Origin of the sequence: Pseudoduganella flava, from assembly GCF_007830495.1 — a bacterium.
Lineage (GTDB): Bacteria > Pseudomonadota > Gammaproteobacteria > Burkholderiales > Burkholderiaceae_D > Rugamonas > Rugamonas flava.
The window spans coordinates 115,344-172,783 of the sequence record NZ_VLKW01000012.1; the positions used below are offsets into that span (position 1 = coordinate 115,344).

Genomic DNA, 57,440 nt, shown 5'->3' on the forward strand with positions numbered 1-57,440 from the left:
GACATGAATGTCAGTCTCAAGCGTGCTCAGACCGATTGTGACAAATTGGGTAGGTCAAAATTAACATTTTAACCTCCAATCAATCACTCCCGCCAGCCTAAAACTGTCTTTTTTCATGCATCTTTAAGACACTGCAACCGGGTGAATCCTTGCTGCAGCGGACACATGTGTTGTAATTCATGCAACAACAGGGACGGCAAGAACCAGGGGGTGGTACCAACGTGCCCCTTGCTCTGTGCGTCCCAGTGGTTACCGCTACTTGGTCATCGAGCGGTACGAAAACGTATGATGCCGTCATTGCCGGTTTCCCGGCGCACGATACCGTCGCGCCACAATTTGTGCAGATGAGCGAGCGCCTCACCCAGCGCAAAGCTGAGCATGTGGGCGTCGAGCGGCCGGCGGAACATCAGCGGCACGATGTCGGCGGCCGAACGCGGTTCCGCGCAGGCGGCGACGACTTCGTCGAGCCGCGCGGCGTGGTGTTCGCGCAACTGGCCGATGCGGATGTGCAGGCCGCGGAACGGCTTGCCGTGGGCGGGCAGGACGAGCACGTCGTCCGGCAAGTCCGCGTAGCGCTCGAGCGAATCGAGGTATTGCTGCAACGGGTTGCCTTCCGGCTCGACCGCGAACACTGACACATTGGTGGAAATGCGCGGCAACACCATGTCGCCGGAAATCAGCACGTTGCGTGCCGCGCAGTACAGCGCCGCATGTTCCGGCGAATGACCGAACCCCGCGATCACGCGCCAGTCGTGGCCGCCGATGGCGACCAGCTGGCCATCCTGCAAGCGGTGGTAGGCCTGGGGGACGGACGGCACCAGGGTCGGGTAGTAGTTCTTGCGGCTGGCCATCTTGTCCAGCATGTCCGGGTCGACAAGACCGTGGCGCTGGAAGTGCGGCAACGCAGCCGTGCCGTCGACACCGGGCAGCGCGGCCGCCATCATCCGCGCGAAACCGAACTCGCCTGCCGTCATCGCCAGCGGCGCCTGCCAGCGTCTGCACAACCAGTCCGCCAGGCCGACGTGGTCCGGGTGGCAGTGCGTGACGAGCACGCGGCACAACGGCTTGCCGTGGAAATGCTGCGCCATCACCTGCTCCCAGGCTGCCCGGCTCTCATCGGTGCCCGCGCCGCAGTCGACCACCGTGTAGCCCTCGCCGTCGTCCAGCAGCCACAGGTTGATGTGGTCGAGCGCGAACGGCAGCGGCAGGCGCAGCCAGCGCAGGCCCGGGGTGACGTCCACCACGTCGCCCGGCAGCGGCACGGTGTCGCCGAACGGGTAGTGAAGTTGGGATTCGAGCGGGTTCATCGTGCGCTACAATGTGGTTGACGTTACGTAAACGGAAGTGTTCATTGTAAGCCATGCCGACCTATACCATCACCGAACTGGCACGCGAGTTCGACATCACCCCACGCGCCATCCGCTTTTATGAAGACCAGGGCATCCTGGCGCCGTCGCGCGAGGGCGCGGGCGGGCGCAACCGGGTGTACACGCCGCGCGACCGCACCCGCCTGAAACTGACGCTGCGCGGCAAGCGCCTGGGCCTGTCGCTGTCCGAGATCAAGAGCCTCGTGGACATGTACGAGTCGCCGAAGGACACCGAGGCGCAGATGCACCGCTTCCTGTCGGTGCTCGCGCAGCATCGCGAAACGCTGGAACAGCAGCGCGAGGACATCGAGATGTCGCTGTCGGAGATCGCCGCCCACGAAGAGGAATGCAAGCGGCTGCTGGCTGCGCTGGCCGAGCGGCCGGCGTCCGCGGCCTGACCGCGGCAGGGCCACAAGGCCCTTGCCTGGACCGCGCTTTACGTTTACGTTAACGTAATCCGGCACCATTACCCATAATTCACGAGAAGACGAGGAAGACATGCTGCATCTCCCAGGCCTGACCTTTGACCACGGCGAGGACATCGCCGCGCTGCGCGAAGCCGTCCAGCAATTCGCCGCGGCGGAAATCGCCCCGCGGGCGGCCGAGATCGACCGTACCGACCAGTTCCCGATGGACCTGTGGCGCAAGATGGGTGAACTGGGCGTGCTGGGCATCACCGTCGGCGAGGAATACGGCGGTGCCAACCTGGGCTACTTGGCCCATATCGTCGCGATGGAAGAGATTTCGCGGGCGTCGGCATCGGTGGGCCTGTCGTACGGGGCGCACTCGAACCTGTGCGTCAACCAGATCAAGCGCAACGGCACCGACGAGCAAAAGCGCAAATACCTGCCGAAGCTGATCTCGGGCGAACACGTGGGCGCGCTGGCGATGTCGGAACCGAACGCGGGCTCTGACGTCGTCAGCATGAAGCTGCGCGCCGACCTGAAGGGCGACCGCTACGTGCTGAACGGCACCAAGATGTGGATCACGAACGGCCCGGATGCGGATACGCTCGTCGTCTACGCGAAGACGGACATCGAAGCGGGACCGCGCGGCATGACGGCATTCCTGATCGAGAAAGGCTTCAAGGGCTTTTCGATCGCGCAGAAGCTGGACAAGCTGGGCATGCGCGGCTCCCACACGGGCGAACTCGTGTTCGAGGATTGCGAGGTGCCGGTGGAAAACGTGCTGGGCGGCGTGGGCAAGGGCGTCAACGTGCTGATGTCCGGCCTGGACTTCGAACGCACCGTGCTGTCCGGCGGCCCGCTGGGCATCATGCAGGCGTGCATGGACGTCGTCGTCCCGTACATCCACGACCGCAAGCAGTTCGGCCAGCCGATCGGCGAATTCCAGCTGATGCAAGGCAAGCTGGCTGACATGTACTCGACGATGATGGCCTGCAAGGCCTACGTGTATGCCGTCGGCCAGGCGTGCGACCGCGCCACTTCGCCCGAGCAGGTGCGCGCGCTGCGCAAGGACGCGGCCGGCGCGATCCTGTACAGCGCCGAGAAGGCGACGTGGATGGCCGGCGAGGCGATCCAGGCGCTGGGCGGCAACGGCTACATCAACGAATACCCGGTCGGCCGGCTGTGGCGCGACGCGAAGCTCTACGAAATCGGCGCGGGTACCAGCGAGATCCGCCGGATGCTGATCGGGCGTGAACTGTTTGCGGAAACGGCGTAACCTGAGGAGATAACGGCCGAGGCCGTGTCCTTTTTCCTAGCATCTGGGGTCAGACCCGGACAGGACACAAGCTCGGCGGTATTACGGCAGGGTTCGTGTCCTGCTGGGGTTGACCCCAGAGGGACACAAGCTCAGCCATTGTGGCCAAATCCATGACCCAGCCCGCCTTCCCGAAACTGCTGTCCTCGCAGATCGCGTTCGATATCGCGCGCACGATCCTCGACGGCTTCGACAAGCATTACCGGCTGTTCCGCCAGGCCAGCCAGGATGCCAAGCGCTACTTCGAGCGGGGCGAGTGGGCCGTGGCGCAGGCGGCGGCGCGCGAGCGGATCGGCTTTTACGACCGCCGCGTGCAGGAGTGCGTGCACCAGCTGGAGGACGAATACGCTCCCGACGACCTGTCCGACGCCGTCTGGCGCGAGCTGAAGCTCCATTACATCGGCATGCTGGCGGGGCACAAGCGGCCGGAACTGGCGGAGACGTTCTTCAACTCCGTCTGCTGCAACATCCTGCACCGCAGCTATTTCCACAACGAGTTCATCTTCGTGCGCCCCGTCGTCTCCACCGAATACATCGAGACGGAGGAGCTGGCGCCCACTTACCGCGTCTACTATCCCGCGGTGGACGGCATGACGTTCACGCTGCGGCGGATCGTCACGAACTTCCAGCTGGACGCCAAGTTCGCCAACCTCAGCCGCGACGTGGCCCTGGTCGAGCAGCGGCTTGCGCCCTTCTTCGGCGATCTGGCGCCGAACGCGCAATTCCAGATCCTGTCGAGCCTCTTCTTCCGTAACAAGGGCGCTTACATTGTCGGCAAGGCGATCAACGGCGAGCAGGAGTTGGCATTCGTCGTGCCGATCCTGCACAACCGCCACGGCCAGCTCGTGCTCGACACCGTGCTGACGGAACGCGAGCAGGTCGAGATCCTGTTCTCGTTCACGCGCGCCTACTTCATGGTGGATATGGAAGTGCCGTCCGCCTACGTGCAGTTCCTGCGCTCCATCCTGCCGCGCAAGCCGCGCAGCGAGCTGTACACGGTGCTGGGCCTGCAGAAACAGGGCAAGACGGCGTTCTACCGCGATTACCTGCAACACTTGAAACACTCGTCCGACCTGTTCGAGATTGCGCCAGGCATCCGCGGGCTCGTGATGCTGGTGTTCACGCTGCCGTCGTTCCCCTACGTGTTCAAGGTGATCAAGGATTTTTTCCCGCCGCCGAAGGACACGACGCGCGCGCAGGTCAAGGAAAAATACCTGCTCGTGAAGCTGCACGACCGCGTCGGCCGGATGGCGGACACGCTGGAATACTCGAACGTCGCATTTCCCCGGGCGCGTTTCTCGGAAGAGCTGGTGGCCGAGCTGAAGCAGCACGCGCCGTCGCTCGTCGAGGAGGATGGCGAGCAGATTATCGTCAAGCACCTGTACATCGAGCGCCGGATGACGCCGCTGAACCTGTGGCTGATGCAGGCGGAACAGGCCGGCGACGATGCGGCACTCGAGCATGGCATCGTCGAGTACGGCAACGCGATCCGCGACCTGGTCGCTGCCAATATCTTCCCCGGCGACATGCTGTACAAGAACTTCGGCGTCACGCGCAACCGCCGCGTCGTGTTCTACGACTACGACGAGATCGAGTACGTGACGGACTGCCAGTTCCGCGTGATCCCGCCGGCCCGCAACGAGGAGGACGAGATGTCGTCCGAACCGTGGTACCCCGTCGGCAAGCACGACGTTTTCCCCGAACAGTTCGGTCAGTTCCTGCTGGGTAATCCAAAGATCCGCCGGCACTTCATGCACCACCACGGCGAGCTGTTGACGGCCGCCTGGTGGCAGGAACACAAGCAGCGCATACTGGATGGCTTCATCGAGGACGTGTTCCCCTATCCCCAAGCCATCCGCTTTTGTCATCAAACCGTGGCGCCCGCAGCGGCGCCGCCCTCACTGGAGACTATTGAAAATGAATGATCCTATCGTAATCGTCGGCGCCGCCCGTACCCCGATGGGCGCCTTCCAGGGCGACTTTTCCAGCCTGTCCGCGAACGACCTCGGCGCCGTCGCGATCAAGGCCGCCGTCGAGCGGGCCGGCATCCAGCCGGAGCTCGTCGAACACGTCTACTTCGGCAACTGCCTGATGGCCGGCCAGGGCCAAGCCCCGGCGCGCCAGGCATTGCTGAAAGCGGGCCTGCCGACGTCGACCGGCGCCGTCACGTTGTCGAAGATGTGCGGCTCGGCGATGCAGGCGGCGATCTTCGCGCACGACCAGCTGGTGGCGGGCAGCGCGGACGTCGTCATCGCCGGCGGCATGGAGTCGATGACCAACGCCCCTTACCTGATTCCGAAGGCGCGCGGCGGCTACCGCATCGGCCACGGCATGATGTTCGACCACATGATGCTGGACGGCCTCGAGGATGCCTACAGCAAGGATGAAAAGTCCGGCGGCGGCCGCTCGATGGGCACGTTCGCGGAAGAATGCGCGACGAAGTACAGCTTCACGCGCGAGCAGCAGGATGCCTTCGCGATCGAGTCCGTCAAGCGCGCCCAGGCGGCATCGAACGGCGGCAAGTTCGCGTGGGAGATCGCACCGGTCACCGTGTCCGGCCGCGGCGGCGACGTCGTCATCGACAAGGACGAAGGCCCGCAAAAGGCCAAGCTGGACAAGATCCCGGCGCTGAAGCCCGCGTTCAAGAAGGACGGCACGATCACGGCCGCGTCGTCGTCGTCGATCAACGACGGTGCCGCCGCGCTGGTGATGATGCGCGAATCGACGGCGAAGAAACTGGGCGCGCCGATCATTGCGAAGATGGTGGGCCACGCGACCAATGCGCTGGCCCCGAACGAATTCACGACGGCGCCCGTCGGCGCAATCAGGAAGCTGCTGGACAAGAACGGCTGGAAGGCATCGGACGTGGACCTGTTCGAGATTAACGAAGCGTTCGCGGCGGTGCCGATGGCGGCGATGCACGAGCTGGACATCCCGCACGCGAAGGTGAACGTGCATGGCGGCGCCTGCGCGCTGGGCCACCCGATCGGCGCATCCGGCGCGCGTATCATCGTCACGCTGCTGGGCGCGCTGAAGGACCGCGGCGCCAAGCGCGGCGTCGCTGCGCTGTGCATCGGCGGCGGCGAAGCGACGGCCGTTGGCATCGAGCTGGTGTAATGGCGGCGGCCCTGATCATCGGCGCCTCGCGGGGCATCGGCCATGAGCTGGTTCGGCAATACCTGCGGGACGGCTGGCGCGTGATCGCCACCGCCCGCCAGCAGGCCGATTGCGACGCGCTGGCCGCCCTCGGGGCCGAGGTGCACGTGCTGGACGTGAACAACGTCGAGGCCGTGGCGGGCCTCGGCTGGAAACTGGATGGCGAGCACCTGGACGTGGCGATCCTGAACGCGGGCGTGTACGGCCCGCGCCATGACGGGTTCCCGGTCCAGGCGGACTTCGACAACGTGATGCACACGAACGTGCTGTCGGCGATGCGGCTGCTGCCGATCGTCGCACCGCTGGTCGCCGCCGCACGGGGCAAGCTGGCCGTGATGTCTTCGCGCATGGGCTCGCTTAGCGAACGCCACAGTGCGATCGGCTCGCTGTACCGCGCCAGCAAGGCGGCGCTGAACTCGGTGCTGGTGGACACGGCGCTGACGTTCGGCCACCAGGGCGCCACCTGTGTCGCGCTGCATCCGGGCTGGGTGCGCACGGACATGGGTGGCGGCAGCGCCGACCTGATGCCGGCCGACAGCGCCGCCGGCATCCGCGCCACGCTGGCCGCGCTGCCACCATCCGACAAGGCCGTGTTCGTCAACTACGACGGCACGCCGATCGGTTGGTGATCCCACTACAGCCGAGCCCGTGTCCACCGTGGGGTCAACCCCGTTTTTGGACACGATCTCAGCTGCAGCATTGCTGAACTCGTGTCCGATTTCGGGGTTGACCCCAAGGTGGACACGGGCTGAACAACAGAGAGAACGAGAGAGACAATGGTACTGAGCGAAGAACATCAGATGATCCGCGATGCGCTGCGCACGTTTGCGCAGGAACGGCTGGCGCCGCAGGCGGCGAAGTGGGATCGGGAACATCACTTCCCGAAGGACGAGCTGCGCGAGCTGGCGGCGCTGGGTGCCTTTGGCGTCGCTGTGCCGGAGGAGTTCGGCGGCGCCGGGCTCGACTATGTGTCGCTCGCGCTCGTGCTGGAAGAGATCGCGGCGGGCGACGGCGGCACGTCGACGGTCATCTCGGTCAACAACTGCCCCGTCTGCAGCATCGCGATGATGTACGCCAACGCGCGCCAGAAGGAGCAGTGGCTGAAGCCTTTGGCCAGCGGCGCGATGCTGGGCGCGTTCTGCCTGACCGAACCGCATACAGGCAGCGATGCGGCGGCACTGCGCACGACCGCCACCCGCGACGGCGACCATTACGTGATCAACGGCGTCAAGCAATTCATCACGTCCGGCAAGTACGCCGACGTGGCGATCGTCATGGCCGTGACCGACAAGGCGGCCGGCAAGAAAGGCATCAGCGCGTTCTGGGTGCCGACCACGACGCCCGGCTACGTCGTTGCCGGCCTGGAGCAGAAGATGGGCCAGCACTCGTCGGACACCGCGCAGATTGTGTTCGACAATTGCCGCATTCCGGCCCAAAATCTGATCGGTGAGGAGGGTATGGGCTACAAGATTGCACTGTCCGGGCTGGAAGGCGGACGCATCGGCATCGCATCGCAATCGGTCGGCATGGCACGCGCCGCTTTCGAGGCTGCGCTCGCTTATGCGAAAGATCGTGAGACATTCGGACAACCAATCTTCCAGCACCAGTCGGTACAATTCAAACTCTCCGAGATGGCAACCCAGATCGAAGCGGCGCGCCAGTTGATCCTGCACGCGGCATCGATGAAGGACGCCGGCCTGCCCTGCCTGAAGGAGGCGGCAATGGCCAAGCTGTTCGCGTCCGAGATGGCCGAGCGCGTTTGCTCCGATGCGATCCAGGTGCACGGTGGCTATGGCTACGTGTCCGATTTCCCGGTCGAACGGATCTACCGCGACGTGCGCGTCTGCCAGATCTACGAGGGAACGTCGGACATCCAGAAGCTGCTGATCGCCCGGGCCTTGTGACATGTCACGAAACTGTATGGTTTTGTACTCGCCACGTGCCAAATGATCTATTTTTGCCATTGCTCTTATACAATAGACAGCAAGGAGATTTGCTATGTATCGAGTGATGCTGGTGGAAGACGATACCCGGCTGGCCGATCTGGTCACCGAGTATCTGGCGGGCTATGAGTTCAAGGTGGACGTGGTCGGCCGCGGCGACGAGGCCGTGGCGCGCTTCAAGGCGAACCCTCCCGACATCGTGGTGCTGGACCTGATGTTGCCCGGCCTCGACGGCATGCTCGTGTGCCGCCAGTTGCGCGACATCACGAAGGTGCCGATCCTGATCATGACAGCGCGCGAAGATTCCTACGACGAAGTGTCGCTGCTGGAACAAGGCGCGGACGATTTCATCAACAAGCCCGTACAGCCGCGCGTGTTGCTGGCGCGCCTGCGGGCGCTGCTGCGCCGGGCGCAAGGCAAGCCGGCGAACGACATGCTGACGTTCGGCTCACTGTCGATCGCGACGAGCGACCGCACCGTCACGTGGCGCGGCGAACCTTGTGTACTGAGTAATACCGAATACAAGCTGCTGCTGGTGCTGGCGGAATCGGCCGGTACCGTGCTGTCGCGCGATGCGCTGTTGAAGAAGATGCGCGGCATCGAGTTCGACGGCCTGGACCGCAGCATCGACAACAGCATCTCGAAGCTGCGCCGCAAGTTCGACGATACGGAATCGGAAAAGATCAAGACGGTATGGGGCGAAGGGTACCTGTTCTCGCCCTCCGCCTGGAGCGCTTGAATCGGCTTGGTTTGGCTTAGTTCGGCTTGGTTCGGTTGAATTCAGTGACGACGCGACCCGCTCACTCGATGACGGGTGCGATCGCGACCGGCGCGTTCTGGCTGATTACCTGCACCCGCTCCGGCCACTCGGCGAAGCGGTACACCATGATCCGAAAGCCCGTGTTCGCGTCGCCGTCGAACGCGGCGCCTTCGGTGGCCGGCAAGGTCACTTCCCGCAGCGGCTCGCGGATGCGCACCGCTGCGTCGCTTTTCGGCATGAACGCGAAGCGCACGCCCGCGCAAAACCGGCCGTTATAGGCCGCATCCGTATACCGCAGGTACTGCAACGCCTGGTCGCACGCGGCGCGCAGGTCGGCGCTCTCGTACACGCCATCCACACGGGGAATGATCGACAGCCGCGGCTGGAACGTAAACTGGCTGATCTTGCGGTTCAGCACCAGCATCGCGTTCTCGTCATACGCGGCCTTCAACAACGGGAACGTGGTGCGCCCGGTCGGGTCCAACGGCAGGTTCAACTGCGTCGTGCGGCCCGACAACGTCAGCCGCAATCCGTCCAGCGACTGCCCGGGTTCCTTCGGCGCCACCTGGTAGTGGTTCTGCAAAAAATTCTTGGCCTTGCCGTATTTCGCGAACGTGACCATCGCCCGGTAGGCTTCCCGGTAGCTGACCCATCCCCCTTCCTGGGCCTGCCCCGGCGCCTGGACCTGTGCCACGCAACCATCCGCGCCCGCGCACAAGGCGAGGACGAGAGGCAAACGCGCGGCAAAGGAGCGGATCGTGGCCATCGTCAGAAGCGGTAAGCCAGCGCCGTCGTAACGGAAAGATTGGTCGGCCGCTCCACGAGCGGGCTTTTCCTTGCATCACCGACGAGCCGGTTCGCCTGCACGCCGGACGTGATCATCCACGCCGGCGACAGCCCCCAATTCCAGCGCGCGCCGACCCGTACATCCGCAATACCGCCATCCGGCGCGTACTCCGGGTTGATGCGGTGGAAGTCGGCTTCCTCGCGCGTCACGCCGAAATAGGCCATGTTGTACGCGCGGTTCACGACGGTAACACCGGCCGCCAGCGACAGCGTGTGATGCGGCGCAATCTCCTGCGCGATGTGCTGCAGCGCCACGTACATGCGCAGGCCGCGGCGGTCATTGCCCGCGCCGTACAGCGTCGTCGTCGTCAGCCGCAGCTTCGGCGTCAGGTAAAAGTTCGCGAAGCCGCCGTACACGAGACGCGGTTCGATATTCGTCATGCCGTCCAGGCGGTTCACCGGCGCGTCCGGCGGTGAGCCGCCATCGTCCTTCGGTTCGCCAATGTCGACGGGCCCGGTGTCCACCGGCGGCGGCAACCACGTTGCCGGTCCGCCCGGGTCCCCGGAAGCTTCGCTCACGGAGCCCAGCCGGTACATCCTCGTGCCGGACGCATCCCGCCCCGCGTTCAGCGCGATCATCGGACCGTATTCGACGCGCGGCGAGCTCGACAGATGCATGCCGGCGCTCAGTCCGGAAACAAACACGCCGTTGCTCCATTCGATCTGGAGCATCGGCAGCGCCGTCGTGCGACGCTCGCGTGCGCCTTCGTAGCGCGCTGTGTACTGCGCGCCCAGTCCAACGTACATGTCGCGGCTGCCGTCAGGCATGGGGTTCGTGGAGGGCGTTTGCGCATGGGCCGCGCCACACATGCCCGCCAGGGCAAGCACGAGTAACTTGTACATGTTTGCATTCTGGAGATCGAATGCCTCCCATTTTATATTGCTTGCCACGCAATCGTTGAACTACGTCAAGAAACGCTGTCGCCCTGCATCAGCCGCATCGGGAGCATTCACCACACTCGCCCGCGCAGCTGCGCTGGGGGCACCATGATCGCTTTGCTGCGCCAAGGGCTGCGAGCGAAGACGGCACGGATAGCGTGGATCGCGGATTCGGATAGGCGCATCGCTAGCTCCTGGAAACAAGAGTTGCCATGTTAGACAGCGCGATTCCCGCAGTCCTCCGACACATGTCTGCTTTTTGTCATAAATTTGTCTGAACAGGTTTTGTCGGCATTGATTCTTATACAATGGCAACATGAACCGCCTGTTTTTCCGCCTCGTCATCCTGGTGATGCTGTCGATCAGCGTGGCGGCCTTCATCGTGTACTTCACCATCAACAGGCTGTTCGGCGACCCGCTGGAAAACATCGCCCGCAACCAGGCTGCCGCGCAGATTTTCCTGCTCGAACAATACGTGGACCAGGCCCCCGCCGACGGCTGGCTCGACCGGCTGAACAAGGTGCGCGAAGTGTCCGACGTGCGGTTCGACCTGATCCCGATTTCGGTGGCGCGGCAGCAGCTCTCGCGCAGCGATCGCGAGGCGTTCGACCGCGGCGAGGTGGTGATCGACATCGCCAATAAATCGCTGCTGCGCCGCGTCGACCTGACCGGAGATAAATACATCGGCAGCGACGAGGAAGCGATCCACGCGCAAAACCTGCCGATCGACATCAAGGTGGCGCTGCAAATGGAAGCGCTGCGCTATCTGATCGTCGCGCTGGCGCTCCTGATCCCGATCGGCGTGTGGTCGCGGTCACACTGGCACGGCCTGCAGGTGCTGATGCGCGTCGCGGACAAGTTCGGCGCCGGGCAACTGAAGGTGCGGGTCCAGATGAAGCCGGGCGACAGCATCTATCCGCTGGCCGAACGCATCAATCACATGGCGGACCGTATCGAAACGCTGCTGGAATCGCAGCGCGGCCTGCTGCATTCGGTGTCGCACGAGATCCGCACGCCGATCGCCCGCCTCGAATTCGCGTTCGAGCTGCTGCACGACATGGCGACGGGCGGCGCAGGCGACACGCTGCTGCAAAAGCGTATCGGCAGCATGCAGGACGACCTGACGGAGCTGAAGTCGCTCGTCAACGAACTGCTCGGCATGGCGCGGCTGGACAGCGACCAGCCGCTGCGTTACGAAACGTTCGACCTGACCGAGGCGCTGCGCAGCTGCGCGAACTCGCTGCCGCCGGCGGCCGTGTCGCTGGACGTGTCGGTACCGGACGGCATGGGCACCTATTACGGCGATTGCCGCCTGCTGATGCGTGCCACCGGCAACCTGCTGCGCAATGCGCAGAAATATGGAAACAGCAAGGTCGCCCTGTCGGCCGCCCGCAAGCTGGGCGCCGTGTCGATCACCGTCGACGACGACGGTCCCGGCATTCCGGAAGAAGAGCGCGAGAAGGTATTCGAGCCGTTCTACCGGCTCGACCGCTCGCGCGACCGCGGCACCGGCGGCTTCGGCCTGGGCCTGTCGATCGCCGCCAAGGCCGTCTCGCTGCATGGCGGCTCGCTGAAGATCGACACGTCGCCATTGGGTGGCGCGCGCTTCACGATCACCTTGCCTCCCGCGTAGGGGTCGTCAGCGGCGGTGTCGAAGCCGGCTCGCCATGCACCACCTTCTCGTACTCGGCGATGACCTGGGCACCGAACAGCAGCAAGGTCGCGCCGATCTCCAGGCTGAACATGACGACGATCGCCGTCGTCATCGAACCGTACACGACGTTCACTTGCGACAATGTGGAGAAATACCACACAAGTACGTGCCGCGCGACTTCCCATAACACTGTCGCGGTGACGCCGCCGATCAGCGCGTGCTGCCAGCTCAGGCGCCCCACCGGCATCACCATGTAGATCGACGACAGCAACAGCACCTCGCCCGACAGCCCCAGCATGTACAGCAACGCGCCGGACAGCCCCTGCAGCGACCAGTCGATACCGAACAGCCGCACGCTTTCGGCGCCGATCACCTGCAGGCTGCCGGCCACCAGGGTCACGACCAGCGCGCCGATGCCCAGGCACAGGATGTAGCAATACGGCAGCACGGCCGAGATCAGGTAGTGACGCCGGCGGATCGCGACGCGATGGATGAAGATCACGCACATCGCGTTTTCCAGCACGGTGAACGCGAGCGAGCTGAAGAACAGCATCGTCAGCACGAGGAACCAGCCGACGAGGTCGCGATGCTCCAGGAAATGGGCGACCTCGGCAACGATCGCGCGCGACTGCCCCGGCACCAGCCACTCGAGGTAGTGCCCGATCGTCTCCAGCAACTCGGCCGGGTCGATGACGTGCGACAGGGCGACCACGACCAGCATCAGCAGCGGCACGATCGACAGCAGCGAGTAATACGCCACAGCACCCGCGAGCAGCAGGCCCTGGTTCGCGCGAAAGCCCTTCAGGCATTGCAGCGCGAATCGCAGCGGATGGCCGAGCACGATCGTGACGGCCTTACGGTTCAGTATCGGCATGGAGGAATTGTACCGAGGCATGCCTGCGGCTGACGCTCGGCTGGAACTAGATCAGCGCCAGGGCGTCGCGCAGTGCCGCGCACGTTTGCGGCAGGCCTGCTGCTCGTATGTCGCGATCAGGTCAACGGCGGTTTTCGGCGGATTGCGCGCAACGGCGCTGGATACAGGACACACGCGTCGAGCACGACGGTGTACCGGGCATACCCGGCCATCAGTACCCCAGGTCGAGCTCTTGTGCTTGATCGGCCAGTTCCTGCAATGCCGTGCGCGAGGCTTGGCGCCGCGCCTCCTTGTAGGCGACCACGTCCTCGAAGCGGATGCGGCGATGGGTGCCCACCTTATGATGGGGAATCTTGCCTTCCTCGAGCAGGCGCACGACGTGGGGCCGCGACACGTTCAAGAATGTTGCCGCTTCCTGCGTCGTCACTTCCAGCTCTTCCGGCATGATCGTGATCGTTTTGCCTTGCGCCAGCGAGCCCAGCATGTCGGCAAACAGGCGCAACACCTTCGGCGGCAGCTTGAGCAACGGGGCGGACGCGACGCCTGCGCCTTCCGGCACCAGTGCGATCTGCACGGCATGCGAGTGATCCAGTGCGCTGACGATGCAACGCTGCGCTACCTTTGCGAGCTCGACGTCTTCCTGGTTTTCCAAACGGTCGATTGCGTTGGACATCGGATCCTCCATGAAGGGCATATGAACAAATCATACGAATCATACGAAACAAACGAAATAAACGCAAGCAAACAAGCAAGCAAGCAGGTAAGCAACCTAGCAAACAACGAGCCGCCTAGCGTACCGCCGGCTCCAGCAACGTTACCGTCTGCCGCTCCGTATCGATCCGTGCGCGGATGCCCATCGGCAAGGTGAACTGGTGGCGGATGTGGCCGAACGACCAGCCCGTCACGGCCGGGATGGTCAGCGGGCGCAGGTGCTGGTCCGTCGTTTCGTCCAGCGTCAGCGACGGGCCGTCGTCCGCCGGGCCGCAGCCTTCAAAGATGCCCAGCATGATGCCGGCTGCGGAGCGGAACGGCTGGTTCAGGTTCAGGTTCAGCTGCATCATCATTCGGTCGACGCGGTACGGTTCCTCGTTGACCTCTTCCAGGAACAGCAGTTTGTCGCGGATGTCGGCCGCGTACGGCGTGCCGGCCAACGCGCTGACCAGCGCCAGGTTGCCGCCCATCAGCGCGCCCGTCGCCGTGCCGGGCACGACGGTACGCAGCGCATAGTGCTCGCTGCCCGGCTCCATCGCGGCCTTACGGCTGTTTTCCAGCGCCATCGGGATCACGTACTCGTCCTCCGGCCGCATCAGCACGTTCAGCAGGTGCGTCGTCGAGTAATCGGACAACGTCGACATGCCGACGGGGCCGTGGAACGTGACGAGCCCGGCGTGGCGGTGGATCGCCAGGTGCAGCGCCGTGATGTCGGAATAGCCGACGAGGATCTTTGGATGCCGTCGGATCAGGGCGTAGTCGAGATGCGGCAGCAGCTGCATCGCGCCGGAGCCGCCGCGAATCGCCCAGATCGCCTTGACGTCCGGGTCCGTGAACATCGCGTGCAAGTCCTCGAGCCGGTGCTGCCAGGGGCCGGCGTAATTGCCGTACACCTCCGTCACGTGGCAGCCCAGCTTGACGGCAAAGCCCAGCGCCTCGGCATTGGCGACGGCCTTGTCGATCGCTGCCTGGCTGACCTGGCCGGCCGGCGTGACGAGGCCGATGGTGTCGCCGGGCAGCAGCCGCGGCGGTTTGATCAGTTGCATGGTGGGTGTGCGGGAAGGCGAGCGCGCCGCCGCGGGCAGGGCCGCGGCGGCGCCGAAGGCAGCGAGGAGGCGGCCGAAGCCGCGCCGATCGGTCACCCGGTCAGAAGAACTTGTACTTCAGGGTGAACGACAGCGCGCGACCGCGTGGATCGGCCACGCGCGGATCCCAGCCGGCGCCCACCACCTCGTCGACGTTGTGCGCCGTGAACGGCGGGTCTTCGTCGAACAGGTTCTGGATGCCGACGGTGATCGTCGTGTTCCGGAATCCCGTGTACGTGGCCGACAGGTCGTACTTCGTGTAATGGTGCACGCGCGGATCGAAGCCGGCCGGTGGCGTGCCCTTGCCGCCGTTCGGCACCTGGTCGTTGTAGCCGGACGCATAGCGTTGCAGCAGCAGCGCGCTCCAATTGCCGCGTGCGACCGTCAGGCTGGCCGTGTGCTTCCAGCGCAGGTACACGTCGCGCGTGTTGAACTGGCTGACCTGTTCCTTGTACGGCTGGCCTTCGAACTCGGCGAACTTGAAGCTGTCCATGTAGGTGCCGTCCAGCACGGCCGTGTACTTGTAGCCCTGGTACGCGTTGTCGTAGCGCAGGCCGACGTCGACGCCGCGCGTCTTCAGCCCGGCAGCATTGATCCAGCCGGCTTCCACGTGATCGATCACCTGGGTGTTCGGGTCGCGGATGATGTACTGCTGCAGGTACTGCCAGTTCTGCAGCACGATCTGCGGCGTGCGGTTCAGGATGCGGTCCTTGATGTTGATGGCCCACCAGTCCAGCGACGCGGAGAAGTTCTTGAACGGCTCGATCACGACACCCAGCGTGCCCTGCTTCGACGTTTCCGGCCGCAGGTTCGGGTTGCCGCCCGTGTTGTAGTCGAGGCGCGGGATCGCGCAGAAGTCCGGGTTGCCCGGGTGGGCCGCGCAGCCTTCCTGGTCGATCACGCCGTTCGGCAGTTCCTGCGACAGGCGGCCCGCGTACAGCTGCGCGAAGCTCGGCGCCAAGAAGCCCTTGCTGGCCGAGCCGCGGAACAGCAGCCACTCCTTCGGCTGGTAGCGGAACGCCACCTTCGGATTCGTCGTGGCGCCCACCAGGCTGTAGTTGTCGCGGCGGATCGCCAGCTGCACTTCCAGGTCCTTCAGCACCGGCACCAGCGCTTCGGCATACACGGCGCGTACGTATCGCGTTGCCTCGGCCAGGTTCGCGTTACCCGGCGCCAGCAGGATCTTCGTCGCATCGACGTCCTGCGCGAACCCGTACGTCTCCCTGCGCAGGTCGAAGCCCGCGGCCAGCGACAGCGCGCCGGCCGGCAGCTGCAACACTTCGCCGGAAATGGAGCCGTCCAGCTGCGTCATCGTCGTGCGGCCGTGCTGGAACGCGCCCATGTATTTGGTCGACGCGATCAGGTCCGTCGCCTGCTGCGTCTGCGACTGGCCCGGGCCCACCCAAGGATTGATGATGCCGCTGCCCAGCGCCGCATAGATCTTGTCAGTCCAGCCGTAGCCGTCGACGAGGTCCATGCGCGCCTTGCTGCCGGACTTCGACAGGCCCAGCTTGTAGTCGTACTTGCCGGCCAGCGTCCCTTCCAGTGCGACGAGGGCGCGGTAGTTATCGAGCGTGATGTCCTGCGTGCGGTTGCCGAACGGCGCCGCGCGCCACTTGTAGATGATCGGCTTGGTCTTGTCGTACGACGCGATGTACGGCGACAGGTCCTGGTAGTACGGCCCGTTGACGGGATACGCGTTGCCGTTCGCCAGGCTCGTCGAAATCTGCAGCGGGGTCAGCTCGGCCGTCGTCTTCGTGCGCGAGCCCAGCAGCTCGACGAACACGCGATGGTCGGCATTGATCTTGAACGTGCCGCGCGACACCCCGGTGGTGCGCTCGACGGGGAACGACATCACGTAGTCGCCGCCGTAGTCGTACGCGCACGAGTACCTGGTGCGCGTGATCGGCGTGACGTTCGTCCACAGCTCGCTCGCGTATTGCGACATGCCGGGGATCGAGTCGCACTTGCCTTGCAGGGAGAGCAGGCCCGCTTGCAGGTACGTTGTGCTGTCGCCCGGCATCTTGAAGCCGGTGCCCAGCGCCGTGCCGGCACCGGTGAGGATGTTCGCGTACGGCGTGCCGGTGGTGTCCGGCGACAGGCCGCGCGCCGGCTGGTAGCCGTTGGCGAAGTCGCGCTGGCTGGAGGCCAGCTTGTCGTTGACCTCGCGCGTCACGCTGGCCATCACGTTCCAGCCGTTCGTTTCCAGGTCGCCGTAGCCGCCCACCACCGAGTAGCGCCGCTCCATGCCGCCGCCCGCCTCGGTGCCGTTCAACGTCGTCGACGCTTCCAGGCCCTGGTAATCCGTCTTCAGGATGAAGTTGACGACGCCGCCGATCGCATCGGTGCCGTAGATCGCCGACGCGCCATCCTTCAGGATTTCGACGCGGGCGATCGCGGCCAGCGGGATCGAGTTCAGGTCGACGGCCTTGCCGCTGCCGCCGTTGTTGCCCAGCCGGCGGCCGTTCAGCAGCACCAGCGTGGCGTTCGGGCCCAGCCCGCGCAGCGATGCGAACGATGCGCCGCCAGACGTACGGTCGGCATCGGCGCCGAACACGTTGTTCCCGGAGGTCATATTGTCCGCGCCCGTGCCGTTGGCCGAGATCAGGCGCAGCAGCGCCTCGGCGTTCGTGACGCCGGCCTTCTGGATCGCGTCGGACGTGATCGTCTGCACCGGCAGCGCGCCTTCCTTGGCGACGCGCTTGATGCTCGACCCCGTGATTTCCACGCGCTGCATGGGTTGATCGGCCTGTTGTGCAACGGCCGGACCGACGACACCGATCAGCGCAATCATGTGCGCCAGCTGTTTAACCTTCACTAACCTCTCCCGATGAGTTTCACGTGGCGCCAGCTGGACGGGTGGCGGCGTCGTTGCGCCGCGCTATCCCGCGCTGTCCCGATTCAGGTTAGCGCGCGAAAAAACGCGCCAGCCAATGAATATTGCAGGCCCAGCCATAACTTTTTGGAATGCTTTACCTTCAACGTGCCATTGTAGCGGCCGCGTCGCGGCCCGCTGCGTCAATGTCCAGGTAACGCCAGTTCGTGAATTCGACGGGATGGCGCTTGTAGTTTTTTAGCCACGGTTGCCGGATGTCCGCGGAGATCGGGTGCGTCAGCAGCACCCACGGGTTATAGGCGTGCAGGATGTCGGCCATCTCATTGTAGAGCCGGGTGCGCTCAGGACTGTCCGCCATGCGCCGGGCGGTCTCGTAGCGCTGGTTGTATGCCGGCAGGTTGAAGCGTGCGTAGTTGGCACGCCCGACGTTGCCACCATACAACAGTTGGTAAAAATTGTCGCCGTCCGGGAAGTCGGCCACCCAGTTCGTCTCGAACATCATCACCTTGCCCAGCCGCGAAGCCTTGATGATCTCCGTCTTCTTGTCGTTCTTGAACGCGACCTGCAGCCGCAGCGACAGGAACGTTTTGCGCCACAGCTCATCGCGCAGCCGGCCCACCATCGTCGGTTCGCTATGCATCGTCAGCAGCAGCGGCGTGCCGTCCGGCTTCGTGCGCCAGCCATCCTTGCCGATCCGGTAGCCGTGGCGGTCCAGCAGCGCACGGGCCAGCGGCAGGTTGTGGACGATGGGGCTGCGGTACGCCGGATCGTAGCCCAGCACGTTCGGCGGCAGCGGCGTCTGCGCGGGGATCGCCAGGCCCTTCTTCAGCAAGGCCACGTCCTCGGCACTGTCGTAGGCCAGCGCGATCGCGCGGCGCAGCGCCACCTTGTCGGGCGTGTAGCCGCCGATGACGGGGTCCGCCATGTTCATCCACATGTAGTACGTCTGCAGCACGGGGAACGGATCGAGCACCATGCCGCGCCGCGCCAGTTCCGGCCGCAGCACGGGGCGCTGCGACGCCGGGTCCAGCACCAGGTCGCGCATCGATTCCGGCACCTGCTCGATGTAATCGAATTCGCCGTTCAGGTAGCCCAGCATGCGCGACTGGTACTCTTCCATGATCTTCACGTCGACCCGGTCCACCAGCGGCAGCCGCTTGCCTTCCAGCGCCGCGGCCAAGGCGCTGTCACCGGGCGCCACCTGCTCGGCATGGAAGCGCGCGTGGTAATCGCGGTTGGCCAGCAGCGTGATGCGGTCGCTGCGCTTCCATTCGCCGATGACGAACGGGCCGCTGCCGACGGGATGGTTGCCCAGCTGGCTGCCATACCGCTCGGCCGCCTCGCGTGCGACGACACCGGTAGCGGGCAGCGCGAGGTAGAACGGCAGGCTGGGATCGGGCGCCTTCAGCCGCAGTTGCAAGGTATAGCGGTCCAGCGCGCGCAGGCCGGCGATGTCCGTCGCGTAGCTGAATTTGTCGCGCCAGGCCTCGTCGCCAACCAGCTTGCCCTCGAACAGGAACAGCCATGGCGACTTCAGTGCGGGGTCGTACAGGCGCTTGATCGTGTAGACGTAATCGTCGGCCGTCACCTCGCGGCGCTTGCCGTCGAAGATCGGATCGGCGGCGAACAGCATGCCGTGCTTCAAGCGGAACGTCCACGTGGTGCCGGCCGCGTCGACCTCGGGCATCGCCACCAGCGTGTTCGGACGCAGCTTCACGGGCCGCGCCAGGTAGTCGTAGCGCAGCATCGGATCGAACAGGTTTTCCAGCAGCGACAGGCTGGCCAGGTCGGATGCAACTGCTGGATCGAGCCCTGTTTCGCCGGTGGACAGCAGCGCGTGCAGCACTTTCGGTTGCGCGGCGGCGGCCACCGGGGCGGCAAGCCAGGCGGCGGCAAGCCAGGCGGCGGCAAGGAGCAGGGCGGCAAGCGTTGTGCGGAAGCGTTTCATGTGCCGTGAGCATAAAGCAGCGGGCCCGCGCACGCCAGCCTCATAACCTTCGTGCATGCCCGACCGGTATACTTTCATCGCGCGCTCTATACTTTGCCTGCACAATCGCTTTTTCCATCCGCGGCGTTCATCTATGTCTTTAAACTATATCTGGGCCGGTTTCTTCCTCGTCGGCTTCGCGGCCGCGCTGGCCCAGTGGATCTTCCTCGGCGACACGGAAATCTTCAAGAAAATCATCGACGGCACGTTTGAATCGGCGCGCAGCGGCGTGATGGACATCGCGCTGCCGCTGGCCGGCGTGATGACCCTGTGGCTGGGCATCATGAACATCGGCGAGAAGGCCGGTGCGATCGGCTGGTTCGCCAAGGTGATCTCGCCGTTCTTCTCGCGCATCTTCCCCGACGTGCCGAAAGAGCACCCCGCCACCGGCCACATGGTCATGAACTTCTCGGCCAACCTGCTGGGCCTGGACAACGCGGCGACGCCGTTCGGCCTGAAGGCGATGGAAAGCCTGCAGACGCTGAACCCGGACAAGGATACCGCCAGCAATGCGCAGATCATGTTCCTCGTGCTGCACACGTCAGGCCTCACGCTGATCCCGCTGGCGATCATGGCGCAGCGCGCGATCCTGGGCGCGGCCGACCCGTCGGACATCTTCATCCCCTGCCTGATCGCGACCTATGTCGCCACCGTGGCCGGCATCGTCGCCGTGTCGATCCGCCAGCGCATCAACCTGTTCGACGGCGTGCTGCTGTCCTGGATGGGTGGCATCACGGCGGCGATCGTCGCGATGATCTGGTATTTCACGCAATACCTGTCGAAGACCGAGATCGAGACGGTGTCGAAAGTCGTCAGCAATCTCGTGCTGATGGGCGTGATCACCGTGTTCCTCGTCGGCGCGATGCGCAAGAAGGTCAACGTGTACGAGGCGTTCATCGAAGGGGCGAAGGGCGGCATCCAGACGTCGATCACCGTAATACCCTATCTCGTCGCGATGCTGGTGGCGATCAGCGTGTTCCGCAACGCGGGCGTGTTCGGCTTCATCGTGGGCGGCTTCGAGTGGATCGTCTCGAGCCTGGGCTTCAACACGGACTTCGTGCCGGCGCTGCCGACTGCGCTGATGAAGCCCCTGTCCGGCAGCGGCTCGAAGGCGATGATGATCGATGCGATGAAGACCTACGGGCCCGATTCGTTCGTCGGCCGCCTCGCCTGCATCTTCCAGGGTTCGGCCGACACCACGTTCTACATCGTCGCGCTGTATTTCGGCTCGGTCGGCATCCGCAAGACGCGCTACGCGATCTCGTGCGGCCTGATCGCCGACTGCGCCGGCGTGCTGGCGGCGATCGGCGTCGCCTACGTCTTCTTTGGTTAAGGATCTGTCATGACACTTCGCCCGCTGCTGCTGGCCGCACTGCTGGCCGCCCTCGTTCCCTGCGGTGCCCATGCCGAGCTGCCGGCCCAGGTCGCGCAGCTGGCCCACGCGGCCGGCATTCCCGAGGAAGCGATCGGCGCACTGGTCATGCGCGGTGACACGATCCTCGTCGCCAACCAGGAAGACCAGCCGATGCTGCCCGCGTCGACGATGAAGGTCGTCACGGCCGTCGTCGCGCTGGAGGAGCTGGGTCCGGCGTTCCGCGCCCGCACCGAATTGCGCAGCAAGGGCAGCATCGTGAACGGCACGCTGAAGGGCGACCTGATCGTGCGCGGCGGCGCTGACCTGGACTTCAACGAGGACACGCTGACGCACCTGCTGGAGCGCCTGCGCGCGCAGGGCGTGCGCAAGGTCGCCGGCGACCTGGTGCTGGACCGCCAGCTGTTCCAGCCCCCCCGCGCCGACGTGGGCCTGCCGCCGTTCGACGATGCGCCCGAGGCGTACTACAACGTGATCCCGGATGCGCTGCTGCTCAACATGAACATGCTGCGCATCGACATGGAGGCGACGGGCAAGGGCGTCAAGGCGGCGGCGCTGCCGGAGCTCGACAGCGTGACGGTGCGCTCCGAGCAGAAGCTGATCGATGGCGATTGCGCGAACTGGGAAGACGGCTGGCAGCCGCCGACGCAAGTGCGCACGGGCCGCACGCTGACCGTCGTGCTGCATGGGACATTCCCGCGCGGCTGCCGGCAGACCTATGCCGTCAACGTACTCGATCGCGACGACTATGCGGACCGATTGATCCGCGCCACGTTCAAGCGCCTCGGCGGCACCATCGCCGGCCGCACCCGCACCGTGGACCTGGCCGAGCACACCTCCACGTTGACGGCCGCCGCGGTGGCCGAGGGCACGCTGGGCGGGGATGCGCCAGCGCCGCAGGCATCCGGCACCGACAGCGACGGCAGCCGCCTGCTGGCCTTCCACGCATCGCGCGCGCTGCCGGAGATCGTGCGCGACACGATGAAGGTATCCGACAACGCGTTCGCGCGCACGCTGTACCTGACGCTTGGCAGCCTGCTGCCAGACCCGGTGCTGGGCAGCCGCCCATTGCCGGCCGGCCAGCGCCTCGCGATGCTGATGGCTGCGCGGGGCCAGGGCACGCCGGGCGGCGGCGAGGAAGCGGGCATGCCGACATCGACGGCGGCGCGCGCCGAGCAGGTTGTGCGCGGCTGGTTCAAGCGCCATGACATCGACGACACCGGCATGGTGCTGGAGAACGGCGCCGGGCTGTCGCGCAACGAGCGGCTGCAGCCGGTGCAGCTGGCGGCCGTGCTGCGCGCCGCGCAGAAGTCGTTATGGGCACCCGAATTCCAGGCCAGCCTGCCGATCGTCGGCGTCGACGGCACGATGCGGCGCCGGCTGAAGGACAGCACGGCCGCGACGCGGGCGCGCATCAAGACAGGCACCTTGCGCAACGGCGTCGCCGTCGCCGGCTACGTGCCGGATGCGAACGGCGAACCGTGCATCGTCGTGGCGATCATCAATCACGACAACATGGACAACAGCGTCGGCCGCGGCATCGTCGATGCGCTGATCGACTGGACGGCAAAGAGCAGCGCGGGCGACGCGATGTAAGCGCCGTCAGAGCACGCGCATATAGCGGGCCCGCACCTCGTCGCGGTTGCCGCAGTCGAAGTGCCACCACTCGCTGTTGATGCCGACAAAGCCCGCCTGCGTCATCGCTTCGCGCAGCAGCAGCCGGTTGGCGTGCTGCTCCCGCGTCAGGCGGCCCTCGGCCAGCATCTGGCGTTCGAGTGCCGGATGCGACAGCTCCGTCATGTCGTCGAAGCCCGTGCCCATGTCCAGCTCGCGGCCATCCTCGCCGTCGATCGTCACGTCCACCGCCATGCCGTACGAATGGATCGAGCCGCGCGCCGGGTCGGCCAGGTAGATGCGCAGGTTGGTGCCGGCCAGCGCATCCCATAGCTGCTCCTGCACGCGGTGCGGCCGCAGCGCATCGAGGATCACCAGCGTGCAGCCGGGCCGGCGCTGTGCCAGCCAGGCGACGGCGCGCTCGATCGCGGCGGCCGCCTCGGCGTGCAGCCACGCGCAATCGAGCGGCGAATACAAATCGCGGCCGACGAAGTTGTCGCGCGTCGCGTAGCGCAGGTCGATGCGGATGCCGGCGATCGTCGTCAGGTGTCGGTACTCCGGGTGACCCGGCACCTGCTCGCTGGTGATGGTGGCGGTCATGGCTTGTCCAGGCAGGCGCGCGCCGCGTGGGCGATGCTGTCGGCCAGCTGGCGAGCGCCGTGCGACAGCGGCGCGTGGCCGGCCGTCAGCAGGTACAGCTGGATCGCGATCGGCGGTTCCAGCGGGCGGCGCTGGATGGCCGCCGACGACGCGGCCGTGAACGGATCGACGACGGCCATGCCGCCGCCCGCCTCGACCAGCGAGCGGGCGATCTGGTACGTCTGCACGACCGTGTGGAACACGGGTTGGACGCCCTGCGCCTCGCATGCCGAGACGACCAGCTCGCCGAGCGGGTCGTTGTCCGCGTAGCCGATCAATTCGCCCTGCAGGCCGGCCGGCGACAGCGGCGTCTTCAGCTCGTCGTCGCGCCACGTGCCGGGCGGCGCGATGACGGTCATCACGCCGTGCGCCAGCGGCTCGGCCACGATGCCGGGATGGCGCGGATCCTGCAGCGACAGCGCCAGGTCGGCCTCGCCCAGGCGCAGCATGTTGACGATCTCGCTCGTGTGGTGCGTCGCCAGTTCGCAGCGCGTCGTCGGGAAGTCGCGCCGCCACATGCTCATCGCGCGCGGCAGCACGGAGATCGCCAGCGTTGGTGTCGACACCAGCCGGATGGTTTCGACGGCACGGCTCTTCAGGCTCGCGGCCAGGCGGCGGATGCCCTGCAGGTCGCGGTTCAGCTTTTCCGTTTCGGCGAACAGGCGGTGCGCCTCCGGCTTCGGATACAGCTTGCCGCGCACCCGCTCGAACAGCGGCATGCCGAGCTGCAGTTCGCAATGCTGCAGCACTTTAGTCACGGCCGGCTGCGAGATGTGCAGCACCTGCGCGGCGCCGCTGATCGTACCGACCTGCATGATCGCGTGGAAGACTTCGATGTGGCGCAGGCGCATGGTGTCTCCCGGGGTAGTGGTTCAGGGCTTGGCGGTGTTGACGGGCTGCGGGCCGGGCGCCGATACCGGCTTGGGCGCCGTCAGCACTTCCAGGATCGCCGCGCTTTCCGCATCGGGCACGCCATCCCAGTTGGCCTGGCGGTACTTGGTCTGGAAGGCTACCAGCACATTGTGCGTGGCTTCGTCGAACACGCCGGTGTTCGGCACGGCGTAGCCATGCTGCGCGAGCTTCTTCTGGAACCACGCCGCATCCGGCACGTTGTTCTCGAACTTCGCCTGCTGCAGCGCGACCTGGTTCGCGTCCGGCCACTGGATCAGGCCTGCATCGGCGAGGCGCTTCCACGGGAACAGCGGTCCCGGGTCCTGCTTGCGCTGCGGCGCGATGTCCGAGTGGCCGAGGATGTTCTCCGGCGCCACCTGGTGGCGCGCGACGAGATCCTTCAGCAGCGGGATCAGCTGGTCGATCTGCGCATCGGAGAACGGGGCGTACTGGCGCTTGCCGTCCGGCGTCACCGTGAAGCCGGGGTTGACGATCTCGATGCCGATCGAGCTGTTGTTCAGGTTCGTGTAGTTCTTCCAGCTCGACAGGCCGGCATGCCACGCGGCGTTCTTCTCGTCGACCAGCGCATAGAACTTCGGTTGCGGCGTATCCGTCAGCAGGTAATGCGCGCTGACCTCCTTCTCCGTCAGCAGCATGATCGAGCGCTGCAGGTCCGACACCGTGTAGTGCAGCACGATGAAACGCACGCGGCTGCTCTGGCCTTTCGACGTCAGCGTACGGTCCACTTCATACGGCGTGGTCGGCGCGGTCGCGCAGCCGGCCAGCGCGGCGGCACACAGGGAAGCAAGCAGGATTTTCTTCATCGATGGTCTCTAGTGGTTCAGTCGCCGCGCGCCGCCAGCCGCGCCGCGGCGGCATGGGGACGGGCGGTGCGTTGTTCGAATGCCAGCGCGGCCGGCAGGTCGTCCCGCACGGCCTGCGCGATCAGCGGGTGCAGCCCGGCGGCGCGGCCCGCCAGCACGATCGGCCGCGGTCCGAAGCGCGCCACCAGCGCGCGGGCCAGACGCGCCAGTTCCCGGCCCGCCTGCCGCAGGATATCGTGCGCCTCGGCATCATGCTCCGCGCTGCGCGCGACAGCCAGCGCCAGCTGCCCGATCTCGCCGCGCTCGCGCGTGTAGATGAACTGGCGCGAGTACGACCAGTCGCTGCCGCCGACGTGGTCGAATACAGCATGCGCCAGCGGGGAACGCTGCCACGCGCCCGGCTCCTCGTCCTCGCGGCGCCAGATGCGGCGCATCGCTTCGCGGGCGATCCAGAAGCCGCCGCCCGCATCGTCCAGCATCACGCCGCGGCCGCCGGCGCGGTGGAACGTGCCCGCCTCGTCGATGTAGGCGGCGATCGAGCCGGTACCGGCATAGACCAGATAGCCCTGACCGGGCGCGAATGCATCCAGGTAGGCGATCTCGATATCGTTGCACAGCGCGATCGCGGCGGGCGCCACGCCGAGCAGGTCGGCCAGCCAGCCGATCAGCACGTGGCCATCGCCGCCGAAGCCCGTCAGGCCGGCCCGCACGCGTACCGGCGCGCCATGCGCGAGCACGGCGCGCGCCAGCTCCTCGAACGTGGCGCGCAGCCGTTCGCGGCCGGCCGGGCTGGCCATTTGCAGGGCGGAGGCGCCCGCAACGTGGCCTTCCGCGACGATCGCGCCGGCGGCGTCGGCAAGCGCCCAGCGCGTCTGCGTGCCGCCCGCGTCGATGCCCAGACCGGTGTCACGCGCCGCCATCGCCTACAACCTCGCGCTGGCGCGCGGGCTCTCGTTGCCGACGCGATCGACGGCCGTCACGACGACGGCGCGGGCGGGCACGCCGGCCAGGTCGGCCAGCACCACTTCGTTCTTCGTGGCCGGCGCCACCGTGAAGCGCCACTCGTCGCCGTAGCGCGCCCAGATCGCATAGCGTGCCGCGTTCTTCACGGGGCCGAGCGCCACACAGACGGCTTTACCGTCGCGCTTCACGGCCACGGTGGGCGCTTCCGGCGCCGTATCGCCCAGCCACGGCGTTGCCGGCACCAGTGCCGCGCTCTGGTAGCTCTCGGACTTCAGACGGTCGTACAGGCCGCCGCGGTTCTGCATCAGCGCCGCCATCGAGAAATGCACGTGGCCCTGGGCGGCAGGGCGGCTGCGCGTGACGTCGATCTGCTGCTGGATCTCGTCCTGCCCGAACGGCTTGCCGCTGCCGTCCGCCGTGCGGCTCGTGAATAGGCCCGGCCACACGTGGCGGCCGCGCGTGTTCTGCCCCAGCCAGTAGTCCAGCAGCACGGGATAGGCTTGCGGTGCCTGCGCGATCGGCCAGTACAGCTGCGGCGACAGGTAATCGAGCCAGCCCTTCTGCAGCCACGTTTCGGCATCCGCATACAGCTTGTCGTACTGCGAGAAGCCGGCAATGCCGGGCGGGCGGCGGTCCGGGCGGCCGATGCCGAACGGGCTGATGCCGAACTTGACCCACGCCTTCTCGCGGTGGATGCCCGTGTAGATCTGCTCGATCAACTTGTCGACGTTCTGGCGCCGCCAGGACGCGCGGTCCAGGGTGCCGCCGCCCTGCACATAACGCTGCCACGACGACTGGTCGGGAAATTCCAGTTCAGGCTTCTGCCATGCCGGCGTGTCCAGTGCGGCGGCCTCGCCGCCGGGCGCACCGGGTGCCTCGATCGGGTAAGGATAGAAGTAATCGTCGATGTGCACGCCGTCGATGTCGTAGCGGCGCACCACGTCCAGGATCACGTTCAGCGTGTGCTGCGATGCGGCTTCCTCGCCCGGGTCCATCCACAGGAATTTGCCGTACGTCTTGACGGCCTGCGGGTTGGTGTTGGCGATGTGTTCTTTTGCCAGCGGCGTGCGCGCCGCCGAGTGGCGCGCGCGGTAGGGGTTGAACCACGCGTGCAGCTCCATGCCGCGCGCGTGGGCCTGCGCGATCCAGAACTGCAGCGGATCCCACGCCGGCTGCGGCTCCTTGCCGGAGCGGCCCGTCAGGAATTCCGACCACGGCTCCAGTTTAGACGGGTAGATCGCATCCGCGCTGGGGCGCACCTGCAGCACGATCGCGTTCAGGTTCAGTGCCTTGGCGCGGTCGAGGATCGCAATCGCCTCGGCCTGCTGCTTCGCGGGCGGCAGGTTGCTGCGGCTGGGCCAGTCGATGTTGGCGACAGTGGACACCCACGCGGCGCGGAACTCGCGCGGCGCGGCGGGTGGCTGCTCGCCCGTGAAGTGCGGCGGTTCCGGATGCGGCACGGGGCCGCCCGTGCCGGCCGGCGTCTCGACAGGGCGGGTCGGCGTCGTCGAGCAGGAGCTCAGCACCGCCGCCAGGACACCGGCCGCGCCGGCAGATAGCAAAAGCCGCTTGTTACGATCGAAAGCCAACACCAGTCTCCATCAAAAATGCGGCGTTATTGTAATCGCAACCGCGCCATCCCCAGCGCGCACCACGCCGCTCACACCACCTGCCTGTCCTCGCGGCCGAAGGCCGGATCGATCTTCACCAGCGCCGTCATCGCGAACGCGGGAATCGTCGCCAGGCATGCCCAGATGAAGAAATTGCGGTAACCCAGCGTCTCCTGCAGCCAGCCGCTGGCCATCTGCGGCACCATCATGCCGAGCGCCATGAAGCCCGTGCACAGCGCGTAGTGCGCCGTCTTGTGCTCGCCCTCGGCCACCATGATCATGAACATCAGGTACGAAGCGAAACCGAAGCCGTAGCCGAACTGCTCGACCGCCAGCGCCGCCGCGATCAGGCCCACGTGCTCGGGCTGCGTTTGCGACAGGTAGATGAACACCAGGTCCGGCAGGTGCACGATGAACGCCATCGGCCACAGGCAGCGTTTCAGGCCGAAGCGGGCGATCGCCACACCGCCCAGCAGGCCGCCGACCGTCAGCGCGATGATGCCCACCGTGCCATAGACGAAGCCCACCTTTTCGTTGTCCAGCCCCAGGCCGCCCTCGGCGACGGGATCGAGCAGGAACGGCACGGCCATCTTCAACAGCTGCGATTCGCCCAGGCGGAACAGCAGCAGGAACCCGAGGATCGTGACGATGCCGTCCTTCTTGAAGAACGCGGCGAACGTCAGGAAGAATTCGGCGAACGGATTGCCGGCCAGCCGCGCCGGCGCATCCGCCAGGGGGCGCGGCAGCATGAACAGGTGCCATACGCACAGCAGCGCGAACACGACACCCAGCAGGCCGAACACGAAGGCCCACGCCAGGTGCGGGTCGCCCAGGTGCCGGATCAACACGCCGGCCAGCGCCACCAGCGCGCCCTGGCCCGTGACGTTGGCGATGCGGTAGAACGTGCTGCGCACGCCCACGTACGCGGCCTGCTCCTTTTGCGCCAGCGCCAGCATGTAGTAGCCGTCCGCCGCGATGTCGTGCGTGGCGGACGAGAAGGCCATCAGCCACAGCACCGCAAGGCTCAGCTGGAAGAACGCCGGCAGGTGCGTGGTGAACGCGACCAGCGCCAGGGCGACACCTGTGAGGCCCTGCAGCGCGATGGTCCATTGGCGCTTCGTGCCGAACATTTCGACAACGGGCGCCCACAGCGGCTTGATGACCCAGGGCAGGTACAGCCAGGAGGTGTACAGGGCGATGTCGGTGTTCGAGAAGCCGGTGTTCTTGTACATCACCACCGACAGGTTCAGGACAACGAAATAGGGTATGCCCTGGCCGAAGTAGAGGGTGGGCACCCACCACCAGGGATTGCGCTGCACTGCGTTCATTCCATCCTTTGCGACTGATTCGAGACCTGGGATGCACGCGGCGCGGCGGTTGTATCGCATCAGTCGATGAGCGCTTCGCGCACGCTGCCTCCGGAACGGGCCAGCAGCGTTTCCGCTTCCGGCACCGGCACCTTCTTCAGCAGCGCGACGATCGCCACCTTGACGTGGTAGCCGCACTGCTCCAGCGCCGCCCGCGCGGCGGCTTCGTCGGCGCCCGTGGCATGCACCGTCAGCCGCACCGTGCGCGCGTACAGCTTGGCGTTGGTGGGCTTCAAGTCTACCATCAAGTTCCCGTACACCTTGTGCAGCCGGACCATGATCGCGCTGGAAATGGTGTTCAGCACGATCTTCTGCGCGGTGCCGGCCTTCAGCCGCGTGCTGCCGGAGATGACTTCGGGACCCGTGTCGAGCGTGATGCCGCACTCGGCATCCTTCGCCAGTGCGGCGCCAGGATTGTTGGCGATGCCGATCGTCAGCACGCCGGCCTGCCGCGCCGCATGCAGTGCGCCCAGCACGTACGGCGTGCCGCCCGACGCGGCCAGCAGCAGCACGACGTCGTTGGCGGCCGGCCGCAGTGCCAGCAGGTCGCGTGCGCCCTGCTCGCGGTCGTCCTCCGCGCCTTCGACGGCAACGAACATCGCGTCCGTGCCGCCCGCCAGCAGCGCCACGGCGCGCTCGTGCGGCCACGAGAAGGTGGGAAACAGCTCGACGCTGTCCAGCACGCCCAGCCGGCCGGACGTGCCGGCGCCGACGTAGATCAGCCGCCCGCCGGCCTCGATGCGGGGCACGGCAGCTTCGATTGCGGCGGCGATCTGCGGCGCGGCGGCCCGCACGGCCTGCACGGCGTGCAACTGGTCGTCGACGAAGGCCGCGACGAGGCCGGGCACCGGATATTGGTCGAGATGAGGGTGTTCAGTGCTGGGGGTTTCGGTACTCAACATGGGTTGTCCTGTCCTGACGAACCAGTGTAATACCAAAACCGCAAGGTGACGCCATGAAAGGTGTGCGCCTGGGCATTCCCAAAAGTTATCGCGCTGTTCGCGTAAGATTGGGGAACTTCCAGGCGTCAACGCTGTCTTACCTTCTGTTGAGATAACTCATCGATAAAAGGAGGCAAGAATGGGCACGAGCGGCTTTCAGCACCTGTTCCGTGCGCTGGCGCAGCTGCCGCTGTCGGCTGACGAGATCGCTTGCCTGCGCGACTGGCTTGCCTCGCTGGAGACGCCAGGACGCTGCCTGGCGCTGATCGAACAGGCGAAGGGGCGATCTGCCTGTCCTCATTGCGGCAATGCGCGCTGTCACCGCAGCGGCAACGCCAATGGCTTGCAGCGGTATCGCTGCATCGCCTGCCGGCACAGCTTCAATGCACTGACCGGCACGCCGCTGGCGCGCCTGCGGCATCGAGACAAATGGCTCTCCTATTTCCAGTGTTTGATTGAGTCGCGCACGGTGCGCGCGGCCGCCGAACGCGTTGCGATTGCGAAGTCGACCAGCTTTCGCTGGCGGCACCGTTTCGTCGCCGCCGTGCGGCGTGAGGAGCCGCCAACACTGAAGGGCATCGTGGAAGTCGACGAAACGTATGTGCTCGAATCGCAGAAGGGCTCGCGCCATCTCGACAGGCCGCCGCGCAAGCGGGGTGGCAAGGCCACGTGCCGTGGCATCAGCGACCAGCATGAATGCATTCTCGTCGCGCGCGATCGCGGCAAGACCACGCACGCTTTTCATGCCGGCCAGGGCGAGCCGGACGCCGAGCGCCTGCTGCACTTCCTGAAACCGGTGCTGACGCGTGATGCCTTGCTGGTCAGCGACGGCGCTGCCGCGTATCCGGCCTTCGCGAAGCTGGCCGGGATCAGCCATCGGGCGATCAACGTGCGCGCCGGCGTGTACGCGCGCGGCGCCATCCACGTCAACGGCGTCAACGGCTGGCATGGCCGCTTCAAGAGCTGGCTGCGCAGATTTTGCGGTGTGGCGGGCCGCTACCTGGCCAATTACGCCGGCTGGCAAATGGTGCTCGACGCGGCGGCACTGACGATCCCCGAACACTGGCTGCGGGCGGCGGTTGCCCCCCGGCAGCAGGAGCGACCGTAATGTCTGCGAGAAGTTTCGTTCCGGGGTGAAAGCTCAGCTAATGCGAACAGCGCGAAAGTTATCGGATCTTAGCTGCGCCGCATCTCGGCGACAAAGTCGTAATGGTCGCTGCGGCAGTACGAGTGCGTCAGCTCGACCGCGGTGCCGTTCTCCAGGTAGGCGATGCGGGTGATGAACAGGACGGCCTGGCCTTCCGGCACGTCCAGCTGGCGCGCCAGCTCGGCGGACGCGTTCATCGCGCGGATGTGCTGCAGCGCGCGCACCGGCGCCTTGCCGGCACGCTCCAGGTAGCGGTACAGCGAATCGCCGACGGCCGCCGGGTCCGGCACGACGGTGGCCGGCAGCACGCTCACTTCGTAGGCCATCGCCACGTCGTCCGCCAGGCGCAGGCGCTCGAGCCGGGCCACCTTCGTGTTCGGCGACAGGCCGAGGCTCATCTGCTCGTCCGCGCTGGCCACGACGATATCGCGCTTGAGCCAGCGCGAGCCGGGCCGGTAGCCGCGTTGCTGCAACTGCTCGGAAAAGCTCGAGAGGTTCGACAGCGGCTGTTCGATACGCGGCGCGATGTAATTGCCGGAGCCGCGCTTGCGCACGACGAGGCCCTGTTCGACCAGCTGGTCGATCGCCTTGCGCGCCGTGACGCGCGACACGTTCAACTGCTCGGACAGGGCGCGTTCCGACGGCAACGCCTGGTCCACCTGGTAGCGGCCCGCGCGCACGTCCTCGATCAGCTTGCGGGCGATCTGCATGTACAGCGGGGACGAGTCGCTCTTCTGCTGCGCGGCGGTTTCCTGGTCTTGCACGGTCATTACAATTCTCCTATACCTTGTAGTGTAACGGCGACGGAGAATGCACGCATAAAACGCCCCGCATGAAAAAAAGCGGGCCCCGCATAACGGCAGCTCATGCCGACCAGCCAAGAGGTAGAAAATGCAGCTCTCCCGCACCGTTGCCGCAGCCGTGCTGGCCGCCGGCATCGCCTGTTCCGGCGCCGCCAGCGCAGCGGCCGATCCCAGTCACTACCTGCTGACGTACACGGTCATCGAGAAGTTCAAGGCGTTCGAGAAGGACACGCGCAAGGACGCCCACAACGACGAGGCGCTCGACCCGCGCGACGCGGACGACCTGATCCGCAAGCTCGACAAGGACCCGGCCGCGAAGGCGGCGCTGGCGAAGCACGGCCTGTCCACGCGCGAATTCGCGCTGGCCACGTTCGCGATGCTGCACGCCGGCTTCTTCGTGGCGATGGAGGGAGCGATGGACAAGAAGAAGGCCGCCGAGGCATTCGCCGGCTACACGCAGGAACAGCGCGCCAACATCGAGATGGTGCGCGAGATGCACAAGTAGCGAGGCAAACGCGGCGCCGAGTTCCACCCGGTGCCGCTGCTTGCCAGCCGTTTGCTGGTCTGGTTTGCTGAACTGGATTGCTGAACGATTCAGCGCGGCGGTTCAGTCGGCAGCCGTCTCGCGCACGTAGCCGTCCGCCGTCAGCAGTGCCGGGTCGGCATCCGCCGAGTGCGTGCCGGGCGCGTTCTCGAAGCCGCCCAGCAGCCAGCGGGCGTTCCAGGCGGCGAGCGAGCGCACCTGATTGCCGCGTGGTCCTGCGACCAGCGCGATGCGGGACACCGCAGTCCCCTGCGGGTCCACCCGTGCCAGCAGCGGCGCGCTCGCCTCCGAGACGCTTTCGCCACTCGGGTTCTGCATATAGCCCGTGCTCCCGGCGATAAGCACGCGGCCATCGGACAGCTGCGCCACATCGAAGATCACGTCGCCGCGGTCCACGTCCACGCGGCGGTAGGACAGCGGCTGGCCCGGCCCCGGGCGCACGCGCGCGAGCCAGCCGTCCCAGCCCGTGCCGTCGGACAGCCTGGCCGTGCGCACCCGGCCGGCCAGCAGCACCGTGTCGCCGCTCCAGCGCAATGCGTGCAATTCGGATTTCTCGCCCGTGTCGATCGGCACGGTGCCGAGACGTTGACCGTCCGCGCTGAGCGCAGTCACCAGCACGCCGTTCGTGAAGCCCGCCGGCAGCGCTTCGCCGAACTGCCGGGTATGGCCCTCGGGCAGTTCGGAGCGTTCCATCGCGGTTGCCGCCGCGACGATGACGCGGCCCTGGGCATCCGCATCAAGAAACACCTGCCAGTGGTTTTCCAGTCCGTCAAACGGATCGTGGCTGCCGCTTCTGATCAAGTCGGCGCTCAGGTACACGCCCGGCTCGACCAGCGTGCGCCAGCGCGGGCGGTAGCCGGCATCGAGGCGGTAGGCCAGCACCGCGTTGGCGCCGGAACGCAGCGCCAAGGCGATCTCCTCGCCGACCGGGGCAACGCGGGCGGCATCGCGCGTCTTCCATGGCGACAGCGCGCGGCGGTCGCGGATCGACCCGGGCTGGCCGAAGTAAGGATCGTTGGCCACTTGCGGGTCGTCGAACGGTACCTGGGCAAGCAGCTGGCCGTTGCGGTCCAGGCGCACGAAGCGCAGCGTGGCGCCGTCGGCCAGCACGGCCGTGATCTCGCGGAAGGGATGCAGCGCGAAGTCGACCAGGCTCCAGCCTGCGGGCGGTTGCCAGATGATCGGCGCGGCACCGGTGGCGATGCGCAGGTGCCGCTCGGGCACGACGATATCAGTCAGGCGCCGCGGCGTTTCCACCAGCGCGACCCAGGTACCGGCGACGGCACGCACCTTCACGGTCGCCAGCTTCGGGAACGCGGCGGACACGGGTTGTTCCGGCGCAGGGGCCGGCGTCGGACGGTCGCCGCCGGGGGCCGACGTGCCGCCGCCACCGCCGCCGCATGCGGCGAGCACGGACAGCAGCGCCGAGGGGAGTATGCGCAGAAGGGGCCGCATCGGTCAGGCCGCCACGCGATGACGGCCCGGCGTCACGAGGCTGCTCCACAGCTTGCGATAGCCACGTGCGAGGCAGAACGACAGCCGGCACACCATCACCGCTTCCGCATTCGCCCGCAGCACCATCGTCACCGCTTCGCCGATCGCGCGCAGCCGTACGGCGCCCTGGCGCAGGCGGCTCGAAAGCGCGCTGTCGCCGCGGGGGTCGCGGAAATCGGATTTCTTCAGCACCTTGCCGCGCGCATCGATGCGCAGCAGGCGCACGACGCTGCCGTCGGCCAGCACGACGGTGTATTGGCCGGACGGATGCGCGACGGCGTCGATCAACGACCAGCCTTCGCGCGGCGTGAAGGGAAGGGGAAACAAGGTGGCAGCATGCATACAATGACGGGGTTGCGGTCAACGGATGGCCATTATGAAATTGCGCCACAGTCCGTTCTGGTCAATTTGTTCAGCAATTTGTCGGTAAATTGTCGCGTTACGCGCCGCGCCATGAAGGGCGGTTATGGCCGGCCCAATGCTTTTCATTGGCCGCCGCCGCCGGGCCGCGCCGATACTGGCCCATCACATGTCGAGGTGACAATGCGCAGTACACACAGCGCCCTGCTGGGCGCCCTCATCGCGGGCCTCATGTTCGCCCGCCCCACGCTGGCGGCAGCGCCGGCGGACCTGGACCGGTCGCTCGCCGCGATCGTTGCCGATCCGGCGCGGCCGCTCGCGAGCCTGGCGGTGCTGGCGGTGCGCGACGGCCGGATCGTCTACGAAGGACAGTTCGGCCAGGCGCGGATCGGCACCGCGAAGCCCGTCACGGCGCGCACGATGTTTCGCATCGCATCCATCTCGAAGATGATGACGACGCTCGCGCTGATGAAGCTTGTCGAGGATGGCGCCGTGCGGCTGGACGAGGACGTGGGCACCTATCTCGGCTACCCGCTGCGCAACCCGCACTTCCCGGACCGGCCGATCACATTGCGGCAGCTGCTGACGCACACGTCCTCGCTGCGCGACGATGCCGGCTATTCGTGGGGTGCCGATACGGCACTGAAGGACGTGCTCGTGCCCGGCGGTGCGCGCTATGGTACCGGCGCGATGTGGGCGCGCAACGCGGGGCCGGGCCGTTACTTCACCTACTGTAACCTGGGCTGGGGCGTGATCGGCACCGTGATGGAACGCGTGACGGGCGAGCGCTTCGACCGGCTGATGCGCCGGCTGCTGCTGGACCCGATGGGCCTGCGCGGCGGCTACAACCCGGCCGCGTTCACGGCCGACGAGGTGGCCGATACGGCAACGCTGTACCGCCGCCGCACCACCGATACGGAAGTGTGGAACCCGGCCGGGCCGTGGATCGCCCAGGTCGACGATTACGATACGAAGGCACCGGCGGCGCCGCCCGGCATCGAGGGCGACGTGCCCGGCACGAACGGCACGCTGTTCAGCCCCACGGGCGGGCTGCGGATCTCGGCGCATGACCTGGGCAAGGTGATGCTGATGCTGATCGGTGGCGGCATCCACGAAGGCCGGCGCATCCTGCGGCCGGAGACGATCGCGCTGATGTTTGAAGAGCACTGGCGCTACGCGGCCAAGGACGGGCAGCCGAACGGCGATACGCTGCACGGCCTGTATCACAGCTGGGGGCTGGGGGCGCAGCGCTTCCCGGATGTCGATGGCGCCGGCAACCGGCTTGTCGAGGGCGGCCATTTCACCGCCGTCGGGCATCTCGGCGAAGCATATGGACTGGTAGGCACGTTCGCCGTCGACCTGGCGCACCGGAACGGCATCGTCTCGCTGATCGGCGGCTTCGGCACCGATCCGGAGCGCGACCCGGGCCGCTACTCGGCACACACGCGGGCCGAGGAAGCGATCCTGACGACGCTGTACCGGGGCGCCGTCGCGCCATGACCGCCGGTTATGGCCGCCGCATCCTCTTTCATTGGCGGGGCGCGGGGCCCGGCGCGTAAGCTCTCCCCTCGGCCTGGATGGCCCGGAATAGGTGGATGAGGCGGTATGCGGCAGACAGAACACGAGGTGGTCGTCATCGGCGGCGGGGTCGTCGGGCTCACGTCCGCCTGGTGGCTGCTCGAAGCGGGCTTCCGGGTCACGCTGGTCGAGCGGGCGCCCGAGGTGGGCAGCGGCGCCAGTTATCGGAATGGCGGCCAGCTCTCATATCGGTATGTATCGCCGCTGGCCGATGCCGGCGTGCCGTGGAAGGCTTTGCAATGGCTGTTCCAGGATGCCGGGCCGCTGCGCTTCAAGCCGGAGGCGGACTTGCGCCAGTGGCGCTGGCTCGCGCGCTTTATCGCCAACTGCAACGCGGCCAGCAACCGCCGCACCACGGCCAAGCTGCTGGAGCTGGGTGAGCACAGCCGCCGCATGATGGCGCAGCTGGAAAGCACGGTGCCGCTGGCGCAGTTCGGCTGGCGCGACGCGGGCAAGCTGGTCGTCTACCGTTCGCGCGCGTTGTTCGACGCGGCCGTCGCCAAGCCCGATCCGGACAACACCCGCCAGGTACTGAGCGGCGCCGAGGCGGCCGCGCTGGAACCGGCGCTGGCGCACGTGGCACCGCGGCTGGCCGGCGGCATCTTCAACAGCGGCGAAGCGGTGGCCGACTGCCATGCGTTCTGCGTGGCGCTCGAGCAGCGGCTGCGCGAGCATCCCCGTTTCGACGGCATCGTCCACGCCAATGCGCAAAGCCTGTTCGCGGAAAACGGCAGGATCACGGCTGTCGAGACAGACAACGGCTGGGTCACGGGCCAGCAGTTCGTGCTGGCGGCCGGCATCCAGAGCCGCGGCCTGGCCGCCACGGCCAACATCGACCTGCCGCTGTACCCGCTGAAGGGCTACAGCCTGACGGCACCGATCGGCCCGGAGCACACGGCGCCGGAGATCAGCGTCACCGACTTCGAGCGCAAGACGCTGTACGCGCGCATCGGCGAGCGGCTGCGCATCGCCGCGATGGTCGACATGGTGGGCGAGGACACGTCGCTCGACCCGCGCCGGATCGACGCCCTGACGCGGCTGGTGCGCGACACGATGCCGCGGGCGGCCGACTACACCCGCAGCGAAGCATGGGCCGGCCTGCGCCCCGCCACGCCGAACAGCGCCCCGCTGCTGGGCCCCACCCGGCACGGCAACCTGTGGCTGAACGTGGGCCACGGCCCGCTCGGCTTCACGTTCGCCTGCGGCACCGCGGCGCTGCTGGCCGACCTGATGACAGGCCGCGCCACCCCGTTCGCCCTCGACTTCCTCGCCTGGCGCAGCTGAAATATTTCCCAAAACCGCGGTCAGACCCTGTTTTTTGGACATTGATTGCAATGTTTGCAACAACGGCGTGCCGGCGCGTTATGGCGGATAATGTCGCCTTTTCATTGTCCGAGCTGCCATGTCCAAGACGAAGACGACGGCCGGGTGTCCGTGCGGCGGGCCGTCGCTGGCCGCTTGCTGCGGTCCCTATCTCGACGGTTATCGCGACGGCACCGCGCTGCCGCCCACGGCCGAGGCGCTGATGCGCTCGCGCTACACGGCCTATACGCTGAAAAACGAGCCCTACCTGCTGGCCACGTGGCATCCCAGCACCCGGCCCACCGAGCGCATCATCGATCCCGATGAGTCGTTGCAGTGGCTGGGACTTGAGGTAAAATCGACTTTACGTTTACGTCAACGTAAAGTAGACCAGGCGGCCGACGCCGACCAGGATTACGTCGAATTCGTCGCCCGCTTCCGCGTCGGTGGCAAGGGCCAGCGGCTGCACGAGGTCAGCCGCTTCCTGCGCGAACCCGACCCGAGCTTGGGCGGCACGCCACGCTGGTTCTACGTCGACGGAGATTTTCCGACCAAATAACGATGGGAATAAAGGGGACCGCATGCCGCACATCGACAGCAAACTCAATCCGCGCAGCGAAGACTTCCGCGCCAACGCGGCCGCCATGCAGGCGCTCGTGGACGACCTGCGCGCCCGCGTCGCCAAGATCGCCGAGGGCGGCGGCGAGGCGGCCAGCGCGAAGCACGTCGCGCGCGGCAAGCTGCTGCCGCGCGACCGCGTGCGCATGCTGCTCGATCCCGGCACGCCGTTCCTCGAATTCTCCCAGCTGGCCGCCTACGAGATGTACGACGATGCGGCGCCGTCGGCCGGCATCATCACGGGCATCGGCCGCGTGGCGGGCCAGGAATGCGTCATCGTGTGTAACGACGCCACCGTGAAGGGCGGCACCTACTACCCGATGACGGTGAAAAAACACCTGCGCGCGCAGGAGATCGCGGAGCAGAACAACCTGCCGTGCATCTACCTCGTCGATTCGGGCGGCGCCAACCTGCCGAACCAGGACGAGGTGTTCCCGGACCGCGACCACTTCGGCCGCATCTTCTACAATCAGGCCAATTTGTCGGCCAAGGGCATTCCGCAGATCGCCGTCGTGATGGGTTCCTGCACGGCGGGCGGCGCCTACGTGCCGGCGATGAGCGACGAGTCGATCATCGTCAAGGAGCAGGGCACGATCTTCCTGGGCGGCCCGCCGCTCGTGAAGGCGGCCACCGGCGAGGAAGTGTCGGCCGAGGACCTGGGCGGCGGCGACGTGCACACGCGCCTCTCAGGCGTCGCGGACCACCTGGCGCAGAACGATACCCATGCGCTGGCACTGGCCCGCAACATCGTGTCGCACCTGAACCGCCAGAAGCCCGCGCAGGCGCCCGTCAAGGCGGTCATCGAGCCGAAGTACCCGGCCGAGGAACTGTACGGCGTGATCCCCGTCGATACGAGGAAGCCATTCGACATCCGCGAAGTGATCGCCCGCATCGTCGACGGCAGCGAGTTCGATGAGTTCAAGGCCCGCTACGGCACCACGCTCGTCTGCGGCTTCGCGCACATCCACGGCATGCAGGTGGGGATCATCGCCAACAACGGCATCCTGTTCTCCGAGTCCGCACTGAAGGGCACGCACTTCATCGAACTGTGCTGCCAGCGCAAGATCCCGCTGGTCTTCCTGCAGAACATCACCGGCTTCATGGTCGGCCGCAAGTACGAGAACGAAGGCATCGCCCGCAACGGCGCGAAGATGGTCACCGCCGTGGCCACCGCCGCGGTGCCGAAATTCACGGTGATCATCGGCGGCAGCTTCGGTGCCGGCAACTACGGCATGTGCGGCCGCGCGTATTCGCCGCGCTTCCTGTGGATGTGGCCCAATGCGCGCATTTCCGTGATGGGCGGCGAGCAGGCCGCGTCCGTGCTGGCCACCGTCAAGCGCGACGGCATCGAAGGCAAGGGCGGCCAGTGGTCGCAGGATGAGGAAGCCGCGTTCAAGCAGCCGATCCGCGAGCAGTACGAACGGCAGGGCCACCCGTACTACGCGAGCGCGCGCCTGTGGGACGACGGCATCATCGACCCGGCCGACACGCGCATGGTGCTGGGGCTGGGCCTGTCGGCAGCGCTGAACGCCCCGATCGCCGACACGAAGTTCGGCGTCTTCCGGATGTAAGGAGTCCACGATGAATTACGACACCCTCACCATCGATACCGCCGGCGCCATCGCCACCGTCACGCTGAACCGCCCCGACGTGCGCAACGCGTTCAACGAGCAGTCGATCGCCGAGCTTACGGCGGCGTTCACGGCGCTGGGCACCGTCGACGGCGTGCGCGCGATCGTGCTGGCCGCGAACGGCGCCTCGTTCTGCGCCGGCGCGGATCTGAACTGGATGAAGAAGATGGCGCACTACTCGGAAGAGGAGAACCGCGCCGACGCGATGCAGCTGGCGAACATGCTGCGCACGATCTACACGTGCCCGAAGCCCGTCGTCGCCAAGGTGCACGGCGATTGCTATGCGGGCGGCATGGGCCTGGTGGCCGCCTGCGACATCGCGGTGGCCGCCGAAGATGTCCATTTCTGTCTCAGCGAGGTGAAGCTTGGCCTGATTCCGGCTACCATCTCGCCTTACGTCGTGAAAGCGATGGGCGAGAACGCCGCGCGGCGCTACTTCCTCACCGCCGAACGTTTCAATGCCAGGGAAGCGCACCGCATCGGCTTCGTGCACGAGGTGGCGACCGTGTCGTCGCTGGACGGTCAGGTCGAGACCATGGCCAACGCGTTGGCCGCGAACAGCCCGAACGCCGTGCGCGAAGCGAAGGTGCTGGTGCGCCAGATCGCCGCGCAACCGGTCACGGATGCGCTGGTGGCCGATACCGCCCACCGCATCGCGCTGATCCGCGCCTCGGATGAAGGACGCGAGGGCGTCGCGTCGTTCCTCGAGAAGCGCAAGCCTTCCTGGCTGACCTAGTTTTTGGAGTACCAGTTTTGACGAATCAAACCAGCGATTGGGTGACACGCAGCCTGCAAAGCGTGTGGCACCCATGCACGCAGATGCAGCACCACGAGACAGTTCCCCTGATCCCGGTCAGCCACGGCCGCGGCGCGTGGCTGTACGACCATGACGGCCGGCGCTACCTGGACGCGATCAGCTCGTGGTGGGTCAACCTGTTCGGCCACGCCAACCCGCGCATCAACGCGGCGCTGCGCGAACAACTGGACACGCTGGAACATGCGATGCTGGCCGGCTTCACGCACGAGCCGGTGATCCGGCTGTCCGAACGCCTTGCCGCATTGACGGGCCGTGCGCTGGGCCATGCGTTCTATGCGTCCGACGGCGCCTCGGCCGTCGAGATCGCGCTGAAGATGAGCTTTCACAGCTGGCGCAACGCCGGCCGCACCGACAAGCAGGAATTCGTCTGCCTGCAGGGCAGCTACCACGGCGAGACGATCGGCGCGCTGGCCGTCACGGACGTGGCGCTGTTCAAGGACGCCTACGGCCCGCTGCTGCGCGCAACGCAGACGGTGATGTCGCCCGATGCGCGCCAGGCCCGCGATGGCGAAACGGCGCAGGACGTGGCGCGCCGCGCCGCACTGGAGGTGCAGCGGCTGTTCGAACAGAAGGCGGACAAGATCGCCGCCATCATCATCGAGCCGCTGGTGCAGTGCGCCGCCGGCATGGCGATGCACGATCCGCTGTACCTGCAGCTCGTGCGCGAGCTGTGCGACCGGCACGGCGTGCACCTGATCCTCGACGAGATCGCCGTCGGCTGCGGCCGCACCGGCACGTTCTTCGCGTGCGAGCAGGCCGGCATCTGGCCGGACTTCGTCACGCTGTCGAAAGGGATCAGCGGCGGGTACCTGCCGCTGTCGCTGGTGCTGACGACGAACACCGTGTACGAAGGGTTCTACAGCGCCGACGTGACGCGCGGCTTCCTGCACTCGCACTCGTACACGGGCAACCCGCTGGCCTGCCGCGCGGCGCTGGCCACGCTCGACATCTTCACGGAAGACCACGTGCTGGAAGCGAACCGCGCGCGCGCCGCAAAGCTGAGCAGCGCGCTGGCACCGCTGGCCGACCACCCGCGCGTACGCAACCTGCGCAACCGCGGCATGATCTGGGCCTTCGATGCGCAAGGTGTCGACAACACGTTCTCGCGCCGCTTCTTCGCCAACGCAACGAAGAACGAACTGCTGCTGCGGCCGATCGGCAATACCGTGTACCTGATGCCGCCGTACATCCTCTCGGACGAGGAAATCGACGGCCTGGCCACGCGCACCGCGGCCGTGTTCGAACAGACGCTGGCGGAGGCATGATGCAGTTGCTGGACAAACTGGCTGCGCAGCTGGAGGAACGCCGGCAGCAAGGCCTGATCCGCACGCGCCGCACCGTCGAGTCGCCATGCGGCCCGCACCTGACCGTCGACGGCCGCGACATCCTCGCCTTCTGCAGCAACGACTACCTGGGCCTGGCCGCGCATCCGGCCATCGTCGACGCGCTGCGTGAGGGTGCCGCGCGGTACGGCGCCGGCAGTGGCGCGGCGCACCTGATCAGTGGCCACAGCCGCGCGCACGCGCAACTGGAAGAGCGGCTGGCCGAATTCGCCGGCCCGTACCTGGTCGAGTCTCGTGCGCTGTACTTCTGCACGGGCTACATGGCCAATCTCGCCGTCGTCACGGGCCTCGCTGCCGGCGACAAGGACACGGAAATCTTCAGCGAGTCGCTGAACCACGCGTCGCTGATCGATGGCGCCCGCCTGTCCCGCACGGCGCTGAAGGTCTACCCGCATGCGGACGTGGAAGCGCTCGATGAACTGCTGGGCACCAGCACGGCGGCCAACAAGATCGTCGTCACGGATGCGGTGTTCTCGATGGACGGCGACCTGGCGCCGCTGCCGGAACTGCTGGCGTTGTGCGAGAAGCACGGCGCCTGGCTCATCGTCGACGATGCGCACGGCTTCGGTACGCTGGGGGAACACGGCCGCGGCGCGCTGGAGCACTACAACCTGCGTTCGCCCTACATCGTGTATGTCGGCACGCTGGGCAAGGCGGCCGGTGTCGGCGGAGCGTTCGTCGCGGCCCATGCGACCGTCATCGAAACGCTGATCCAGCGCGCCCGCCCGTACATCTTCACGACGGCCGCGCCGCCGGCGCTGGCCCATGCGCTGCTGGCCAGCCTGGACATCATCGCCGGGCCGGAAGGGCGCGAGCGCCGCTTGCACCTGTCCCGTTTGGTGGCAAAATGGCACGATGGCCTGCGGCTTTCCGGCTGGACGGCGCTGCCGTCGCACACCGCGATCCAGCCCGTCGTCATCGGCGCCAACGAGCCGACGATGCGTGCCGCCGCCGCGCTGTACGGGCAGGGCATCTGGGTCGGCGCCATCCGCCCGCCGACCGTCCCTGCGGGCACGGCGCGGCTGCGCGTTACGCTGTCGGCTGCGCACAGCGAGGGCGACGTCGAGCGCCTGGTGCGGGCCGTGAACGCGCTGAATGTGCAAATGAATGCCGAGGAAAGGACTACAGATGGCACTTGAAGACCCGGTCATCGCGCCCGTCGTGGAGCTCGAACAGGAACTGGCCACCGCCCCGGCAGCCACGCCGGCCGGCATCCCGCCCCGCTTCGCCTGTTTCGTGACGGGCACCGATACGGAAATCGGCAAGACCCTGATCTCGTCGGCGATGCTGCATGCGCTGGTGCAGCAGGGTGTGAAGGCATGCGGAATGAAGCCGATCGCCGCCGGCGCCGTCCTGCGCGACGGCCGCCTGCACAACGACGACTGCGACCAGCTGGAAGCGGCCGGGAACGCGCACCTGCCGCAATCGCTGACGACGCCGTTCCTGCTGAAGGAGCCGGCCGCGCCGCACATCGCCGCCGCGCTGGAAGGCGTGACGATCGATCCGGTGCCGATCCTGGCCGCCTATCTCGACATCGTGGCCGCCAGCGATGCGACCGTCGTCGAAGGCGTCGGCGGCTTCCGCGTGCCGCTCACGGACAACTACGACACGGCCGACCTGGCCGAACAGCTGGACCTGCCCGTCGTGCTGGTCGTCGGCATGCGCCTGGGCTGCATCAACCACGCGCTGCTGACGGTCGAGGCGATCAAGGCGCGCGGCCTGAAGCTCGCCGGCTGGGTGGCCAACGCGCTCGAACTTGAAATGGCGTTCTCGGACGATAACATCGCCGCGCTGGCCGCCCGCATTCCGGCGCCGCTGCTGGGCCGCGTGCCGCGCCTGGCGGACCCCAGCGCGGCCGCCGCCGCCGAATACCTGGATTTCACGGGCCTGCCGAACTGGCCGGTCCGCCGCAAGTAACTCTATGTTTTAAGGAAGAACACGATGTCCCTGCATGAACCGAAAACCGTCGCCCTGCACCGCCCGACCGCGGCCATCACGCTGCCCGAGTCGGCCACGTGGCCGCGCGAGGAAGTGCTGGCCCTGTTCGAACTGCCGTTCAACGAACTGATGTTCCGCGCCCAGGAGGCGCACCGCGCCAACTTCCCGGACGGCGACGTGGAACTGGCCACGCTGCTGTCGATCAAGACGGGCGGTTGCGAAGAGGATTGCGGCTACTGCCCGCAGGCGGCGCGCTACGACACGGGTGTCGAAGCCAAGAAGATCCTCGACACGGACACGGTGCTGGAAGCCGCGAAACAAGCCAAGGAAAACGGCGCGACCCGCTTCTGCATGGGCGCGGCATGGCGCAGCCCGAAGGACCGCGACATGGAAAAGGTCGAGACGATGGTGCGCGAAGTGAAGGCGCTCGGTCTTGAAACCTGCGCGACGCTGGGCATGCTGGAAGCGGATCAGGCCGAGCGCCTGAAGGCCGCCGGCCTCGATTACTACAACCACAACCTGGACACGGCGCCGGAGTTCTACGACAACGTGATCTCGACGCGCCAATACCAGGACCGCCTGGACACGCTGGGCCACGTGCGCAACGCCGGCCTGAAGGTGTGCTGCGGCGGCATCGTGGGCATGGGCGAGACGCGCGAGCAGCGCGCCGGCCTGATTGCCCAGCTGGCGAACCTGAACCCGTATCCGGAATCGGTGCCGATCAACCACTTGGTGCAGGTGGAAGGCACGCCGCTGCACGGCCTGCCGCCGCTGGACCCGCTGGAATTCGTGCGCACGATCGCCGTGGCCCGCATCACGATGCCGAAGGCGCGCGTGCGCCTGTCGGCCGGCCGGCGCGAGCTGGGCGAGGCGGTGCAGGCGATGTGCTTCCTGGCCGGCGCCAACTCGATCTTCTATGGCGACAAGCTGCTGACCACCGACAACCCCGAAGCGAACGACGACCGCGCGCTGCTGGCCAAGCTGGGCTTGCAGACGCGGGCCGCGACGCTGGACTCGGTGCAGAAGGAAGCTTGCGGCTGCTGAGATAGACCTGCAATTCAATTGCCAGCGTTCCGTCAGAGGACGCAGCACCCCAAGTGCAAAACCTGGGGTCAGACCCGGCGGGTCTGCCCCCGGCATCTGCCTCGGGTTTACTCGACTACAGGGAGACATATGTTCAAGAAAATCCTGATCGCCAACCGCGGCGAGATCGCCTGCCGCGTCGCCGCCACGGCCCGCAAGATGGGCATTCGCACGGTGGCTGTGTATTCGGAAGCGGATGCGAACGCGAAGCACGTGGCCGTGTGCGACGAGGCGATCCTGCTCGGCCCCGCACCGGCCAAGGAAAGCTATCTGTGCGGCGACAAGATCATCGCCATCGCGCTGGCCACCGGCGCGGAAGCGATTCATCCCGGCTATGGCTTCCTGTCGGAGAACGCGGAGTTTGCCGACAGCTGTGCCGAGGCAGGCCTGGTGTTCATCGGCCCGCCGGCCAGCGCGATGCGGGCGATGGGCTCGAAGTCGGCCGCGAAGGCGCTGATGGAAAAAGCCGGCGTGCCGCTGGTGCCCGGCTACCACGGCGACGAACAGGATGCCGAGTTCCTGCAACGGCAGGCCGACCGCATCGGCTACCCGGTGCTGCTGAAGGCCTCGGCCGGCGGGGGCGGCAAGGGCATGCGCGTCGTCGCGGATGCCAAGGATTTCAAGGACGCGCTGGCGTCGTGCAAGCGCGAGGCGATCAGCTCGTTCGGCGACGACAAGGTACTCGCTGAAAAATACCTGCAACGGCCGCGCCACATCGAAATCCAGGTGTTCGCCGACACGCACGGCAACTGCATCCACCTGTTCGAGCGCGATTGCTCGGTGCAGCGCCGGCACCAGAAGGTGCTGGAGGAAGCGCCGGCGCCCGGCATGACGGCGGAACGCCGTGCCGCCATGGGCGAGGCCGCGGTGGCGGCGGCGCAAGCCGTCGGTTATGTCGGTGCGGGCACCGTCGAATTCATCGCCAACCAGGATGGCACGTTCTACTTCATGGAGATGAACACGCGGCTGCAGGTCGAACACCCGGTGACAGAGATGATCACGGGCCTCGATCTCGTCGAATGGCAGTTGCGCGTGGCGGCCGGCGAACCGCTGCCGAAGCAGCAGGGCGAATTGAAGATCCGCGGCCATGCGCTGGAAGCCCGTATCTACGCGGAGAACCCGGACAAGGGCTTCCTGCCGTCGATCGGCACGCTGCGCCACCTGGAGACGCCGGAAGCGGTGCAGTTCGAAGTCGGCGCCGGTGCGGGCGAGCCGGCCGCTGTGCGGGTCGACTCGGGCGTGCGCCCGGGCGATGCGATCTCGCCGTTCTACGACCCGATGATCGCCAAGCTGATCGTGTGGGGCGCGGACCGCAAGCAGGCATTGGCGCGCATGGCGCAGGCGCTGGCGCGCTACCAGATCGTGGGCCTGGCGGCGAACGTGGCGTTCCTGAAGCGCGTCGTTGAAAGCGACGCGTTCGCGCATGCCGACCTGGATACCGGCTTGATCGAGCGGAACCAGGAAACGCTGTTCCCGCCCGCGCGTTCGGTGCCCGTATCCGCGCTGGCACTGGCCGCGGTGGCGCTGATCGAAGAGGACAAGGACACGGCCGCGGCGCAATCGCAGGGCAATGCCGGCGATCCGTGGGGCCAGGCGCTGGGCTGGCGCCTGAATGCCCGCTATGCGCGTACGCTGGCCTTCCACGACGAGCAGGGCAAGGACTATGCGCCCGTGCTGACTTACCTGCCGCATGGCTGGCAGCTGGACATCCGCGGCATCGACGTCGACGTGGCGCTGCTGTCGCGTACCGGCACGGACCTGTCGATCCGCCTCGGCGACGCTTCCGTACACGGCACCGTGCGGCGCGACGGCGCCACGTTCCACGTCTTCACGGGCGGCCATCATCACGTGCTGCATTACGACGACCCGATGGCCCATGCCGGCGAAAGCGACAGCGAGGGTGGGCGGCTGACGGCACCAATGCCGGGCAAGGTCGTCGCCGTGCTGGCAGCGCAGGGGCAGGACGTCAAGAAGGGCGAACCGCTCGTCATCATGGAAGCGATGAAGATGGAGCACACCATCGCCGCGCCGCACGACGGCACGGTGGACGAGATCCTGTACGCGGTCGGCGACCAGGTGGCGGACGGCGCGCCGCTGCTGGCCTTCCGCGCCGCCGCAGCGTAAGGAGGAGGCGCCATGCGCATCCTGCTGTATCGGGGCGACGGCAATACGGGCCCCTGGGCCGACGACTTCCAGCGCCAGCTGCCGGGCGTGCAATGCGTGGCGTGGACGGAAGGTGCCAAGCTGGCGCCGTGCGACTACGCCGTGGTGTGGGCGCCGCCGAAAGCGATGCTGCGCGAGCTGGCCGAGGTGAAGGCGGTGTTCCTGATGGGCGCCGGCGCTGACGCGATCCTGAAGCACGCCACGGCGCTGCCGGCACACGTGCCGATCGTCCGGCTGGGCGACGCGGGCATGGGCGTGCAGATGGGCGAGTACGTGGCCCATGCGGTGCTGCGCTACTTCCGCCGTTTCGACCAGTACGAGGACCAGGCCGCGGTGGGCGAGTGGCGCCCGCTCGAGCCGCACGACCGCGCGTCGTTCACCGTCGGCGTGATGGGTGCCGGCGTGCTGGGGCGGCGCGTGCTGGACTGCCTGCGGCCGTTCGGCTTTCCGCTGCAGGCCTGGTCCCGCACGGAGAAGCACATCGACGGGGTGCGCTGCCATGCCGGCGAGGCGGGCCTGGATGACTTCCTGCGCAGCACGCGCGTGCTCGTGTGCATGCTGCCGCTGACGGACGAGACGTCGAACATCCTGAACCGCGCCAACATGGGCAAGCTGCCGCAAGGGGCGTATCTGATCAACGTGGCGCGCGGCGCGCACGTGTCGGAGCCGGACCTGCTGGCATACATCAAGTCCGGCCACATCGCCGGCGCGACGCTGGACGTGTTCCGCAACGAACCGCTGCCGCTGCAGCATCCGTTCTGGCAGGAGCCGCGCATCACGATCACGCCGCACATCGCGGCACTGACCTTGCGCGAGGAAAGCGTGCGCCAGATCGCCGGCAAGATCGGCCAGCTGGAGCGGGGCGAGGCGATCGCCGACGTCATCGACCGAGAATTGGGATATTGAGGATAGCGAGATGAACCTGCCGAAAAAAGTAAAGATCGTCGAAGTGGGCCCGCGCGACGGCCTGCAGAACGAGAAGGAAAACGTGCCGGCCGACGTGAAGATCGAACTGGTGAACCGCCTCACGGCCGCGGGCTTCCCGAACATCGAGGCGGCATCGTTCGTGTCGCCGAAATGGGTGCCGCAGATGGCCACCGGCCGCGAAGTGATGGAAGGGATTGCGCGCAAGCCGGGCGTGATCTACTCGGCTCTGACGCCGAACATGCAAGGCTTCGAGGCCGCGCTGGCGGCGAAGGCGGATGAGGTGGTGATCTTCGGCGCCGCATCGGAAGCGTTCTCGCAGCGGAACATCAACTGCTCGATCGCCGAATCGATCGCCCGTTTCGAGCCCGTCGCGAAAGCCGCGAAGGACCACGGCCTGCGGCTGCGCGCCAGCGTCAGCACGGCGTTCGGCTGCCCGTACCAGGGCGAGGTGCCGCTGGCCGCCGTCGAGGACGTGGTGAAGCGGATGCGCGACCTGGGCTGCGACGAGATCGACATCGCCGACACGATCGGCGTCTCGACGCCGCTGAAAACCAAGGCCGTGATGGAAACGGCGATCCGCGCATTCCGCATCGACGGCCTGTCCGGCCACTTCCACGACACGTACGGCCAGGCGCTGGCGAACATCTACGCATCGCTGGAGCTGGGCATCACGATCTTCCACTCGTCGGTGTCGGGCCTGGGCGGCTGCCCGTACGCGAAAGGCGCCACCGGCAACGTCGCGACGGAAGACGTGATCTACCTGATGAACGGCCTGGGCATCGAAACGGGCGTGGACCTGGACGCCGTCGTCGACGCCGGCGCCTACATTTCGCAATTCCTCGGCCGCAAAGGCGCTAGCCGCGCCGGCAACGCGATCCTGGCAAAGCGCGCCGGCTGACCGCTCCGCTCACAGCCGAGCTTGTGTCCTTCTGGGGTCAGACCCCAGCGGGACACGGCCTGAGCTGTACGCGCCCAACAGCCGAGCTTGTGTCCACCATGGGGTCAACCCCGAAAACGGACACGAACTGAACTGTGCAACAGCCGGGCTTGTGTCCGATCTGGTGCCTGACCCCACGGTGGACACGGGCTCGGCCGCAGTATCCAGCAAAGCCCCGGAAAACAAAAAACCCCGCAAGCGTGAACTTGCGGGGTTTCCTGTTGAATCTTGGTCGGAGTACAAGGATTCGAACCTTGGACCCTCTGGTCCCAAACCAGATGCGCTACCGGGCTGCGCTACACTCCGAAGAGAAAGCATCATACCCGTATGCTGCGCTGCGGTCAAGGCGTGTACGGAAATAATTGGTGGCGATGTGCATAGCATTCCGGCAATGTGAGAAACTAGTCATCCCTGTTCCAGGACGACAGCCCATGCAACAGAACCTGACTTACCCCGGCGGGCCGCGCGGACGCGGCCTGGCGGTGGGCCTTGCCGTGTCGCTGCTGCTGCACATCGTGCTGCTGGCCTTCCTGCGTGCGCCATCGGCGCCAGCACCGCAACGGGACGAGCGCCGCTGGACGCAGCCGCTGTCCGTGCGCCTGCTGCCTCCGCCCCCGCCGGTGCCGCGCGTGGAGCCGGCGCCACCGCCACCGCGCCAGGAACCGCGGCGCGAACGCAGGGCGGAACGGCCCGCCGAGTCGGCAACCCGCCGCGAACAGGAAGAACGCCCGACGATGAGCGTGGTGCCGCCGCCACCGGCAGCGCCAGCGGAACCGGCCCCGTCGCCATTCGATCCGCCGCCCAAGTTCGACCCGGATGCCGCCAAGGCCACCGCTCGCGCGATCGCGGGCAACCTCGACACCCCATCATCGAACTGGGCCGCCGAAAAGCTCAACCAGGGCAAGGGATTGAAGGAAACAAAGGAGGAAAGGCTGGGCCGCAACGTCGCCAATTCGGCGCGTCCGGACTGCCGCACCGCCTACGCCGGCGCAGGCCTCTTCGCGCCTTTGATGATGTTGATGGACAAAAAAGATAGTGGCTGCAAATTCTGAAAGGACAACCATGCTGACCATCATGGGCAAGATCCCCTCGATCAACGTGCGCAAGGTGCTGTGGACTTGCCGCCTGCTGGACCTGCCGTTCGAGCTGGAGCCGTGGGGCGCCGGCTTTCGCGATCCCAACGTGCCGGAATTCCTCGCGCTCAACCCGAATGCCCAGGTGCCCGTGCTGCGCGACGGCGACACCGTGCTGTGGGAATCGAACACGATCTGCCGCTACCTCGCCCACGACACCTTCCTGCTGCCGGCCGACCGCCTGCAGCGCGCCCGCATCGAGCAATGGATGGATTGGCAAGCCACCGAGCTCAACAACGCGTGGCGCCCGGCCTTCATGGCGCTGATGCGCGGCAGCACGAAGTATGGACCGGACGAGATCGCGGCCGGCGCGCGCGACTGGAACGCCAAGATGGCGCTGCTCGATGCCCACCTCGACCGCACCGGCGCGTACGCCGCGGGCGATGCGTTCTCGCTGGCGGACGTGGTGCTCGGCGTGTCGGCCAATCGCTGGCGGATGACCCCGATCGACCATGCCGACCTGCCGGCCGTCGCTGCCTACCTGAAACGGCTGGCGCGGATGCCGGGCTATGCGGAATACTGTGGCGAGGGCACGCCGTAATAGGCTGCAGCCGGGTTTCGTTCGACCCATCTTGATCTAGATCAATCAATATTGTCGTACGGCTTGCTCTAATGCCTGCATGATGCGTGATCTGGATCAATGGGCCGACATGGCCGCAGCCGAGATGAAACTCGATGCCAAAGAAATTGCCGGCCGCAAGGCCTTCCTGGAACTGAGCGACAAGGATGTTGCGCTGCTGCGCGACATCCACGCCGCCCTGCAGGACAAGATGCACGGATTTTCCAAGGGCTTCTACGACCACCTGCAGACCGAGCCCGAGCTGCGCGCGCTGCTGCCGGACGAGCGCACGCTGAACCGCCTGCGCCGCTCGCAGCAGGGCTACCTGCACGGCCTGACGGCCGGCCAGTACGACGGCGACTACGTGCGCGAGCGCTTGCGCGTGGGGCTTGTCCACCATCGCATCGGCCTGGCGCCGAAGTGGTACATCGGCGCCTACCGCAAATACCTGACGGAGCTGCTGGAAACGCTGTGGGAGCTGCTGGGCGACGATCCGCCGCGCTTCCTGGCCACCTATGGCGCGGCACTGAAAGTGATCTGCCTCGACATGGGCCTTGCCCTCGACACGTATGCCCATGCGGACCAGCAGCAGCTGCGCCAGCAGGCGAACCGGCTGCGCGAGCGCGAGGAGCAGTACCGGCTGACGTTCAACCAGGCCGCCGTCGGCATCGCCCACGTGGCCGGCGACGGCCGCCTGCTGCGCGTGAACGCGAAGTTCGCCGCGATCACCGGTTACACGGAAGCGGAGCTGCTGCGCCTGACGATCACGCAGCTGACGCACCCGGACGACCGCGACCACGACCTGCTGCTGATCGCGCGCCTGAAGTCCGGCGAGCTGGCCGAATACTCGCGCGAGAAGCGCTACATCCACAAGGAAGGCCACGCCGTGTGGATCAACGTGACGGCATCGTCGCTGCTCGACGCGGCGGGCGAGCGCCGCTACATCACGGTGGTCGAGGACATCTCGCGCCGCAAGCAGGCCGAGGAAAAGCTCGTGCGGATGGCGAACCACGATGCGCTGACCGGGCTGCCGAACCGGATGCTGCTGGAAGACCGGCTGTCGCAGGCGATCGCCCACGCGCACCGCACGCAGACGCTGGTGGCCGTGATGTTCGTCGACCTGGACCGCTTCAAGAACATCAACGACAGCCTGGGGCACGACGCGGGCGACGAAGTGATCGTCGAGATCGCGCGCCGCATCGCCGGCAACCTGCGCGAGACGGATACCGCGGCGCGGCAGGGCGGCGATGAATTCGTCGTCGTGCTGGGCGACCTGGCGCGCGAGGAGGATGCGTGCACCGTCGCCGACAAGATCCTCGGCGCGCTGACGCAGCCGATGGTGCTGCGCGGGCAGGAGATCTTCCCGACGGGGAGCATCGGCATCAGCCTGTACCCGCGCGACGGCCTGGAACCGCAGGCGCTGCTGAAGGCTGCCGACACGGCAATGTACCGGGCCAAGGCGGGCAGCGGCAATACCTACGAGTTCTACGTGAACAGCATGGGCATGGATGCGATGGACAGCCTGCGCCTTGAAGGTGCGCTGCGCCGCGCGCTGGAACGCGACGAGTTCCAGCTGCACTACCAGCCGCAGGTCGACATCGCGACGGGCACGGTGGTCGGCGTCGAGGCGCTGCTGCGCTGGCAGCCGCAGGGCGGCGCGATGGTGCCGCCGGGCGACTTCATCCCGCTGGCGGAACAAACGGGCCTGATCGTGCCGATCGGCGACTGGGTACTGGCCACCGCGTGCGCGCAGCAGAAGGCGTGGCGCGAAGCGGGCCTGCCGCCGCTGACGGTGAGCGTGAACCTGTCGGCACGGCAGTTCCAGCGGCAGGACCTGGTCGAACTGGTGGCGCGCCTCGTCCGCGAAACGGGGTGCGACCCGCGCTACCTGGCGCTGGAGATCACGGAGACGGACGTGATGGAAAACCCGCAGGCGGCCGTGGCGATCTTCCGGCAGTTGAACGAGATGGGCGTGCAGCTGGCAATCGACGATTTCGGGACGGGTTATTCGAGCCTGTCGTACCTGAAGCGCTTCCCGATCGACAGCCTGAAGATCGACCGCTCGTTCGTGCACGACATCACGCACGACATCGACGACGCGACGATCGTGCACTCCGTCATCGCGCTGGCGCACAGCATGCACCTGAAGGTGGTGGCCGAAGGCGTCGAGGACGCCCGCCAGCTGCAGTTCCTGCGCGAGCACGGCTGCGACCAGATGCAGGGCTACTATGTCAGCAAACCGGTGCCCGCAAGCGCCATCGAAGCGATGATGCAACGGACTCGCGCCGCCGCCTGAAACCGGGGACTGTCCCCGGTTTTCAGCCGTTCTTCAGCGCCAGCGCGCGGTCGTAAAGCGCGTTCTTTTTCGCGCCGGTGATCTGCGCGGCCAGGCTGGCTGCCTGTTTTACGGGCAGTTCGGCCAGCAGGATCTTCAGGATGCGCTCGGCCTCCAGCTCCTGCGCGTCGCCCTGCGCCGGCGCGCCTTCCAGCAGCACGACGAACTCGCCCTTCTCCCGGTGCGGGTCGGCCGCCAGCCAGCCGATCGCTTCCGACAGCGGGCAGCGGTGGATTTCCTCGAACAGCTTGGTGAGCTCGCGGCCGTAGACGACCTGGCGCGTCGGTTCGAACGCGCCCGCCAGCGCCTGCGTGAATTCGGCGATGCGGTGCGGCGCTTCGTAGAACACCATCGTTGCCGCCACGTTGCGCAAGCTTGCCAGCACCGTCTCGCGCTGCTTCGGTTTCGCCGGCAGGAAGCCGACGAAGTGGAACTGGTCGTTCACGAGACCACTGGCCGACAGCGCCGCGATCGCCGCCGATGCACCCGGCAGCGGCACGACGCGCAAGCCGGCCGCACGCACCGCGTCGACGATCTTCGCGCCCGGGTCGGACACGGCCGGCGTACCCGCATCGGAGACCAGCGCGATGCGCTCGCCCGCCTGCAGCCGCCGCACGATCGTCTCGCCCGCCTCCCTTTCGTTATGCATGTGTGCCGCCAGCAGCGGCTTGCTGATACCGAAGCGCTGCATCAGGTGCGACGTATTGCGGGTATCCTCGCAAGCGACCGCGTCGACCAGGCCAAGAACGTGCAACGCCCGCAGGCTAATGTCGGTAACATTGCCGATAGGCGTCGCCACTACATACAATGTTGCCGTTGGATATGTCTGATGCGCCGTCTCGCCAAGCACCGGCAGGGCGGCGATCGGGCTGGATTCTTGAACTGTCATTGGGGGTAGGATGCTGGCTGATAAGATGAAATCGCTGCTGTCGTGCGTGCTTGCCGCGCTCTGTGCGCTCACCGTGACGGCGTGCAGCACGCCGTGCGGCAGCCCGGGGGCATTGTGCGCGCCAATCGAGAACGTGACAAGCCCGCCGCCGCGCGTCACGGCCAAGGCGCCCGAGCGCCCGCCCGCGCCGCCGCCGGAGGAAGAAGCGCAAGTGGAGACGTTCGCCGTGGCGATGCCCGGCACGATGACGGCCGACCAGCCGGCCGTCGCCACCGGCCAGCCGACCCGCATCGGCCTGCTGCTGCCGCTGCGTTCCGAAACGCTGGGCAGGGCCGCCGATGCGGTGCGCGCCGGCTTCATGGCCGCCTGGGAGCGCGAGCGCGCGGGCTTCGACGTCACCGTCATCGAAACGGGCGACGCCAACGAGGACGTCCTCGCCACCTATCAAACGGCGCTGGCGCAGCAGGACATCATCGTCGGCCCGCTGGCCCGCTCCGCCGTGACGGCGGTTGCCACCAGTCCGCTGGTGACGAAGCCCACGATCGCATTGAACCACCCGGAAGGCCGCGACGGCACGGCGCTGCCGGCGAAGATGCTGTCGATCGGCCTGTCGATCGAGGAAGAAGCGCGCCAGGTGGCCGAATGGGCCGCGCGCGAGCATCCGGGGGCGAACGTGTTGATCCTCTCCGGCAGCACCGCGTGGCAGCGCCGCATCGCCACCGCATTCGCGGCCCATGCCGATAAAGTGGGATTGAGCGCGAAGACGCTGGAGCTGACGGCGCTGAACGGCTACCTGTCCGATCCGGAACTGGTGGCCCTGCGCGCCCGCCTTGCCGAGCAGCCGGTCGACCTGCTGTTCGCCGCGCTCGACGCCGACCAGGCCCGCCAGCTGCGCGTGGCGCTGGCCGCGCCGCCGCTGGGCGACATCCCGCTGTACGGCACGTCGTCGCTGAACCCGGGCCGCGTGTCGATGCTGCCCGGCCAGGAGCTCGATGGCGTGAAGCTGCTGGACCTGCCGTGGCAGATCCAGCGCGACAATCCCGCCGTGGCCAGCTACCCGCGCGCCGTGCCGCAGGACGAGGCGCGCCTGTCCGCCGACATGGAGCGCCTGTACGCGCTGGGCATCGATGCGTTCCGCGTCGCGCGCGAACTGGCGACCAAGCCGGGCCAGCCAATCACGCTGGACGGTGTGACGGGCCAGCTGTCGATCGACTACGGCAACGGCCCGGCGCGCGTGAAGCGCATCGAACCGGCCGCGGTCTACCGCAACGGCGTGCCGGTTCCGGTGACCACGCCGTAATGCCCAGATGGCGCGCACCGACCAGCAAAGGAAGGGCGCGCAGGGCGAGGACGCGGCGCTCGAGCACCTGCGCCGCGCCGGCTTGACGCTCGTCGAGCGGAACTTCCGCTGCCAGGGCGGCGAGCTGGATTTGATCATGCGCGACGGTGCCCACCTGGTCTTCGTCGAGGTGCGGCGGCGCAAGAGCCGCGGCTTTGGTGGCGCGGCCGCCAGCATCACGCCGGCCAAGCAGGGCCGCATGACGATCGCGGCGCAAACCTTCCTGCTGCGCTACCCGAAACTGCCGCCATGCCGTTTCGACGTGGTGGCGATCGATGGCGAACACATCGAGTGGCTGAAAAACGTGCTGGACTAAATGACAAGATTGCGCACATTTTGTAAGCATTGTTAACACGGGTTGCCGGGCGCTACGGTCCCCAGCACTATATAATTTCAAGACTATGACGAACCAACGCATCCTCTCGCACTTCCACGAAAGTGCCGAAACCAAGATCCAATCCGCCACCGTGCTCGCGCAACCGCTGGCGCAGGCGATCGAACTGATGTTTTCAGCCCTTTCCAACGGCAACAAGATTCTCGCCTGCGGCAACGGCGGTTCCGCGGCCGACTCCCAGCACTTCGCAGCCGAGCTGGTAGGCCGTTTCGAACGCGAGCGCTTCCCGCTGCCCGCGCTGGCGCTGACCACCGACACGTCGCTGCTGACGGCTGTCGCGAACGACTACAGCTACCGCGAAATCTTCAGCAAGCAGGTGCAGGCGTTCGGCCAGGCCGGCGACATCCTGCTGGCGATTTCCACGTCCGGCAACTCGGCCAACGTGATGGCGGCGATCGAGGCGGCGCTGGAACGCGAGATGCGCGTCGTGGCGCTGACCGGCAAGGGCGGCGGCGCGATCGGCAAGATGCTGACGGATGCGGACGTGCACATCTGCGTGCCCGCCGAGCGCACCGCCCGTATCCAGGAAGTTCACCTGACCTGTATCCATTGCATTTGCGACGGCATCGACGTCGCCCTGTTCGGAGGAGATGTGCATGAGTAAATCCGTGGCCCTGCGCCGTCTGCAACGCCCTGTCGCGATCGCCCTGCTGGGTGGCGCGCTGCTGGGCAGCCTGCCGGGCTGCGTCGCCCTCGTTGCCGGCGGTGCCGTCGCGGGGACGATGGCCGCCAGCGACCGCCGCACGTTCGGCGCGCAGACGGAGGACAAGGCGATCGCCGTGAAAGCGGACGTCCGCATCCGCAACGTCACCGGCGACGCAGGCCACGTGAACGTCAACGCCTTCAACCGCAAGGCGCTGGTCACCGGCGAGGTGCGCGACCAGGCGATGAAGGATGCCGTCGAGCGCGAAGTGAAGGCGATCGAAGGCGTGCAGTCCGTCGTCAACGAACTGGAAATCGCCGGCCCGGCCAGCTACACGTCCCGTTCGAACGATGCGCTGATCACCACGAAGGTGAAAGCCAGCCTGGTGGACGCGAAGGACATCTCGGCCAACTCGTTCAAGGTCGTCACCGAACGCGGTGTGGTGTACCTGATGGGCCGCGTGACGCAGATGGAAGCGAACCGCGCTTCCGAAATCGCGCGCGGCGTGAACGGCGTGAACAAGGTGGTGCGCGTGTTCGAGTACATCAGCGAGGAAGAGTACAAGCAGTATCAGAACACGCCGGCGCCGGCGCCGGCTTCCCAGTCCTGATTTGCAGCGCTGGTTTATACTGGAACCATGAACGCCTCCTCCAACGCCTGGATCAAACCCGCCATCGCCGCCGCCGTGCTCGCGGTCGCGGGCTTTGGCGCGTACACGTGGTTAAGCAGCGCACCGAAAGCGCCGGAGGTTGCGTTCACGACGCTCAAGGGCGAGAAGATCACGCCGGCCGACCTGCGCGGCAAGGTGGTGATGGTGAATTTCTGGGCCACGTCGTGCACCACGTGCGTGGCCGAGATGCCGGAAATGGTCGACACGTACAACAAATTCAAGGACAAGGGCCTCGAATTCGTGGCGGTGGCGATGAAGTACGACCCGCCGAACTACGTCGTCAATTTCACCGAAACGCGGCAACTGCCGTTCAAGGTGGCGCTCGATACCAGCGGCGAGGCCGCCAAGGCCTACGGCGACGTGGCGATGACGCCGACCACTTTCCTGATCGGCAAGGATGGCAAGATCATCAAGAAGTATGTCGGCAAGCCGGAGTTCCCGGCGTTGCATGCCTTGCTGGAGCAGGCGCTGAAGGGGTAGTAGCGCCACTTCAGCGGCCAGACAGCGATGCTCGCGCGGTACTTCTTCACCTTCGCGGAAGACTGGCAAGTGGCGCCCGGCGCGTTCTGGGTGCACAAGCCTGACCCATGCGGCAGCTCCACATATGACCCTCCAGCTCCAGCGGCAGTGCCTCACCAGGGCTATCCGGTCCTGAACATCGTCATGCCGTCGTGTCATCTGATCTTCACCTCGCTTGATCAGATCGACCATTATGTTGACATCATCTCCCGAAAGCCACTTCCGACCACACG

At 66.6% G+C, this 57,440-nt stretch carries 51 protein-coding genes and 1 tRNA gene; 32 read left to right on the forward strand and 20 right to left on the reverse strand.

Annotated features, from left to right (window positions below; genetic code table 11):
• Window positions 1-263 precede the first annotated feature (263 nt).
• A complete protein-coding gene (locus tag IP92_RS25055; protein ID WP_145880439.1) occupies window positions 264-1,307 on the reverse strand; it encodes an MBL fold metallo-hydrolase in 1,044 nt (347 codons plus the stop codon).
• Between the two features lie 53 nt (window positions 1,308-1,360).
• Between IP92_RS25055 and IP92_RS25060 the strand changes: the two genes are divergently transcribed.
• From IP92_RS25060 to IP92_RS25090, 7 genes are all read left to right on the forward strand, one after another.
• Window positions 1,361-1,765 carry a MerR family transcriptional regulator gene (locus IP92_RS25060; RefSeq protein ID WP_145880441.1) on the forward strand — a complete coding sequence of 135 codons (405 nt, stop codon included), beginning with the start codon at window positions 1,361-1,363 and terminating at the stop codon, window positions 1,763-1,765.
• A 100-nt stretch (window positions 1,766-1,865) separates the two neighbouring features.
• On the forward strand, window positions 1,866-3,050 hold the full coding sequence (locus tag IP92_RS25065) for an isovaleryl-CoA dehydrogenase (protein ID WP_145880442.1): 1,185 nt from the start codon (window positions 1,866-1,868) through the stop codon (window positions 3,048-3,050).
• A 152-nt stretch (window positions 3,051-3,202) separates the two neighbouring features.
• The gene (gene aceK, locus IP92_RS25070; protein WP_145880444.1) at window positions 3,203-5,014 is read left to right on the forward strand and encodes a bifunctional isocitrate dehydrogenase kinase/phosphatase; all 1,812 of its coding nucleotides are present in this window, start codon (window positions 3,203-3,205) and stop codon (window positions 5,012-5,014) included.
• Entirely contained in the window at window positions 5,007-6,206 is a 1,200-nt protein-coding gene (locus IP92_RS25075) for an acetyl-CoA C-acetyltransferase (RefSeq protein WP_145880446.1), read from the forward strand. The genes aceK and IP92_RS25075 overlap by 8 nt, the downstream gene beginning before the upstream one ends.
• Entirely contained in the window at window positions 6,206-6,874 is a 669-nt protein-coding gene (locus IP92_RS25080; RefSeq protein ID WP_145880448.1) for an SDR family oxidoreductase, read from the forward strand. The genes IP92_RS25075 and IP92_RS25080 overlap by 1 nt, the downstream gene beginning before the upstream one ends.
• A gap of 147 nt (window positions 6,875-7,021) precedes the next feature.
• Window positions 7,022-8,149, forward strand: a complete 1,128-nt coding sequence (locus IP92_RS25085) for an acyl-CoA dehydrogenase family protein (protein WP_145880449.1) — start codon at window positions 7,022-7,024, stop codon at window positions 8,147-8,149.
• A gap of 94 nt (window positions 8,150-8,243) precedes the next feature.
• Window positions 8,244-8,927, forward strand: coding sequence for a response regulator (locus tag IP92_RS25090; RefSeq protein ID WP_145880451.1), 684 nt, complete (start codon window positions 8,244-8,246; stop codon window positions 8,925-8,927).
• Window positions 8,928-8,988: 61 nt separating this feature from the next.
• Here the strand turns inward: IP92_RS25090 and IP92_RS25095 are convergent, their stop codons facing one another.
• Window positions 8,989-9,642: a hypothetical protein gene (locus tag IP92_RS25095; RefSeq protein ID WP_229418962.1), complete on the reverse strand. Its 654-nt coding sequence runs from the start codon at window positions 9,640-9,642 to the stop codon at window positions 8,989-8,991.
• 74 nt (window positions 9,643-9,716) lie between these two features.
• Complete coding sequence (locus IP92_RS25100) at window positions 9,717-10,637, reverse strand: MipA/OmpV family protein (protein WP_145880453.1); 921 nt, start codon at window positions 10,635-10,637, stop codon at window positions 9,717-9,719.
• A gap of 352 nt (window positions 10,638-10,989) precedes the next feature.
• Between IP92_RS25100 and IP92_RS25105 the strand changes: the two genes are divergently transcribed.
• Window positions 10,990-12,306, forward strand: a complete 1,317-nt coding sequence (locus IP92_RS25105; RefSeq protein ID WP_145880455.1) for an ATP-binding protein — start codon at window positions 10,990-10,992, stop codon at window positions 12,304-12,306.
• Here the strand turns inward: IP92_RS25105 and IP92_RS25110 are convergent.
• From IP92_RS25110 to IP92_RS25130, 5 genes are all read right to left on the reverse strand, one after another.
• Window positions 12,287-13,201 (reverse strand): YihY/virulence factor BrkB family protein, encoded by a 915-nt coding sequence (locus IP92_RS25110; protein WP_145880457.1) that lies wholly within the window; start codon window positions 13,199-13,201, stop codon window positions 12,287-12,289. The two genes, IP92_RS25105 and IP92_RS25110, sit on opposite strands and share 20 nt — an antisense overlap.
• Window positions 13,202-13,412: 211 nt before the next feature.
• Window positions 13,413-13,874: a helix-turn-helix domain-containing protein gene (locus tag IP92_RS25115; RefSeq protein ID WP_199271777.1), complete on the reverse strand. Its 462-nt coding sequence runs from the start codon at window positions 13,872-13,874 to the stop codon at window positions 13,413-13,415.
• A 115-nt stretch (window positions 13,875-13,989) separates the two neighbouring features.
• Window positions 13,990-14,958, reverse strand: a complete 969-nt coding sequence (locus IP92_RS25120; RefSeq protein ID WP_145880459.1) for a S66 peptidase family protein — start codon at window positions 14,956-14,958, stop codon at window positions 13,990-13,992.
• Between the two features lie 100 nt (window positions 14,959-15,058).
• Window positions 15,059-17,815 (reverse strand): TonB-dependent receptor, encoded by a 2,757-nt coding sequence (locus IP92_RS25125; RefSeq protein ID WP_145880461.1) that lies wholly within the window; start codon window positions 17,813-17,815, stop codon window positions 15,059-15,061.
• A gap of 160 nt (window positions 17,816-17,975) precedes the next feature.
• A complete protein-coding gene (locus tag IP92_RS25130; RefSeq protein ID WP_145880463.1) occupies window positions 17,976-19,781 on the reverse strand; it encodes an ABC transporter substrate-binding protein in 1,806 nt (601 codons plus the stop codon).
• A 133-nt stretch (window positions 19,782-19,914) separates the two neighbouring features.
• Here IP92_RS25130 and IP92_RS25135 point away from each other — a divergent pair, with 133 nt between their 5' ends.
• Both IP92_RS25135 and dacB read left to right on the forward strand, forming a co-directional pair.
• Window positions 19,915-21,153 (forward strand): spore maturation protein, encoded by a 1,239-nt coding sequence (locus tag IP92_RS25135; RefSeq protein ID WP_145880465.1) that lies wholly within the window; start codon window positions 19,915-19,917, stop codon window positions 21,151-21,153.
• A 9-nt stretch (window positions 21,154-21,162) separates the two neighbouring features.
• The gene (dacB, locus tag IP92_RS25140) at window positions 21,163-22,788 is read left to right on the forward strand and encodes a D-alanyl-D-alanine carboxypeptidase/D-alanyl-D-alanine endopeptidase (protein WP_145880467.1); all 1,626 of its coding nucleotides are present in this window, start codon (window positions 21,163-21,165) and stop codon (window positions 22,786-22,788) included.
• Window positions 22,789-22,794: 6 nt separating this feature from the next.
• Here the strand turns inward: dacB and IP92_RS25145 are convergent, their stop codons facing one another.
• From IP92_RS25145 to murQ, 7 genes are all read right to left on the reverse strand, one after another.
• Window positions 22,795-23,406 (reverse strand): M15 family metallopeptidase, encoded by a 612-nt coding sequence (locus tag IP92_RS25145; RefSeq protein ID WP_145880469.1) that lies wholly within the window; start codon window positions 23,404-23,406, stop codon window positions 22,795-22,797.
• Window positions 23,403-24,296: a LysR family transcriptional regulator gene (locus IP92_RS25150; RefSeq protein WP_145880470.1), complete on the reverse strand. Its 894-nt coding sequence runs from the start codon at window positions 24,294-24,296 to the stop codon at window positions 23,403-23,405. Before IP92_RS25150 ends, IP92_RS25145 begins: the two co-directional genes overlap by 4 nt.
• 21 nt (window positions 24,297-24,317) lie before the next feature.
• Window positions 24,318-25,160, reverse strand: coding sequence for an N-acetylmuramoyl-L-alanine amidase (locus tag IP92_RS25155; RefSeq protein WP_145880472.1), 843 nt, complete (start codon window positions 25,158-25,160; stop codon window positions 24,318-24,320).
• A gap of 17 nt (window positions 25,161-25,177) precedes the next feature.
• On the reverse strand, window positions 25,178-26,080 hold the full coding sequence (locus tag IP92_RS25160) for an N-acetylglucosamine kinase (protein ID WP_145880474.1): 903 nt from the start codon (window positions 26,078-26,080) through the stop codon (window positions 25,178-25,180).
• 3 nt (window positions 26,081-26,083) lie between these two features.
• Window positions 26,084-27,715, reverse strand: coding sequence for a glycoside hydrolase family 10-like protein (locus tag IP92_RS25165; protein ID WP_371860979.1), 1,632 nt, complete (start codon window positions 27,713-27,715; stop codon window positions 26,084-26,086).
• Window positions 27,716-27,783: 68 nt separating this feature from the next.
• Complete coding sequence (locus IP92_RS25170) at window positions 27,784-29,061, reverse strand: MFS transporter (RefSeq protein WP_145880479.1); 1,278 nt, start codon at window positions 29,059-29,061, stop codon at window positions 27,784-27,786.
• A 59-nt stretch (window positions 29,062-29,120) separates the two neighbouring features.
• Window positions 29,121-30,002, reverse strand: coding sequence for an N-acetylmuramic acid 6-phosphate etherase (gene murQ / locus IP92_RS25175; RefSeq protein ID WP_145880482.1), 882 nt, complete (start codon window positions 30,000-30,002; stop codon window positions 29,121-29,123).
• A gap of 178 nt (window positions 30,003-30,180) precedes the next feature.
• Between murQ and IP92_RS25180 the strand changes: the two genes are divergently transcribed.
• A complete protein-coding gene (locus IP92_RS25180) occupies window positions 30,181-31,149 on the forward strand; it encodes an IS1595 family transposase (protein ID WP_229418963.1) in 969 nt (322 codons plus the stop codon).
• A gap of 68 nt (window positions 31,150-31,217) precedes the next feature.
• On the opposite strand, the gene IP92_RS25185 is transcribed toward IP92_RS25180, so the two are convergent.
• Entirely contained in the window at window positions 31,218-31,958 is a 741-nt protein-coding gene (locus IP92_RS25185) for a GntR family transcriptional regulator (RefSeq protein ID WP_145880485.1), read from the reverse strand.
• A 121-nt stretch (window positions 31,959-32,079) separates the two neighbouring features.
• Here IP92_RS25185 and IP92_RS25190 point away from each other — a divergent pair, with 121 nt between their 5' ends.
• Window positions 32,080-32,496, forward strand: coding sequence for a hypothetical protein (locus tag IP92_RS25190; RefSeq protein WP_145880487.1), 417 nt, complete (start codon window positions 32,080-32,082; stop codon window positions 32,494-32,496).
• 102 nt (window positions 32,497-32,598) lie between these two features.
• Here the strand turns inward: IP92_RS25190 and IP92_RS25195 are convergent, their stop codons facing one another.
• Complete coding sequence (locus IP92_RS25195) at window positions 32,599-33,990, reverse strand: hypothetical protein (protein ID WP_145880490.1); 1,392 nt, start codon at window positions 33,988-33,990, stop codon at window positions 32,599-32,601.
• Between the two features lie 3 nt (window positions 33,991-33,993).
• The gene (locus IP92_RS25200; RefSeq protein WP_145880492.1) at window positions 33,994-34,356 is read right to left on the reverse strand and encodes a hypothetical protein; all 363 of its coding nucleotides are present in this window, start codon (window positions 34,354-34,356) and stop codon (window positions 33,994-33,996) included.
• A gap of 216 nt (window positions 34,357-34,572) precedes the next feature.
• On the opposite strand from IP92_RS25200, the gene IP92_RS25205 reads away from it, so the two are divergent.
• The 12 genes from IP92_RS25205 to IP92_RS25260 all read left to right on the forward strand — a co-directional run bounded on the left by IP92_RS25205 (window position 34,573) and on the right by IP92_RS25260 (window position 48,687).
• The gene (locus IP92_RS25205) at window positions 34,573-35,889 is read left to right on the forward strand and encodes a serine hydrolase domain-containing protein (protein ID WP_229418964.1); all 1,317 of its coding nucleotides are present in this window, start codon (window positions 34,573-34,575) and stop codon (window positions 35,887-35,889) included.
• A gap of 105 nt (window positions 35,890-35,994) precedes the next feature.
• Window positions 35,995-37,251, forward strand: coding sequence for a D-amino acid dehydrogenase (locus IP92_RS25210; RefSeq protein ID WP_145880494.1), 1,257 nt, complete (start codon window positions 35,995-35,997; stop codon window positions 37,249-37,251).
• A gap of 118 nt (window positions 37,252-37,369) precedes the next feature.
• Window positions 37,370-37,828 carry a YchJ family protein gene (locus IP92_RS25215; protein WP_145880496.1) on the forward strand — a complete coding sequence of 153 codons (459 nt, stop codon included), beginning with the start codon at window positions 37,370-37,372 and terminating at the stop codon, window positions 37,826-37,828.
• Between the two features lie 22 nt (window positions 37,829-37,850).
• Window positions 37,851-39,458 carry a carboxyl transferase domain-containing protein gene (locus IP92_RS25220; RefSeq protein WP_145880498.1) on the forward strand — a complete coding sequence of 536 codons (1,608 nt, stop codon included), beginning with the start codon at window positions 37,851-37,853 and terminating at the stop codon, window positions 39,456-39,458.
• Between the two features lie 10 nt (window positions 39,459-39,468).
• Window positions 39,469-40,254, forward strand: coding sequence for an enoyl-CoA hydratase/isomerase family protein (locus IP92_RS25225; RefSeq protein WP_145880501.1), 786 nt, complete (start codon window positions 39,469-39,471; stop codon window positions 40,252-40,254).
• 17 nt (window positions 40,255-40,271) lie between these two features.
• On the forward strand, window positions 40,272-41,600 hold the full coding sequence (locus tag IP92_RS25230) for an adenosylmethionine--8-amino-7-oxononanoate transaminase (RefSeq protein WP_145880503.1): 1,329 nt from the start codon (window positions 40,272-40,274) through the stop codon (window positions 41,598-41,600).
• A complete protein-coding gene (bioF, locus tag IP92_RS25235; protein WP_145880704.1) occupies window positions 41,600-42,817 on the forward strand; it encodes an 8-amino-7-oxononanoate synthase in 1,218 nt (405 codons plus the stop codon). Before IP92_RS25230 ends, bioF begins: the two co-directional genes overlap by 1 nt.
• Window positions 42,807-43,595, forward strand: coding sequence for a dethiobiotin synthase (gene bioD / locus IP92_RS25240; RefSeq protein WP_145880505.1), 789 nt, complete (start codon window positions 42,807-42,809; stop codon window positions 43,593-43,595). Before bioF ends, bioD begins: the two co-directional genes overlap by 11 nt.
• Before the next feature lie 24 nt (window positions 43,596-43,619).
• Window positions 43,620-44,660, forward strand: a complete 1,041-nt coding sequence (gene bioB, locus IP92_RS25245; protein ID WP_145880507.1) for a biotin synthase BioB — start codon at window positions 43,620-43,622, stop codon at window positions 44,658-44,660.
• Window positions 44,661-44,789: 129 nt separating this feature from the next.
• On the forward strand, window positions 44,790-46,823 hold the full coding sequence (locus IP92_RS25250) for an acetyl/propionyl/methylcrotonyl-CoA carboxylase subunit alpha (RefSeq protein WP_145880509.1): 2,034 nt from the start codon (window positions 44,790-44,792) through the stop codon (window positions 46,821-46,823).
• A gap of 12 nt (window positions 46,824-46,835) precedes the next feature.
• Window positions 46,836-47,768, forward strand: a complete 933-nt coding sequence (locus tag IP92_RS25255; RefSeq protein ID WP_145880511.1) for a 2-hydroxyacid dehydrogenase — start codon at window positions 46,836-46,838, stop codon at window positions 47,766-47,768.
• Between the two features lie 10 nt (window positions 47,769-47,778).
• Window positions 47,779-48,687, forward strand: coding sequence for a hydroxymethylglutaryl-CoA lyase (locus IP92_RS25260; protein WP_145880512.1), 909 nt, complete (start codon window positions 47,779-47,781; stop codon window positions 48,685-48,687).
• Between the two features lie 268 nt (window positions 48,688-48,955).
• Here the strand turns inward: IP92_RS25260 and IP92_RS25265 are convergent.
• Window positions 48,956-49,032 (reverse strand) — tRNA-Pro (locus tag IP92_RS25265).
• Window positions 49,033-49,157: 125 nt separating this feature from the next.
• Here IP92_RS25265 and IP92_RS25270 point away from each other — a divergent pair.
• From IP92_RS25270 to IP92_RS25280, 3 genes are all read left to right on the forward strand, one after another.
• Window positions 49,158-49,778: a hypothetical protein gene (locus IP92_RS25270; RefSeq protein WP_145880514.1), complete on the forward strand. Its 621-nt coding sequence runs from the start codon at window positions 49,158-49,160 to the stop codon at window positions 49,776-49,778.
• Between the two features lie 10 nt (window positions 49,779-49,788).
• Window positions 49,789-50,400, forward strand: coding sequence for a glutathione S-transferase family protein (locus tag IP92_RS25275; protein ID WP_145880516.1), 612 nt, complete (start codon window positions 49,789-49,791; stop codon window positions 50,398-50,400).
• Between the two features lie 79 nt (window positions 50,401-50,479).
• Entirely contained in the window at window positions 50,480-52,714 is a 2,235-nt protein-coding gene (locus IP92_RS25280; protein WP_229418965.1) for a putative bifunctional diguanylate cyclase/phosphodiesterase, read from the forward strand.
• Between the two features lie 22 nt (window positions 52,715-52,736).
• Here IP92_RS25280 and rsmI read toward each other — a convergent pair whose 3' ends face one another.
• Window positions 52,737-53,642, reverse strand: coding sequence for a 16S rRNA (cytidine(1402)-2'-O)-methyltransferase (gene rsmI, locus IP92_RS25285; RefSeq protein ID WP_145880518.1), 906 nt, complete (start codon window positions 53,640-53,642; stop codon window positions 52,737-52,739).
• A 25-nt stretch (window positions 53,643-53,667) separates the two neighbouring features.
• Here rsmI and IP92_RS25290 point away from each other — a divergent pair, with 25 nt between their 5' ends.
• From IP92_RS25290 to IP92_RS25310, 5 genes are all read left to right on the forward strand, one after another.
• The gene (locus IP92_RS25290) at window positions 53,668-54,942 is read left to right on the forward strand and encodes a penicillin-binding protein activator (protein WP_145880520.1); all 1,275 of its coding nucleotides are present in this window, start codon (window positions 53,668-53,670) and stop codon (window positions 54,940-54,942) included.
• Between the two features lie 7 nt (window positions 54,943-54,949).
• Window positions 54,950-55,297: a YraN family protein gene (locus IP92_RS25295; RefSeq protein ID WP_145880522.1), complete on the forward strand. Its 348-nt coding sequence runs from the start codon at window positions 54,950-54,952 to the stop codon at window positions 55,295-55,297.
• Between the two features lie 85 nt (window positions 55,298-55,382).
• Window positions 55,383-55,979, forward strand: coding sequence for a phosphoheptose isomerase (locus IP92_RS25300; RefSeq protein ID WP_137315323.1), 597 nt, complete (start codon window positions 55,383-55,385; stop codon window positions 55,977-55,979).
• Window positions 55,972-56,628, forward strand: a complete 657-nt coding sequence (locus tag IP92_RS25305; protein ID WP_145880523.1) for a BON domain-containing protein — start codon at window positions 55,972-55,974, stop codon at window positions 56,626-56,628. The genes IP92_RS25300 and IP92_RS25305 overlap by 8 nt, the downstream gene beginning before the upstream one ends.
• Before the next feature lie 27 nt (window positions 56,629-56,655).
• Window positions 56,656-57,168, forward strand: a complete 513-nt coding sequence (locus tag IP92_RS25310; protein ID WP_145880525.1) for a peroxiredoxin family protein — start codon at window positions 56,656-56,658, stop codon at window positions 57,166-57,168.
• Window positions 57,169-57,440 lie beyond the last annotated feature (272 nt).

Coding starts and splice junctions, on each gene's coding strand:
- IP92_RS25055 (WP_145880439.1), bottom strand. CDS start 1,307: ATGAACCCGCTCGAATCCCAACTTCACTACCCGTTCGGCGACACCGTG.
- IP92_RS25060 (WP_145880441.1), top strand. CDS start 1,361: ATGCCGACCTATACCATCACCGAACTGGCACGCGAGTTCGACATCACC.
- IP92_RS25065 (WP_145880442.1), top strand. CDS start 1,866: ATGCTGCATCTCCCAGGCCTGACCTTTGACCACGGCGAGGACATCGCC.
- aceK (WP_145880444.1), top strand. CDS start 3,203: ATGACCCAGCCCGCCTTCCCGAAACTGCTGTCCTCGCAGATCGCGTTC.
- IP92_RS25075 (WP_145880446.1), top strand. CDS start 5,007: ATGAATGATCCTATCGTAATCGTCGGCGCCGCCCGTACCCCGATGGGC.
- IP92_RS25080 (WP_145880448.1), top strand. CDS start 6,206: ATGGCGGCGGCCCTGATCATCGGCGCCTCGCGGGGCATCGGCCATGAG.
- IP92_RS25085 (WP_145880449.1), top strand. CDS start 7,022: ATGGTACTGAGCGAAGAACATCAGATGATCCGCGATGCGCTGCGCACG.
- IP92_RS25090 (WP_145880451.1), top strand. CDS start 8,244: ATGTATCGAGTGATGCTGGTGGAAGACGATACCCGGCTGGCCGATCTG.
- IP92_RS25100 (WP_145880453.1), bottom strand. CDS start 10,637: ATGTACAAGTTACTCGTGCTTGCCCTGGCGGGCATGTGTGGCGCGGCC.
- IP92_RS25105 (WP_145880455.1), top strand. CDS start 10,990: ATGAACCGCCTGTTTTTCCGCCTCGTCATCCTGGTGATGCTGTCGATC.
- IP92_RS25110 (WP_145880457.1), bottom strand. CDS start 13,201: ATGCCGATACTGAACCGTAAGGCCGTCACGATCGTGCTCGGCCATCCG.
- IP92_RS25115 (WP_199271777.1), bottom strand. CDS start 13,874: ATGTCCAACGCAATCGACCGTTTGGAAAACCAGGAAGACGTCGAGCTC.
- IP92_RS25120 (WP_145880459.1), bottom strand. CDS start 14,958: ATGCAACTGATCAAACCGCCGCGGCTGCTGCCCGGCGACACCATCGGC.
- IP92_RS25130 (WP_145880463.1), bottom strand. CDS start 19,781: ATGAAACGCTTCCGCACAACGCTTGCCGCCCTGCTCCTTGCCGCCGCC.
- IP92_RS25135 (WP_145880465.1), top strand. CDS start 19,915: ATGTCTTTAAACTATATCTGGGCCGGTTTCTTCCTCGTCGGCTTCGCG.
- dacB (WP_145880467.1), top strand. CDS start 21,163: ATGACACTTCGCCCGCTGCTGCTGGCCGCACTGCTGGCCGCCCTCGTT.
- IP92_RS25145 (WP_145880469.1), bottom strand. CDS start 23,406: ATGACCGCCACCATCACCAGCGAGCAGGTGCCGGGTCACCCGGAGTAC.
- IP92_RS25150 (WP_145880470.1), bottom strand. CDS start 24,296: ATGCGCCTGCGCCACATCGAAGTCTTCCACGCGATCATGCAGGTCGGT.
- IP92_RS25155 (WP_145880472.1), bottom strand. CDS start 25,160: ATGAAGAAAATCCTGCTTGCTTCCCTGTGTGCCGCCGCGCTGGCCGGC.
- IP92_RS25160 (WP_145880474.1), bottom strand. CDS start 26,080: ATGGCGGCGCGTGACACCGGTCTGGGCATCGACGCGGGCGGCACGCAG.
- IP92_RS25170 (WP_145880479.1), bottom strand. CDS start 29,061: ATGAACGCAGTGCAGCGCAATCCCTGGTGGTGGGTGCCCACCCTCTAC.
- murQ (WP_145880482.1), bottom strand. CDS start 30,002: ATGTTGAGTACCGAAACCCCCAGCACTGAACACCCTCATCTCGACCAA.
- IP92_RS25180 (WP_229418963.1), top strand. CDS start 30,181: ATGGGCACGAGCGGCTTTCAGCACCTGTTCCGTGCGCTGGCGCAGCTG.
- IP92_RS25185 (WP_145880485.1), bottom strand. CDS start 31,958: ATGACCGTGCAAGACCAGGAAACCGCCGCGCAGCAGAAGAGCGACTCG.
- IP92_RS25190 (WP_145880487.1), top strand. CDS start 32,080: ATGCAGCTCTCCCGCACCGTTGCCGCAGCCGTGCTGGCCGCCGGCATC.
- IP92_RS25195 (WP_145880490.1), bottom strand. CDS start 33,990: ATGCGGCCCCTTCTGCGCATACTCCCCTCGGCGCTGCTGTCCGTGCTC.
- IP92_RS25205 (WP_229418964.1), top strand. CDS start 34,573: ATGCGCAGTACACACAGCGCCCTGCTGGGCGCCCTCATCGCGGGCCTC.
- IP92_RS25210 (WP_145880494.1), top strand. CDS start 35,995: ATGCGGCAGACAGAACACGAGGTGGTCGTCATCGGCGGCGGGGTCGTC.
- IP92_RS25215 (WP_145880496.1), top strand. CDS start 37,370: ATGTCCAAGACGAAGACGACGGCCGGGTGTCCGTGCGGCGGGCCGTCG.
- IP92_RS25220 (WP_145880498.1), top strand. CDS start 37,851: ATGCCGCACATCGACAGCAAACTCAATCCGCGCAGCGAAGACTTCCGC.
- IP92_RS25225 (WP_145880501.1), top strand. CDS start 39,469: ATGAATTACGACACCCTCACCATCGATACCGCCGGCGCCATCGCCACC.
- bioF (WP_145880704.1), top strand. CDS start 41,600: ATGCAGTTGCTGGACAAACTGGCTGCGCAGCTGGAGGAACGCCGGCAG.
- bioD (WP_145880505.1), top strand. CDS start 42,807: ATGGCACTTGAAGACCCGGTCATCGCGCCCGTCGTGGAGCTCGAACAG.
- bioB (WP_145880507.1), top strand. CDS start 43,620: ATGTCCCTGCATGAACCGAAAACCGTCGCCCTGCACCGCCCGACCGCG.
- IP92_RS25250 (WP_145880509.1), top strand. CDS start 44,790: ATGTTCAAGAAAATCCTGATCGCCAACCGCGGCGAGATCGCCTGCCGC.
- IP92_RS25255 (WP_145880511.1), top strand. CDS start 46,836: ATGCGCATCCTGCTGTATCGGGGCGACGGCAATACGGGCCCCTGGGCC.
- IP92_RS25260 (WP_145880512.1), top strand. CDS start 47,779: ATGAACCTGCCGAAAAAAGTAAAGATCGTCGAAGTGGGCCCGCGCGAC.
- IP92_RS25270 (WP_145880514.1), top strand. CDS start 49,158: ATGCAACAGAACCTGACTTACCCCGGCGGGCCGCGCGGACGCGGCCTG.
- IP92_RS25275 (WP_145880516.1), top strand. CDS start 49,789: ATGCTGACCATCATGGGCAAGATCCCCTCGATCAACGTGCGCAAGGTG.
- IP92_RS25280 (WP_229418965.1), top strand. CDS start 50,480: ATGATGCGTGATCTGGATCAATGGGCCGACATGGCCGCAGCCGAGATG.
- rsmI (WP_145880518.1), bottom strand. CDS start 53,642: ATGACAGTTCAAGAATCCAGCCCGATCGCCGCCCTGCCGGTGCTTGGC.
- IP92_RS25290 (WP_145880520.1), top strand. CDS start 53,668: ATGAAATCGCTGCTGTCGTGCGTGCTTGCCGCGCTCTGTGCGCTCACC.
- IP92_RS25295 (WP_145880522.1), top strand. CDS start 54,950: ATGGCGCGCACCGACCAGCAAAGGAAGGGCGCGCAGGGCGAGGACGCG.
- IP92_RS25300 (WP_137315323.1), top strand. CDS start 55,383: ATGACGAACCAACGCATCCTCTCGCACTTCCACGAAAGTGCCGAAACC.
- IP92_RS25305 (WP_145880523.1), top strand. CDS start 55,972: ATGAGTAAATCCGTGGCCCTGCGCCGTCTGCAACGCCCTGTCGCGATC.
- IP92_RS25310 (WP_145880525.1), top strand. CDS start 56,656: ATGAACGCCTCCTCCAACGCCTGGATCAAACCCGCCATCGCCGCCGCC.